The following is a 57,671-nucleotide window of genomic DNA, read 5'->3' as shown; positions in this document are numbered from 1 at the left end:
GACGTCGAGGGTACCGACGAGCCGCACGGCGATCGGGATGTTGTCGACCGCGGAGGACGCCGTGTCGAACTGGTTGAGGAACCAGTAGCGCTGCTGCGCGAGCGACAGCGGAACCCGGTCGGGTCGTTCGGTGGCGACGAGGGGCCGGCGCGGACCGCCGGAGACCCCGCGTTCGAGGCGCGCCGCAAGCTCTTCCACGGTGGAGGCCTCGAACAGCAGGCGCAGCGGCACGGTGGCGTTCAGCGCGGCACCGATGCGGGAGACCACCTGGGTGGCGATGAGCGAGTTGCCGCCAAGGGCGAAGAAGTCGTCGTCGAGGCCGACGCGGTCGACACCGAGGACCTCGGAGTAGATCGACGCCACGACCTGCTCGGTGGACGTGGTGGGAGCGCGGAACTCCTTGACCTCGAAGACCGGGTCGGGCAGTGCCTTGCGGTCGAGCTTGCCGGACGCACCGAGCGGCATGGCGTCGAGGAGCACGTAGGTGGCGGGCACCATGTAGGCCGGCAACTGTGCGGACAGTGCCGCACCGGCCGCCACCTGATCGAAGGTCGCACCGGCCTGCGGGACGACGTAGGCGACGAGCTGGTCCTGACGGACGAGCACGACGGCCTGATCGACCTCGTCGAGGGCGAGCAGCGCGGTCTCGATCTCACCGAGTTCGATGCGCAGACCGCGGAGCTTGACCTGGAAGTCCGTGCGGCCGATGTAGTCGAGTTCGCCGGCCCCCTCCGTCCAGCGCACGAGGTCGCCGGTGCGGTACAACCGCTCACCGTCGCCGAACGGCGAGGCGACGAAGCGCTCGGCAGTGAGGTCGGGGCGCTGCATGTACCCGCGCGCGAGCTGGGTGCCCGCGAGATAGAGCTCTCCCGCGACCCCCACGGGCACGGGTGCGAGACGCTCGTCGAGGACGTAGACGCGGGTGTTCCACACGGGGGCACCGATCGGCACGGAGACCGTGTCGGCGTCGGTGGCCTCGTGGTAGGTCACGTCGACGGCCGCCTCGGTGGGGCCGTAGAGGTTGTGCAGGCCGGCGTCGGACAGCAGTGCCCGCGTGCGTGCGGCCAGTGCGGGCGGGAGCGCCTCACCGGAGGCGAAGACGTGCCGGAGCGACGTGAGTTCGTCGGCCGACGCCTCGGCGACGAACACCGCGAGCATCGACGGCACGAAGTGCACGACGGTCACGCCGCGCCGCTCGATCACCGAGGTCAGGTACCGCGGATCGCGGTGACCGTCCGGCACGGCGACCACCAGTCGGGCACCGATCTGCAAGGGCCAGAAGAACTCCCACACCGACACATCGAAGGTGAAGGGGGTCTTCTGCAGCACCACGTCGGCGCCGGTGAGCGGGTACTCGTGCTGCATCCAGCGCAGGCGGTTGACGATCGCGCCGTGCGGCACCGCCACACCCTTCGGCCGTCCGGTGGACCCGGACGTGAAGATGACGTAGGCGGTGTTCGACGCCCGCAGCGGGGACGTCCGCTCGGCGTCGGTGACGGGATCGGACGCCGTCGCGGACAGGTCGAGGGTGTCGACGAGCAGGCTCGGGACGGACCTCTCCCCCGGCACGGAGAATCCGTCGCGAGCGGTGGTCAGCACCACCACGGGAGCGGCGGTGTCGAGGATGTAACCGTTGCGATCCTCCGGCTGGTCCGGGTCGATCGGCACGTAGGCACCACCGGCGGTGACGACCGCGTACATACCCACCAGCAGATCGAGCGAGCGACGCATCGCCAGACCCACCCGCGCGTCGGGGCCGACGCCGAGTGAGATCAGGTGCCGCGCAAGACGGTTCACGCGCTCGGAGAACTCACCGTAGGTCAGCGACTCGCCCTCGAACTCCACCGCGACCGCATCCGGCGACCGCCGGACCTGGTCGGCGAACAGATCGACGAGGGTCGAGGTGCCGTCGAGCGCGTGGTCGGTGTCGTTCCACTGCTCGAGGACCTGCACGCGTTCGGCGTCGTCGAGCAGGTCGACATCACCGATCGCGGCGGAGAGATCACCGGTGACCGCATCGAGGAGACGGACGAAGCGCTCGGCGATGCGCTCGACGGTGCGGGTGTCGAACAGATCGGTGGCGTAGGTCAGGCCCACCGAGTACTCGGCGGCACCGGTCGCGGTCGGCGTCTCGGTGACGACGAACTGGAGGTCGAACTTGGCGGTCGCGATGTCGAGGTCGACGGCCTCGACGGTCAGCCGCGGAAGTTCGAGCGTGCCGGTCTCGAGGTTCTGGAACGACAGCATCACCTGGAACAGCGGGTGACGTGCAGTGGAGCGCTCGGGGTTGAGCACCTCCACGAGTCGTTCGAACGGCAGGTCGGCGTGACCGAACGCTTCGAGGTCGGCGCCGCGTACCCGGCCGAGCACCTGCTCGAACGACTCGCCACCCTCCACCCGGGTGCGCAGCACCAGAGTGTTGACGAACATGCCCACCAGATCGTCGAGCGCCGCGTCGCCACGACCGGCCACCGGCGTGCCGATCGCGATGTCGTCGGTGCCCGACAGCCGCGCCAGCAGCACGGCCAGCGCGGCGTGCACCACCATGAACGGGGTCGCGTTGCGTTCGCGGGCGAGTGTGACGATGCGGTCGTGCAGCGTCTCGTCGATGGTGAACTCGTGCAGGGCACCCCGGTTGGTGGCGACGGCAGGGCGCGGGTGGTCGGCCGGCAGGTCGAGCTGCTCGGGCAGACCCGCGAGCGTCTCCCGCCAGAAACCGACCTGCGAGGAGATGACCGACTCCGGATCGTCCTCCGAGCCGAGCACCTCCCGCTGCCAGATCGCGAAGTCGGCGTACTGCACCGGCAGCGGCTCCCAGCCGGGTTCGCCGCCGGCGGCGCGGGCCGCGTAGGCGGAGACGATGTCGCGGGTGAGCGGGCCCATCGAGAAACCGTCGGCGGCGATGTGGTGCACGACGAGCGCGAGCACGTGTTCGGTCGCCGACACCGCGAACAGCTGCGCCCGGAAGGGTGCCTGCGTGGAGACGTCGAAGCCGGACGAGACGAGATCGGTGATGCTCTGCACCAACTGCGTCTCGGCGACGTCGACCGGCGTGAGGTCGGGTTCGACCTCGGACACCGGCAGCACCTGCTGGTAGCCCACACCGTCGACGTCCGGGTAGATCGTCCGCAACGACTCGTGCCGGCCGAGCACGTCGACCACCGCGGAGCGCAACGCCTCGACGTCCAGGGCACCGGTCAACCGGATCGCGCCGGGGATGTTGTTGACGGCCGATTCCGGTTCGAATCGGTTGAGGAACCACATCCGCTGCTGCGCGAGCGACAGCGGGACCCGCTCGGGACGTTCCTGCGCGACGAGCGGCGTGCGGCCCTGGGCCTCACTCTGCTCGACGCGGGCGGCGAGGGCGGCCACACCCGGCGCCTCGAACAGGACACGAACGGGCACAACGGTTCCCAGTTCGGAACCGAGGCGCGCGACGACCTGCGTCGCGATCAGCGAGTTGCCGCCGAGGGCGAAGAAGTCGTCGTCGAGTCCGACACGGTCGACACCGAGGACGTCGGCGAACACGCCGGCGACGACCTCCTCGACCGGGGTCGTGGGTGCACGGAAGCCGCGAGCCTCGAAGACCGGGTCGGGCAGCGCCTTCCGGTCGACCTTGCCCGAGCTGCCGAGCGGCATCTCATCGAGGACCACGAACTGCGACGGCACCATGTAGGCCGGCAGCACCGCGCTCAGCGCGGCCTGCGCGGCGTCGCGGTCGAAGGTCGTGTCGGGGGCCGGAACCACGTACGCGACGAGCTGATCGCGGCGCACCTGCGCGGCGGCCTGCGACACCCCGGTGTGGTCGAGCAGCGCGGTCTCGATCTCCCCGAGCTCGATGCGCAGACCGCGGAGCTTGACCTGGAAGTCGGTGCGGCCGAGGTACTCGAGATCGCCGCTGCGGTCGTTGCTCCAGCGCACGAGGTCGCCCGTGCGGTACAGGCGCTCACCGTCGCCGAAGGGCGAGGCGACGAAACGCTCGGCGGTCAGATCGGGGCGGCCGACGTAGCCACGCGCCACCTGCACGCCCGCGAGATACAACTCGCCCACGACACCGGCGGGAACCGGCGACAGCCGCGAGTCGAGCACGTAGGCGCGGGTGTTCCACACCGGAGCACCCATCGCGACGGAACCGCCCGTCGTTCCTGCGACCGGGCGGGCGGTGGCGTGCACCGTAGCCTCGGTGGGGCCGTAGAGGTTGTGGAGCTCGGCGTCGCTGATCCGCAAGAACTGCTCGGCCACCGACAGCGGGAACGCCTCACCGGCGACGAGCACGGTGCGCAACGACACGCAGTCGTCGGCGGACACCGACGCCGCGAACACCGCGAGCATCGACGGGACGAAGGAGGTCGCCGTCACCGCACGCTCACGGATGACGGTGCCGAGATAAGCGGTGTCGCGGTGACCGTCCGGAACCGCGATCACCATGCGCGCACCGACGGCCAGGGTGCCGAACAACTCCCACACCGACACGTCGAAGGTGAACGGGGTCTTCTGCAGCACCACGTCGTCGGGGCCGATCCCGTATTCGGTGGTGATCCACCGGATCTGGTTGACGACCGAGGCATGGGCCACGGCCACACCCTTCGGGCGTCCCGTCGACCCGGAGGTGAAGATCGAGTACGCGGTGTTCGACGGCCGCAACGGCGCGACGCGATCGGCGTCGGTGACGGGCTCGGCCGGGGTCGCGGACAGGTCGAGGCCGTCGATCGCGAGCGACGGCACCGATACCGTGGCCGGCACGGAGAATCCGTCGCGCTCGGTGGTCAGCACCACCACGGGAGCGGCCGTGTCGAGGATGTGACCGTTGCGATCGTCGGGCTGATCCGGATCGATCGGCACGTAGGCACCACCGGCCGTGACGACCGCGTACATACCCACCAGCAGATCCAGCGAGCGACGCATCGCCAGACCCACCGACGTCTCCGGCCCGACACCGAGCGAGATCAGATGCCGCGCAAGACGATTCACACGCCCGGAGAACTCACCGTAGGTCAGCGACTCGCCCTCGAACTCCACCGCCACCGCATCCGGCGACCGCCGGACCTGCTCGACGAACAACTCCGCCAGGGTCCGGGCATCGCCCAGTTCGTGCTCGGTGACGTTCCACGTGACGAGCACATCGGTGCGCTCGGCGTCGTCGAGCAGCGCGACATCACCGACCGGGAGTGCGGGTTCGGTCACGACCGCGGTGAGGATCCGGGTCAGGCGCTCGGCGAAGGACTCCATCGTCCGGGCGTCGAACAGATCGGTGGCATAGGTGAGGTCGACGAGATAACCCTCGGCGGTGGCGTCGTCCGAGACGGTGACCTGCAGGTCGAACTTCGCCAGTGCCGCGTCGACGTCGAGCGCCGAGACGGTCAGGCCGGGCAGTTCGAGGGAGTCGGCGTCGAGGTTCTGGAACGCGAGGAGCACCTGGAACAACGGGTGACGTGCCGTCGACCGCTCGGGGTCGATGATCTCGACCAGCCGCTCGAACGGCAGGTCGGCCTGCCCGAACGCTTCGAGGTCGGCGCCGCGCACCCGGCCGAGCACCTGCTCGAACGACTCGCCGCCCTCCACCCGGGTACGCAGCACCAGGGTGTTGACGAACATGCCCACCAGATCGTCGAGCGCCGCGTCGCCACGACCGGCCACCGGCGTGCCGATCGCGATGTCGTCGGTGCCCGACAGACGCGCCAGCAGCACGGCCAGCGCCGCGTGCACGACCATGAACTCGGTGGTGGAGGTGCGGCGGGCCAGATCGCGGACGGCGGAACGGAGTTCGGAGCCCAGGACGAACCGGTGCGAGGCACCGCGGTAGCTCGCGACGGCCGGTCGCGGACGGTCTGCCGGCAGATCGAGCTGCTCGGGCAGACCCGCGAGGGTCTCCCGCCAGAACGCGACCTGCGAGGAGATGATCGACTCCGGATCGTCCTCCGAGCCGAGCACTTCCCGCTGCCAGATCGCGAAGTCGGCATACTGCACGGCGAGCGGCTCCCACTGCGGGGCGTCGCCCGAGACGCGTGCGGCGTAGGCCGTCACGACGTCGCGGGTCAGCGGACCCATCGAGAAACCGTCGGACGCGATGTGGTGCACGACCAGCACCAGCACGTGCTCGGCCGCGGTCCCGGTCTCGGTGACGGCGAACAACCGGGCCCGGAAGGGGACCTGCGTCGTCACGTCGAAGCCGGTGCCGACGATCTCGGTCGCCCGGGCGATCAGATCGGACTCCGCCACAGCGACCGGCGTCAGGTCGGGCACCACCTCGTCCACCGGCAGCACCTGCTGGTAGCCCACGCCGTCGACGTCCGGGTAGACCGTCCGCAGCGACTCGTGCCGGCCGAGCACGTCGGTCACCGCGGCCTGCAGGGCCGCCGCGTCGAGTGCCCCCGACAGGCGGATCGCCACGGGGATGTTGTTGACCGCCGATTCGGGCTCGAAGCGGTTGAGGAACCACATCCGCTGCTGCGCGAGCGACAACGGCACCAGTTCCGGACGCACCTGCGGGACCAGCGGTGCGCGTCCGTCGCCGCCCGAGGCCATGGCGGCGTCGACGAGCGAGGCCAGTTCGGCCGCGGTCGGGGCATCGAAGAACTCACGGACGTCGATGCGGACCTTGTGGTCGGCGCTCAGCCGCGCGACGACCCGCGTCGCACTGAGCGAGTTGCCGCCGAGTTCGAAGAAGTCGTCGTCGACACCGAGCCGCTCGACGCCGAGGACCTGCTCGAACGCCGCAACGACGGCGTGCTCGGTGGCCGTCGACGGTGCGCGGTACTCGCGCTGCAGAGAGCTGAAGTCCGGGGTGGGCAGCGCCTTCCGGTCGAGCTTGCCGCTGCCGCCGAGCGGGAACTCGTCGAGTTCGACGAACAGCGACGGCACCATGTAGTCGGGCAGGCGCCGGCGCACGGCGTCGGCGAGCTCGGACCGCTCGATGTCGCGGCCGTCGGTGACGAGATAGGCCACGAGGTGGTCGCCGAGCGTGGGGTCGGAGTGCACGACGACGACCGACTGCCGCACGCCCGGGTGGTCGAGCAGCGCCGATTCGATCTCGCCGAGTTCGATGCGCAGACCGCGCAGCTTCACCTGGAAGTCGGTGCGGCCGATGTACTCGATCTGTCCGTCGTCGTTCGTCTTCACGAGGTCGCCGGTGCGGTACATGCGGTCGCCGGGCTCGCCGAACGGGTCGGCGACGAAGCGATCGGAGGTCAGATCGGGGCGACGGAGGTAGCCGCGCGCGAGCTGGACGCCCGCGAGGTAGAGCTCACCCTCGACACCGTCCGGGACGGGGCGCAGACCCTCGTCGAGGACGTAGAGACCGGTATCGGCCACGGCGGCACCGATCGGCACGACGGTGTCGTCGGCGGAGGTCGCGAAATAGGTGACGTCGACCGCCGCCTCGGTGGGCCCGTAGAGGTTGTGCAGACGCGCCGAGGAGATCTCGTAGAAGCGGGCGACGGTCTGCGGGGGCAGCGCCTCTCCGGACGCGAAGACGTAGCGGAGGGTGCTCACCGACGCGGCGGTGGGCTCGGTGAGGTAGACGGCGAGCATCGACGGCACGAAGTGCGCGATCGTCACGCCGCGTTCGATCATCGTCTGCGCGAGATAGGCCGGGTCGCGGTGCCCGTTGGGCACGGCGATCGTGAGACGGGCACCCACCTGCAGGGGCCAGAAGAACTCCCAGACCGACACGTCGAAGGTGAACGGCGTCTTCTGCAGCACCACGTCGTCGGCGCGCATGCCGTACTCGGACTGACGCCAGTCGATGTTCGCGACGATCGCCCGGTGCTCGACGGCGACGCCCTTGGGTCGTCCCGTCGAACCCGACGTGAAGATGACGTAGGCGAGGTGATCGGCCGTGAGCGCGCCGCGACGCTCCTCCGGACTGATCGGATCGCCGGAGATCTCGGACAGGTCGAGGGTGTCGATCGTCAGCGCCGGGACGGAACCGGGAAGATCGACGGCGTCGCGCTCGGTGGTGACGACGGCGACCGGCTCGGCGATCTCGAGGACGTAGGCCAGGCGGTCGGCCGGATGGTCGGGGTCGAGCGGCACGTAGGCGCCGCCGGCCTTCACGATCGCGTACATGCCGACCAGCAGATCGAACGACCGGCGGACGGCGAGACCGACGCGTGCGTCGGGGCCCACACCGAGACCGATGAGGTGACGTGCGAGACGGTTGGCGCGGGCATCGAATTCGCGGTAGGTCAGGGCCTGCCCGTCGAACTCGAGAGCGACCGCATCGGGGGTCCGCGCCACCTGGGCGTCGAAACGCGCCACGAGGGTGTCGGGATCGACCGTGGCCGGTGCTGCTGCATCGTCGCCGAGGACCTCGACGGCGTCGGCCAGCAGGGCGTCGACCACCCCCGCGAGACCCGGAGCACCCAGCAGAGCGGGCGCGATGTTCGACAGGACGACCGGGAACAGCGCGTCGAAACCGAGCGCGCCACCCATGGCGGTGTCGAGCGTGGCGATCTCGTCGCGCAGGCGCGCGTAGCCGATACGGGTGTCACCGTCGGTGAGGGCGACGCGGTCGGGGTCGATCTCCGCGACGGCGGCGAGCAACCGGGGAAGGTCCTCGATCGCCAGCGCCGGCTTGCCCGCCATGTCACCCGTCATCTACGTCAGCCTCCTGAAATAACCTGCGCTCGGCATCGCGCTGTGCACGCGACACCGCCCCCCGCTGCCACCCGGCACCGTACTGGCCGGGCAGTCGAACGACAGCCGATCTTCCATTATCCCGAAGTGACCGACACAGGACTAATCCGCGTCTCCCACCGCATCGGCATCGACGCCTTCCGCGACGGCGATCACATCGCGCACCAACTGTGCGAGACCGTCGGCGCCGAGTTGGGGCAGCATCCCCGGTACGAGGCCGTTCAAAACCACCGACACGAGCGCTTCGGCGGTGAGCGCACCGCCGGTGGTGGTGGCCATGGTGTCCAGACGCTGGGCGAACTCGCCGAGTGTGACCTCGCGCTCACCGTGCCGGAAGGCGACGGTGTCCGGGGCCACGGCAGCCGCTGCCGCCACGAGTGCCGGCAGATCGGCGACGGTGCGCGCCTTCTTCGGCCGGGCCGCCCGCGCGCGCTCGGCATCCGTGCGGATGTCGATCGAACGGAGGACGACCTGCGGATCGGCGCCGACGGCCTCGAGGATCCGGACGAAGCGATCGCCGAAGGTCTCGACCGTCGCGGCGTCGAACAGTGCCGTGGCGTAGGTGAAGGTCACATCGAGCGCGGTCAGCGCTCCCGACTCGGAGAACCGTTCGACCACCGTGCACTGCAGGTCGAACTTCGCCTGGTCGGCTCCCGTCTCGAGCGCGGTCACCTCGAGCCCCGGCAGGGCGAAGGTGCCGGTGTCGATGTTCTGGAAGGTGAGCATCGCCTGGAACAGCGGGGTGTACGCGCTGTTGCGTCGCACACCGAGACGTTCGACGACCCGCTCGAACGGCACGTCGGCGTTACCGAACGCCGCGAGGTCCTTCTCCTTGGCCTGCGCGAGCAGGTCCGCGAAGGTCGCCGAGCCGGCCACCCGGGTGCGGAGCACGAGGGTGTTGACGAACATACCGACGAGGTCGTCGAGCGCTTCCTCACCACGACCGGCGGTCGGTGTACCCACCGCGATATCCTCGCTGCCCGACAGACGGGCGAGCAGCACCGCGAAGGCGGCGTGCATCGTCATGAAGACCGTCGCGTTGTGCTCGCGGGCGGTCTTCTCGATCCGCTGCGCGAGTTCCTCACCGATCGTGAAGGTGAACGACTCACCGACCGTCGACTGGCGGGCGGGGCGCGGACGATCCGTGGGCAGGGCGAGAACCTCCGGGGCACCGGAGAGTTCGTCGGCCCAGTAGTCGAGCTGACGCGACAGCTCGCTCCCGGGATCGTCCTCGGAGCCGAGGATGCTCTGCTGCCACAGCGTGTAGTCCGCGTACTGGACCTCGAGCGGTTCCCAGCCCGGGGTCTCCCCCGCGGCGTGCGCGAGATAGGCGGTCATCACGTCGCGCACGAGCGGACGCATCGAGTACCCGTCGGCGCTGATGTGGTGTGCGACGACCGCGAGGACGTGTTCGTCCGCGGCGAGACGCAACAGCGCGACCCGCACCGGCGGGACCGGTGCCGTCACGTCGAATCCGCTGCCGAGGATCTCGGTGAGACGCTCGACGAGTTCGTCGGCGGTCACGTCCACCGGGGCGAGTTCGGGCACGGCCTGCGCGACAGGCAGCACGACCTGCACCGGACCGTCACCGCTGTCCGGGTAGACGGTGCGCAGCACCTCGTGCCGTGCGAACAGGTCGGCGACCGCGGCGCGCAGGGCATCCACGTCGAGCGCACCGGTCAGGCGCACGGCGACGGGGATGTTGTAGACACCCGATTCGGGATCGACCCGGTTCAGGGTCCACATGCGCTGCTGGGCGAGCGACAGCGGCACCTGCTCGGGGCGCGGGACGGTCGTGAGCGCCGGACGGGCACCCTCGCCCACCGACGGCCGGATGCGGGCGGCGAGCGCCACCACCGTGGACGACTCGAACACCGTCCGGACGGGCACGCGGGTGTCGAGTGCGGCACCGAGCCGGGCGGCGAGCTGCGTCGCGAGCAGCGAGTTGCCGCCGAGTTCGAAGAAGTCGTCGTCGAGACCGGCCCGTTCGACACCGAGCAGTTCGGCGACGGTCGCAGCCACGATCTCCTCGACGGGATCGGTCGGGGCACGGAACTGCCCCGCGTCGAGTTCGGGGTCGGGCAGGGCCCGCCGGTCGAGCTTGCCGTTGGTGTTCAGCGGCAGCGCCTCGAGTTCGACGAAGGCCGACGGCACCATGTACGACGGCAGTCGCTCCGCGAGCGCCGTCCGTGTCGCAGCGGCGTCGAACGCCCGTGTCGCACCCGTGTCGAACGCCCGTGTCACACCGGAATCGAACGCGTCGGTGGCCGACACGACGTAGGCGACCAGACGGTCGCCGAGGTGGGCAGTTTTGCGCACCAGGACGGCGACGTCCTTCACGTCGGGCAGCTCGCGCAGGACGGTCTCGACCTCGCCGAGTTCGATGCGGTAACCGCGCACCTTGACCTGGAAGTCGGCCCGGTCGAGGTATTCGAGGCGACCGGCACGGTTCCACCGGACGATGTCGCCCGTGCGGTACATGCGTCCGCGCCCGTACGGGTCGGCGACGAACCGGTCCGCGGTGAGGTCGGGACGGTCGTGGTAGCCCCGCGCGAGCTGGGCACCCGCGAGGTACAGCTCGCCGGAGACGCCCGGCGCCACCGGTCGCAGCCGGTCGTCGAGGACGTAGACGGCGGTGTTCCACTCGGGCACACCGATCGGGACGACGGTGCGGTCGGCGTCGTCGACCTCGTGGACGGTCACCGAGACCGCGGCCTCGGTGGGTCCGTAGAGGTTGTACAGCGTCGCGGTGTTGTCCGCGCGGAACTGCTGGGCCACCGCCGCGGGCAGCGCCTCACCGATCGCGAGGATCCGCCGCAGCGACGGCGCCACCGGACCGGCCGCGACCGTCATCAGCATCGACAGCATGGACGGAACGGTGTGCAGCGTGGTCACCTGCTCGTCGCGCAACAACGCGAGCAGGTGGTCGGGATCGCGGTGTCCGTCGGCGGTGGCGATCACCAGTCGGGCGCCGGAGGTGAGCGCCGACCAGAACTCCCACACCGACAGGTCGAACGTCGCGACGGTCTTGAGCAGCACCGCGTCGTCGGACCCGATGCCGAAATACTCACGCTTCCACAGCAACTGATTGACGATCGCGGCGTGGGAGACCGCGACGCCCTTGGGGCGTCCGGTCGAACCCGACGTGAAGATCACGTACGCCGTGTTGTCCGGCCGCAGCGGAGCCGGCCGGTCGTCGTCGGTGATCGGATCGTCGGAGAGCCCGGCGAGGTCGAGGCCGTCGAGTTCGACGACCGGCGCCGTGCCGTGCTCGACCCGGTCACCGCTCGTCGTCACGATCGCGACGGGAGCGGCCGTGTCGAGGATGTAGGTGTTGCGCTCGGCGGGCTGGTCCGGGTCGACCGGCACGTAGGCCGCGCCGGTCTTCGCGATCGCGTACATGCCCACGAGCAACTCGGGTGAACGACGGATCGCGAGCGCGACCCGATCCTCCGGGCCCACACCGAGACCGAGCAGGTGCCGGGCGAGACGGTTGACCGACGAGTCGAACTCGCCGTAGGTCCACCGCCGGCCCTCGTACACGAGCGCGACGTCGTCGCGGTGTGCGGCGACCTGCTCGTCGAACAGACCGACGAGGGTCGCTCCGGTGTCGGTTCCGTGGGCGGTGTCGTTCCACGCGCCGAGCACCGCGTCGCGCTCCTGCGGGAGGAGCAACGCGTGATCACCGACGGGCAGGGCCGGCGACTCGACGAGCGCTTCGAGCAGCTGCTCGAAACGGGCCGCGACGGCTTCCGCGGTCTCGCGGTCGAACAGATCCGTCGCGTAGGTGAGGATCGCGTCGATGCCCTGCGGCGCGCCGTCGTCGCCGTAGCTGTCGGCGACGATCAGGTGCATGTCGAACTGGGCGGTGCCGCCCTCGAGGTCGACCGGTTCGATGTCGAGCCCGGGCAGGGCGAGTTCGGAGCGGCTCTGGTTCTGGAACGAGAAGCCGACCTGGAACAGCGGATGCCGGGCCGTCGAGCGGGCCGGGTTCAGGACCTCGACGAGACGCTCGAACGGCACGTCCGCATGCGCGAAGGCCTGCAGATCGGTTTCCCGTGCCGCGGACAGCAGTTCGTCGAAGGACGCACCACCGTTCACCTCGAGCCGGAGCACCAGCGTGTTGACGAACATGCCGATGATGTCCTCGGTGGCCTGCTCGGTACGACCCGCGATGGGGGTGCCCACCGCGATGTCCGTCGAGCCGGACAGGCGCGCGAGCAACGCCGCGAAGGCCGCGTGCACGGCCATGAACACCGTCGCGTTCCGGTTGCGTGCCAGGTCGCGCAGCTCCCGGTGCAGATCGGCACCGATGGTGAACTCCACGCGGTCGCCGCGGAAGCTCTGCTGCGCCGGCCGCGGACGGTCGAGCGGCAGGTCGAGCTGATCGGGCAGGTCGGCGAGCGCGATGCGCCAGTAGCCGAGCTGCTCGGCGGCGGTGGACTCCGGGTCGTCCTCGGAGCCGAGGACCTCCCGCTGCCACAGCGCGAAGTCGGCGTACTGCACCTCGAGCGGCGCCCACGCCGGATCGCTGTCCGCGGACCGGGCGGCGTAGGCCGTCATGACGTCGCGGACCAGCGGCACCATCGACGAGCCGTCGGCGCTGATGTGGTGGACGACGGTGACGAGGACGTGATCGTCGTCGGCGACGCGGAGCAGATGCATCCGCACCGGCACGTCGACGGTGACGTCGAAGCCGACCGCGGCGATCTCCCGCATCCGCGGTTCGAGATCGGCGGCGGTGACGTCCACCGGTTCGAGCTCGGGCCGGACCTGCGAGGCCGGCAGGATGCGCTGCACCGGACCGGATTCGGTCTCGGGGTAGACGGTGCGCAGGGACTCGTGCCGCGCGACGAGGTCGGCGACCGCGGCACGCAAGGCGTCGACGTCCAGTGCGCCCGTCATCCGCAACGCGAACGGGATGTTGTAGGCCGTCGAGTCGGGATCGAAGCGGTTGAGGAACCACATCCGCTGCTGTGCGGGAGACAGCGGGATCGACTCCGGCCGGGTCCGGGCCGTGAGCGCCACTCGTCCACCGCGACCGGACTCCTGCTCGACCCGCGTCGCGAGTTCCGCGACGGTGGACGCCTCGAACAACGCCCGCACCGGCACCTGCGCGTCGAGCGCGGCACCGAGCCGGGAAACCACCTGCGTCGCGATCAGCGAGTTGCCACCGAGCGCGAAGAAGTCGTCGTCGGCGCCGATGCGGTCGACACCGAGCACCTCGGCGAACACGCCCGCCACGATCTCCTCGATCGGGGTGCTCGGCGCGCGGAAACCACGCGTCTCGAACACCGGCTCGGGCAGCGCCCGACGGTCGAGCTTGCCGTTGACCGTCAGCGGAATCGCATCGATCACCACGAACGCCGAGGGCACCATGTACTCCGGCAGGACCACGGCGACACCGCTGCGCAGCGCTTCGGTGTCGATCGACATGCCGTCGTGCGGAACCACGTAGGCGACGATCCGGGCCGCTCCCGGGGTGTCCTCACGCACGATGACCGCGGCGTGGGCGACCTCGTCCTGCGCGAGCACCGCGGCCTCGACCTCACCGAGCTCGATGCGGAAACCGCGGATCTTCACCTGGTCATCGGCGCGTCCGAGATATTCGAGATCGCCCGAGACGACCCAGCGTGCGACGTCACCCGTCCGGTACAGCAGCGCACCGTCGGACGAGAACGGATCGGCGACGAAACGTGCCGCCGACAGCTCGGGACGACGCAGGTAACCACGCGCCAACTGGCCGCCGCCGACGTACATCTCACCGGCCACACCCACCGGTACCGGCTTGAGCCGCCGGTCGAGCACGTACACCCGCAGACCCGCGATCGGGACACCGACCACGCTCGCGGACGCACCCTGCGCCAGGTCGGCACCGATCTCCCGGTACGACACGTGCACGGTCGTCTCGGTGATGCCGTACATGTTCACCAACCGCGGTGCTGCGCCGATCCCCCGTCGCTGCGCTCGCCCCGCATCCCCGTGACGCTCGAACCACCCGGCCAGACGACGCGGCTCGAGCGCCTCACCACCGAAGATCACGTACCGGAGCGACAACTGTGCCTCGTCGGCCGCGACCCGATCGGCCTCGACCAATTGGTAGAACGCCGACGGAGTCTGATTGAGCACGGTGACCCGCTCACGGATCAGCAACTCGCGGAAGGCTTCCGGCGAACGCGACGTGAAGTAGTCGACCACCACCAGGGTCCCGCCGTAGAGCAGCGGACCCCACAGCTCCCACACCGAGAAGTCGAAGGCGTAGCTGTGGAACATCGTCCACACGTCCGACGAGTCGAAGCCGTACACCGATTCGGTGTTGACCATCAGCCGCACCACATTGCGGTGCGGGATCAGCACACCCTTCGGGCGTCCGGTCGATCCCGATGTGTAGATCACGTACGCGAGGTTCGTCGACGTCAGCGGGGCACGACGCTCCGCGTCGAGGATCGGCGCGTCGTCGACCTCCGACAGATCCAGACGGTCGATCTCGACAACCGGCACCGAAGCCGGGAACGCCACCTCGACGTCCGAGGTGGTCACGACCGCGACCGGCGTCGCGTCCGAGACCAGGAACTCGATCCGGTCGGTCGGCGAGTTCGGGTCGATCGGCAGGTAACCGGCACCGGCCTCGAGCACCGCGAGCAGCACCACGATCAGATCGAGCGAGCGCGGCATCGCGACCGCGACCAGATCCTCCGGTCCGGCACCGACATCGACGAGATGACGTGCCAGGCGGTGCACCCGCGCACCGAGTTCGCGGTAGGACAACTGCTCGTCGCCGAACCGCACTGCGACCGCGTCGCCGCGTTCGGCGACGCGCGCCTCGAACATGTCGACGAGTGTCGTGCCGGCCGGTGCGACGTCGTCACCCAGCGAGTTCCAGCGCGAGACGACCAGTTCGCGTTCGAAGTCGTCGACGATCTCGATGTCGCCGACCACCGCTGCCGGATCCTCGGCCACCCCGCGCAGGATGCGCAGCAGCTGCTCCGCGAACGCCGCGACCCGCAGGTCGTCGAACAGATCGGTCGCGTAGGTGACGGCGAAGTCCATACCGGCCGCCGAGCCGTCCTCGCCGACGGTCTCGGCGAAGGTGAACTGCAGGTCGAACTTGGCGGTGGGCGCCTCGTAGTCGACCGCCGCGGCGGTGACGCCGTCGAGGTCGAATTCGACCCGGCCGGTGTTCTGGAAGGTCAGGGCCACCTGGAACAGCGGGTGGCGCGCCTGCGAACGCTGCGGGTCGAGGATCTCCACGAGCCGCTCGAACGGGACGTCGGCGTTCGCGAAGGCGTCGAGGTCGGTGTCGCGCACCTCGGCGAGGAGGTCCTGGAACCGGATGTCGTTGCGCACACCGACACGCAGTACGAGCGTGTTGACGAACATGCCGATGAGGTCGTCGAGGGCGGCCGCGCCGCGGCCCGCGATCGGCGTGCCGATCGCGATGTCCTCGCTGTCGGACAGTCGCGACAGCAGCACCGCCAGCGCCGCGTGCACAACCATGAACAGGGACGTGTTCCGCTCCCGGGCAAGGCTTTCCAAAGCCGAGTGCAGCTCGGGTTCGATGCGGAACCGGCTGGTGCGTCCGGTGTTCGACGCGACCTCGGGGCGAGCACGATCCGACGGCAGGTCGAGCTGGTCGGGAAGGTCCGCCAGCTGCGCGGTCCAGTACTCCACCTGACGCGACAGCACCGAACGCGGATCGTCCTCGGAGCCGAGGACGTCGCGCTGCCACAACGCGTAGTCCGCGTACTGCACCTCGAGCGGCGCCCAGCTCGGGGTCTCACCGCGCGAACGGTTCGCGTAGGCGACCATGATGTCGCGCGCGAGCGGCCGCAGCGAGAAGCCGTCGGACGCGATGTGGTGGACCACGAGGAACAACACGTGCTCGCGCGCGCCGAGCGAGAACAATACGACTCGCAGCGGCACCTCGCTCGTGACGTCGAAGCCGGCCGAGGTGAGCTGCTCCGCGCGCTCGAACAGGGTGCTCTCGTCGACCCGTTCGACGGACAGCTCCACCTCGTAGGGCGGCTGCACCGACTGGTGGCCCACGCCGTCGATGTCCGGGTAGACCGTCCGCAGCGACTCGTGCCGCTCGACGACGTCGCCGAGCGCGGTGCGCAGCGCCCCGACGTCGAGGTCGCCGGTGAGGCGGACACCGACGGGGATGTTGTTCGCCGCGGAGGCCGGGTCGAAGCGGTTGAGGAACCACATGCGCTGCTGTGCGGGCGACAGCGGGATCCGTTCCGGACGCTCGCGCCGTTCGAGGGCGGGCCGCGAACCGGCTCCCCCGAACTGTTCGACGCGGACCGCGAGGGTCTCGACGGTGGGGGCGTCGAACAGGGCACGGACGGGGACGGTCGTGTCGAGGGCGTCGCCGAGACGGGCGACCACCTGCGTCGCGACGAGCGAGTTGCCGCCGAGCGCGAAGAAGTCGTCGGTGCGGCCGACGCGCGGGACACCGAGCACCTGCGCGAAGACACCCGCGACGATCTCCTCGACCGGCGTGCGCGGCGGCATGAACTCCTGCACCTCGAAGGTCGGTGCGGGCAGCGCGCGACGGTCGACCTTGCCGCTCGTGTTGAGCGGCAGCGAGTCGAGCGCGACGATCGCGGCGGGCACCATGTACGACGGCAGTCGCGAGAGCAGCGCGGTCTTGACGTCCGCCGGGTCGATGTCGGCGCCGGCGATCGGCACGACGTACGAGACGAGCTGCGGTCCTGATCGGGGATCCTCACGCACCACCGTCACGGCACGACCGATCGCGGGCTGCGCGGTGAGCGCGGTGTCGATCTCGCCGAGTTCGATCCGCAGACCGCGCAGCTTGACCTGCTGGTCGGTGCGGCCGATGTAGTCGAGTTCGAGACGGTCGCCGCCGGCGGTGCGCACCCATCGCACGAGGTCGCCGGTGCGATACAGGCGGCCACCGGAGGTAGAGAACGGATCGGCGACGAAGCGTTCCGCGGTCAGGTCCGGCCGACCGTGGTAGGCGCGGGCGAGCTGCGCACCGGACAGGTACAGCTCTCCGGCGACTCCCACCGGGACGGGCCGCAGGCGCGCGTCGAGGACGCGAGCGGCGGTGTTCCACACCGGCGAGCCGATCGGCACCGCGGGGTGGTCGTCGGGTTCGGCGGTGCGGTGCAGCGTCTGGATGGTGGTCTCGGTGGGACCGTAGAGGTTGTGCACCGGTGCTGCGCCGAGCTTGCGGAAGCGGGCGGCGCTCTCCCCGGAGAGGCTCTCGCCGCCGCAGAAGACGTGGGTGAGCGAGGCCGCGGCCTCCTCCCCCAGGTGCTCGAGCACCGCGTCGAAGACGGTCGGGACGAACTGGACGACGGTGATGCCGGCCCGGGCGATCTCGGCGGCCATTCCGGCGGGTTCGCGGTGCAGGCCCGGCGATGCGACGACCGTGCGTGCGCCGGCGTGCAGCGGCAGGAAGAGTTCCCAGACCGATGCGTCGAAGGTGACCGGGGTCTTGAGGAGCACCCGGTCGTCGGCTGAGAGGGCGAATTCGTCCTGCATCCACGACAACTGGTTGACCACCGCGCCGTGCGGCACGGCGACGCCCTTGGGGCGGCCGGTGGAACCGGAGGTGTAGAGGACGTAGGCGAGGTGTTCGGCTCGCAGCGGACGGGTCCGCTCGTCGTCGCGGACGGGCGAGCCGTCGCGGCCGGAGAGGTCGACGGCGTCGATCTCGACGGTCGGGATGTCCCCGAAACCGGTCCGGTCCCGGAGCTCGTCCCAGGATGCGACCAGAACCAGTGAGGGAGCGGAGGATTCGAGGACGTACGCGATGCGGTCGGCGGGCTGTTCGAGGTCGAGCGGCACGTAGGCGCCGCCGGCGGCGATCACGGCGTGGACGGCGACGAGCATGTCGACGGACCGGCCGATCGCCACGCCCACCCGGGTCTCCGGGCCGACGCCCAGCTCGACGAGGTGGCGTGCGAACGCGTTGACCCGTTCCCCGAACTCGCGGTAGGTCAGCGGCGTTCCGACCGCGTCGGTGCCGGGCACGACGGCGAGGGCGTCGGGCGTGCGGGCGACCTGCGCGTCGAGCAGGGCGGGCAGGGTCGCGGTCGTGCCGAGCTCGGTGCGGGCACCGTGCGCGGCGGCGTCGACGGCGTCGCGTTCGCCGGCGGTGAGCAGCGGCAGCTCGTCGATCCCGGTGGCGGGAGTCGCCGTCGCGGCGGCGAGCAGACGGACGAACCGCTCACCGAGGACGTCGATCGTCTCGGCGTCGAACAGATCGGTCGCGTAGGAGAGTTCGACGACCCAGCCGTCGGACGATGCGCCCTCGGTGTCGGCATCGAGAACCGTCACCACGAGGTCGAACTTGGACAGTCCGTTGTCGAGGGGCACGTTCGTGACCGACAGTTCCGGCAGCTGCAGCGACACCTGTCCGAGATTCTGGAAGGCCAGCATCACTTGGAACAGAGGGTTGTGCGCCTGGGTGCGGACCGGGGCGAGGACGTCGACGAGACGCTCGAACGGGATCTCGGCGTGGGCGAACGCGCCGAGGTCGACCTCGCGGACGTGGGCCAGCAACTCGTCGAAGGTGGCGGTGACGTCCACCCGGGTCCGCAGGACGAGGGTGTTGACGAACATGCCGATCAGGTCGTCGAGGGAGCGTTCGCCGCGACCGGCGATCGGCGTGCCGATCGCGATGTCGTCGGAGGCGCTAAGGCGCGCGAGCAGCGTCGCGAGCACCGCGTGCACGACCATGAACTCGGTCGTGCGCCGCTGCTGCGCGAGACGTTCCACCGCGGCGCGCAGTTCGGGGTCGATCGTCAGCCGGGTGACGGCACCGCGGTACGACGCGACCGCCGGACGCGGCCGGTCCGTGGGCAGGCCGAGGCTCTCCGGCAGGTCGGCGAGGGTGTCGGTCCAGTAGTCGATCTGGCGGGCCAGCACCGACTCCGGATCGTCCTCCGCGCCGAGCACCTCGCGCTGCCAGAGGGTGAAGTCGGCGTACTGGATTTCCAGCGGGGTCCAGGCCGGAACCTCGCCCTGCGACCGGGCCGCGTAGGCGATCATGATGTCGCGGGTCAGCGGCACCATCGAGAAACCGTCGGCGGCGATGTGGTGCAGGACCGCGACCAGCACGTGCGAGTCGGGTCCGGTCTCGAACAACCGCACCACCATCGGCACGTCGCGCACGACGTCGAAGGTGGTCGCCGCGAGTGCCCGCAGTTCGGCGGGCAGACGGTCGGCGTCGATGCGGGTGACGGTCAGCTCGACCGGCACCTCCGAGACCGGGAGCACCTTCTGGTAGCCGTAGCCGTCGACGTCGGGGTAGACGGTGCGGAGCGATTCGTGCCGTGCGACGACGTCGCGCAGCGCGGTCCCGAGCGCGGAGACGTCGAGCGCACCGGACAGGTGCACGGCCACAGGGATGTTGTTGACCGCGGACTCCGGGTCGAAGCGGTTGAGGAACCACATGCGCTGCTGCGCGAGCGACAGCGGAACCCGTTCGGGGCGGCGCCCGGCGACGAGCGGTGTGCGGGCCGCACCCGACGAGTCGGCCTCGACGGCCGCGGCGAGCGCCTCGACGGTGGACGCCTCGAAGATCGCGCGCAATGCCACTCGGCCACCGAGGGATTCGCCGATACGGGAGACGGCCTGTGTTGCGATCAGCGAGTTGCCGCCGAGCGCGAAGAAATCGTCGTCGAGACCGACGCGGTCGAGTCCGAGGACGTCGGCGAAGACCGACGCGACGATCTGTTCGACCGGGGTCGTCGGGGCGCGGAACTCCTTGACCTCGAAGACCGGGGCCGGCAGGGCCTTGCGGTCGAGCTTGCCCGACGATCCGAGCGGGAACTCGTCGAGCACGACGTAGACCGACGGCACCATGTAGGCCGGCAGCGAGCCGGCGAGACGACGCGAGACGGCGGTGGTGTCGAGCAAGCGGCCGTCGGTGGCGACGAGATAGGCGACGAGGTGTTCACCGGAGTGGGCGTCCGAGCGCACGAGCACGACGGCCTGGTCGACGTCGTCGAGCGCGAGCAGGGCAGTCTCGATCTCGCCGAGTTCGATGCGCAGGCCGCGCAGCTTGACCTGGAAGTCGGTGCGGCCGATGTATTCGAGTTCGGCATGTGCCGTGCGTGCGTCGGAGGCCTCCCGGGCGACCCACCGCACGAGATCGCCCGTGCGGTAGAGCCTCTCCCCCGCCCCGTACGGCGAGGCGACGAAGCGTTCCGCCGTCAGGTCCGGCCGCGCGACGTAACCGCGCGCCAGCTGGACACCCGACAGGTAGAGCTCGCCCGCGACACCGACCGGCACCGGATGCAGTCGGCCGTCGAGGACGTGGACGCCGGTGTTCCAGACCGGGACGCCGATGGGCACCGACACCGCATCGGCGGCGGTGACCTCGTGGTAGGTCACGTCGACGGCCGCCTCGGTGGGGCCGTACAGGTTGTGCAGGCGAGCGCCCGGCAGGATCGACCGCAGGCGTGCGGCGACCGAGGCGGGCAGTGCCTCGCCCGAGGCGAAGACCATCCGCAACGACGAGGCCGAGGCCGCGGCGTTCTCGGCGACGAAGACCGCGAGCATGGACGGCACGAAGTGCGCGACCGTGACACCGCGGTCGGCCATGACCCGGGCGAGATAGGCCGGGTCCCGATGACCGTCGGGCAGCGCGATCTCGAGGCGCGCACCGATCTGCAGGGGCCAGAAGAACTCCCACACCGACACGTCGAAGGTGAACGGCGTCTTCTGCAGCACCACGTCGTCGCGGCCGAGGCCGTACTCGTCCTGCATCCACAGCAGGCGGTTGACGATCGCGCCGTGCGGCACCGCGACACCCTTGGGGCGTCCCGTGGAGCCGGACGTGAAGATGACATACGCGGTGTTCGTCGGCGTGAGCGTGGCGATGCGGTCGGCGTCGGTGATCGGGCCGGACGGCAGGTCCGACACATCGAGCGTGTCGATCTCGATCGTGCGCACGGCCGCGGTCGACTCGAAGGCGTCGCGGGTGGTGGTCAGCACCGCGACCGGCGCCGCCGTGTCGAGGATGTACGCGTTGCGGTCGGCGGGCTGGTCGGGGTCGAGCGGCACGTAGGCACCGCCGGCCTTGACGATCGCGTACATGCCGACGAGGAGGTCGAGGGATCGCCGTACCGCGAGTCCGACGGTCGACTCCGGTCCGACACCCTGCGAGATCAGATGGCGGGCAAGGCGGTTCACCCGCGCGTCGAAGTCCGCGTAGGTCAGCTGCTCGCCCTCGAAGGCCACGGCCACGGCGTCGGGATCCGTCGCGACCCGGGCGTCGAACAGGTCGACGAGAGTGGCCGGTTCCAGCTCGTGCGCGGTGTCGTTCCACGATTCGAGGACCGCGAGACGCTCGCCGGCGTCGAGTAGGTCGATGTCGCCGACGACGACCTCCGGCTCGCGCACCACGGCCTCGAGGATGCGGACGAAGCGATCGGCGAATCCGCGCACCGTCGAGTGATCGAACAGGTCGGTCGCATAGGTGAACGCCGCTCCGAGACCGTTCGGCGTGCCGTCCTCGGCGAAGTCCTCGGTGAGGGTGAGCTGCAGATCGAACCTGGCGACCGCCGTGTCGATGTCGAGCACGTCGAGGGTCAGGCCACGCAGTTCGACGTGCGCGGCGCGCAGGTTCTCGAACGAGAGCATCACCTGGAACAGCGGGTGCCGGGCGGTGGAGCGCGCCGGGTTGAGCACCTCGACGAGCCGCTCGAACGGCACGTCGGCGTGACCGAAGGCGCCGAGCGCCGCGTCGCGCGCCCGGGCGAGATGCGTGGTGAAGGGCGTACCCGAATCGACATCGGTGCGCAGCACGAGGGTGTTGACGAACATGCCGATCAGGTCGTCGAGCGCCTGCTCGCCGCGACCCGCGACCGGGGTACCGATCGCGATGTCGTCCTGACCGGACATCCGCGCGAGCAACACGCTCAGGGCTGCGTGCACCACCATGAACAGCGACGCGTTGCGGGTGCGCGCCAGGGCCACGAGCTCGCGGTGCAGTTCCGGATCGATCGAGAAGTCCACGGTCGCACCGGAGTACGACTGCACGGCCGGGCGCGGACGATCGGCGGGCAGATCGAGCTGGTCGGGCACACCGGCGAGGGTGCGACGCCAGTAGTCGAGTTGCCGGGAGATCAGCGACTGCGGGTCGTCCTCGGCTCCGAGTACCTGCCGCTGCCACAGCGTGTAGTCGGCGTACTGCACCGGCAGGGGCGCCCACGAGGGCTCCTCCCATTCGGTGCGGGCGGTGTAGGCGACCATGATGTCGCGCGCCATCGGACCGGTGGACCAGCCGTCGGCCGAGATGTGGTGCACGACGAGCGCGAGTACGTGCTCCTGGTCGCCGAGTTCGAACAGCTCGGCGCGGATCGGCACGTCCGACGTCACGTCCAGGCCGGTGAAGACCAGGCGCCGGACGGAGGCGGGCAGCTCGTCGGGGGTGATCCGGGTCGGGGTCAGATCCGGCACGACCTCCGCCGCGGCACGGACGACCTGGTGCGGTCCGTTCGGCGAGTCGGGGAAGACGGTGCGCAGCGACTCGTGCCGATCGATGACGTCCATGATCGACACCTGCAGTGCGGCGACGTCCAGTTCGCCGGTCAGGCGCAGTGCCATCGGGAGGTTGTAGGTGGACGACCGCGGATCGAAGCGGTTGAGGAACCACATGCGCTGCTGTGCGAGCGACAGCGGAACACGTTCGGGCCGCGGCATCTTCGTCAGAGCGATGCGCGCTCCGCGACCTGCCTCCTGCTCGACGCGCACCGCCAGGGCCGCCACCGAGCTGGATTCGAACAGCGCCCGCACCGGCACCTGCGCGTCGAGGGCGACACCGAGCCGGGAGACGACCTGCGTGGCGAGCAGCGAGTTGCCGCCGAGCTCGAAGAAGTCGTCGTCGAGACCCACGCCCTGGACGCCGAGCACCTCGGCGAAGACGTTCGCGACCGTTTCCTCGATGGGTGTGGTCGGGGCACGGAACTCGCGGTAGCTGATGCCGAGATCGGGTTCGGGCAGGGCACGGCGGTCGAGCTTGCCGACCGGATTGAGCGGCACCTCGTCGAGCACGATGATCTGCGAGGGCACCATGTACGACGGCAGGGAGCGGCCGACGTGATCGGCGAGTTCGGCAGGATCGATCTGCTCGTCCCCGTGCACGTACGCGACGAGCGCGGTCTGGCCCGACGGCATCTCGTGGCCGACGGTGGTCGAGAAGGCGACCAGGGGGTGGGTCAGCAGCGCGGCGTCGATCTCGCCGAGTTCGATGCGGTAGCCGCGGACCTTGACCTGGAAGTCGGCGCGGCCGGCGAACTCGATGCGGCCCTGCCCGTCCCAGCGCACGATGTCGCCGGTGCGGTACATGCGGGTTCCGTTCGCGCCGAATGGGTTCGCCACGAATCGGTCGCCGGTGAGCGCCGGACGGCGGTGGTAGCCCCGGGCGAGCACGTCGCCCGCGAGATAGAGCTCACCCGCGACACCGGCGGGGACGGGACGGAGCCGGCTGTCGAGGACCAGGGCGTGCACGCCGGCCACGGGCCGTCCGATGGTGATCGGACCGGACGGTTCGAGGAGGGCGCGCGTCGAGACGATCGTGGTCTCGGTCGGTCCGTAGGCGTTGTAGAAGCGACGGCCGGGCGCCCAGCGGGAGACGAGATCGGCTGTGGACACGTCGCCACCGACGTTCACGACGCGCAGGGCGTCGAGCCCGCTCGGGTCGACGGAACCGAGCACCGCCGGGGTGATGACGGTGTGGGTGACGCCGGTGCGTTCGATGAGCGCGCGCAGTTCGGCGCCGCCGTAGATCGACGGCGGTGTCACGACGAGTTCGGCGCCGGTGGACCCGGCGAGCGTCCAGTCGAGGACCGTCGGGTCGAAGCTCGGCGAGCAGATGTGCAGGAGCTTCGATTCCTCTGTCACGCCGTACAGTTCGACGGTCTCGCGGACGAGACCGGCGAGGCCGCGGTGGGTGACGGCGACGCCCTTGGGCTTGCCCGTCGAACCGGAGGTGTAGATGACGTAGGCGGTGTGGTCGAGGCGCAGCGGCGCAGCGCGGTCGGCGTCGGTGAGCGGGCCGTCCGGGCACGACGCGCACGCGTCGACGAACTCGGGGTCGTCGAGCCGGATCCACTCGGTGGCCGACGGCAGACCGGTGGCGTGCTCCCCCGTCGTCAGGCCGAAGACGGCCGACGAGTCGTCGAGCATGTGGGTGACGCGTTCGGCCGGGTATTCCGGGTCGACGGGCGTGTAGGCGGCGCCGGTCTTGGCGACCGACCACACAGCGAGCACCATCTCCCACGACCGCGGGAAGGCCAGCGCGACGATGCCGTCGGGCCGGGCACCGCGCTCGACGAGCCGCCGGGCGATGCGGTTCGACCAGGTGTCGAGTTCGCGGTAGGTCAGGACGGTGTCGCGGTCGCGGACCGCGACACGGTCGGGATGCTCGACGGCGCCGGCGGTGAGCAGCTCCACCAGGGTGCGGGCCTCGGCGGGCTCGGGTCCCGTCGCCGTGAGCAGGCGTTCGGCCTCTCCGGGAGAGAGGATCGCCAGGTCGCCCACGCAGGTCGACGCATCGGCGACGATCCCCGCGAGGATCCGCGCGAAGCGTTCGGCGAAGACGGCGACCGTCGCCGCGTCGAACAGGTCGGTGGCGTACTCGAACAGGGCGTCGAGGCCGGCGGGTTCGCCGTCGTCGCCGGTCTTCTCGGTCACCCACAGCTGGATGTCGAACTTCGAGATCGGCACGTCCAGTTCGGCGCCGACGGCGTGGACTCCCGCGAACGAGACGTCGCGCGCGGTTCCCGGTTCGAGGGACAGCGCGGCCTGGAACAGCGGGTGACGCGCGGTCGAGCGGGGCGGGTTGAGCACCTCGACGAGACGCTCGAAGGGAACGTCGGCGTTCGAGAACGCCGTCAGGTCGGTCTCCCGGACACCGGCGAGGTAGTCCTCGAACGACATGCCGGGATCGATCCGGGTACGCAGGACGAGGGTGTTGACGAACATGCCGATCAGGTCGTCGAGGTCCTTCTCCCCGCGACCTGCCACGGCGGTACCGATGGCGATGTCGTCGGATCCGCTGAGGCGGGACAGCAGGGCGGCGTAGGCCGCGTGGACGACCATGAACAGCGACGCGTGCTGCTTGCGGGCGAGGTCGACGAGACCGCGGTGGGTCTCGGCGTCGATCTCGAAGCGGTGCTTGTCGCCGTTGTAGGAGGAGACGGCGGGACGGGTCCGGTCGGTGGGCAGGTCGAGCTGGTCGGGCAGACCGTCGAGCTCGTTCACCCAGTAGTCGAGCTGCTGCGCTGCAACGGAATTCGGGTCGGCTTCGTCACCGAGAGCCTCGCGCTGCCAGACGGCGTAGTCGGCGTACTGGACGGGAAGCGGCGTCCAGCTCGGCTTGTTCCCCTCGGCGCGGGCGCTGTAGGCCGTGACCACGTCGCGGGCGAACGGGCCGAACGAGGAGCCGTCGGCGGCGATGTGGTGCAGCACCATCGCCAGGACGTAGTCGTCGGGGGCGAGCCGGTACAGCGCGACCCGGAAGGGGACGTCGCGGACGACGTCGAAACCGCGGCTCGCGAGGTCGACGACGGCCGCGTGGAGGTCCTGCTCGCCGACGTCGATCGGCTCCAGCGGGACGACGACCTGCTCGACCGGCAGGATCATCTGCTGCGGTTCGCCGTCCACCTCGGGGTAGACGGTCCGCAGGCTCTCGTGCCGCGCCACCACGTCGGCGAAGGCGTCGGACACCGCTGCGGGATCGACGGCGCCGGTGAGCCGCACCGTGAACGGAAGGTTGTAGGCGGCGGTGCTGACGTCGAAGCGGTTGAGGAACCAGATCCGTTGCTGCGCAGTCGACAACGGCAGCACGTCCGGTCGCGGCCGGGCGACGAGCGGGGACCGCGCGCCGGTACCGATCTGCTTGGCGAGCCGCGTCGCGAGACCCACGACGGTGGACGCCTCGAACAGCACACGCACGGGCACCTGGGTGTCGAGCGCGGCTCCGATGCGGGAGACCACCTGGGTGGCGACGAGGGAGTTGCCGCCGAGTTCGAAGAAGTCGTCGTCGAGACCCACACGTTCGACACCGAGGACCTCACCGAACGCTTCGGCGACGGCACGCTCGGCGGGGGTGCGCGGCTCACGGAAGATGCGGGTGCTGCTGAAGACCGGCTCCGGCAACGCCTTCCGGTCGAGCTTGCCGCTCGTGTTGAGCGGCAGCGCGTCGAGCACCATGAGCGACGCCGGAACCATGTACGACGGCAGCGACCGGCCGGCGTGGTCGGCGAGATCGGAGGTGTCGATCGTGCGGCCGGGAGCCGCGACGACGTACCCCACGAGCTGGTCGCCGGTGGGGGTCGCCACCACGAGCACCACGGCCTGCGAGACGGCGGGGTGCGCGAGCAGCACCGCTTCGATCTCGCCGAGCTCGATGCGCTGGCCGCGGAACTTGACCTGGAAGTCGGTGCGGCCGATGTACTCGAGCAGACCCGTGCCGTCGGCGGCGGTCTCCCAGCGCACCAGGTCGCCGGTGCGGTACATCCGTTCGCCGGGCGCCCCGAAGGGGTCGGCGAGGAAACGGTCGGAGGTCAGGTCGGGACGGTCGAGATATCCGCGCGCGAGCTGGACACCGGCGAGGTAGAGCTCGCCGGGGCGGCCCACCGGCACCGGACGCAGCCGCCGGTCGAGGACGTATGCGCGGCTGTTCCACTGCGGAACGCCGATCGGGACGCTGTGCACGTCGCCGGGAGCGGCCCGGTGGTAGGTGATGGAGACCGCGGCTTCGGTGGGTCCGTACAGGTTGTGGAGTCCGGCCGAGCACATGCGCGCGAAGTCCGCGGCGGTCTCCGACGGCAGGGCCTCACCGATGACGAAGACGTGCCGCAGCGAATCACACGTTCCGGCAGGCGCATTCGCGACGAAGACCGTGAGCATCGACGGCACGAAGTCGGTGATCGTGACACCGTGCTCGGCGATCCTGTTCGCGACGTAGACCGGGTCGCGGTGCCCGTCGGGCGTCGCGATCACGAGGGTCGCGCCGACACGCAGGGGCATGAAGAAGCCCCACAGCGACACGTCGAAGGTCGTCGCGGTCTTCTGCAGGTACACGTCGGAGGACGTCAGACCGTACTGGTCGTTCATCCACTGGATCTGGTTGTCGATCGCCACGTGGCTCACGGCCACGCCCTTCGGCCGGCCCGTCGAACCGGAGGTGAAGATGACGTAGGCGGTCGTGTCCGGAAGGATCGGTCCGCGTCGTTCGGCGTCGGTGAGCGGCGCCGTGTCGAACCGCGAGTGGTCGAAGGTGTCGACCTCGATCGTGGGGATGCCCTCGGGCAGCGTCACGTCGTCGCGCGCCGTGGTGAGCACCGCCGCGGGGTGGGCGGTCTCGAGGATGTACGCGGTGCGATCGGCCGGGTGGTCGGGGTCGATCGGCACCCAAGCGCCACCCGCCTCGACGATCGCGTACATGCCGACGACGAGCTCGAGCGAGCGTCGGATGGACAGTCCGACGAGGGACTCGGGGCCGACCCCGAGATCGACCAGTGCCCGGGCGAGGCTGTTCACGCGCGCGGCGAATTCGGCGTAGGTCAGCGATTCGCCCTCGAAGACCAGCGCGGTCGCGTCGGGAGAGGTCGCGACCCGGTCGTGGAACTCCGCGAGCAGGTCGCGGCGCTGCACGGGATGGTCGGTGCGGTTCCAGTCGCGGACGACCCGGTCGAGTTCGGTGCCGCCGGCGAGCGGGATGTCCCAGACGGGCCGGTCGGAGGCCGAACCGACGAAACGGTCGAAGAACTCGACGAACCGCGCGTGGTCGGAGGCGGCCCGGTCGGGTCCGTAGAGATTCGGGTTCGACTCGAAGTCGATGTGGGTGTTGTCGCCGCTGGTGTAGACGTTGACGCCGAGGTCCTCGATCAGACCGGTCGACAGGATGTTGATCCGTCCCACCATGTCGCCGAGGCGGACCTCGTTGTCGAACAGCATGATGTTGACCCACGGCCCGAAGAAGGTGGACTGTGCTCCACCCGCGGAGCTCGCATCGCGGTCGCGGACGATGTCCTCGTGCCGGTAGCGCTGGTGACGCAGCGCGCCCGAGACGGCGGCACCGGACGCCGCGATGAGGTCGTGGACGGTGGTCTCGTCGGTCACGCTCAACCGGAGCGGGACGACGTTCGAGACCATGCTGCCGGAGCGGCGCAACAGGGCGGTGGTGCGGGCGGCGACGGGCAGGCTCAGGACGACATCGGTCTGCCCGGTCATCTGGGCGACGTAGGCCGCGAACGCCGCGATGACGGCGGTCGCGAGGCTCGTGTTCTCCTGCTCGGACAGCTGCTCGACGCGGCGTTCGGTCTCGTCCGACAGCGCCGCGCTGTCGATGCGGCTGACCGGCGCGGGCGCCGCGGTTCGGCCGGCGAGGCTCGTGGGCTCCTCGATGCCCTCGATCTGCTGCGCCCAGTACTCGCGGTCGTCGGCGAACCGCTTCGATCCGCGGTACTCCATCTCGACGTCGTAAACCTTGCGCAGATCGGACGCGAGGCTCGGGGACGGTTCGACGCCGTCGACCGACGCCGTGTAGAGCTCGGCGATGCGGGTCATGAAGGTCGCGGCGGCGAAACCGTCGAGCGCGAGATGGTGGACGCGGTTGTACCAGAAGTAACGACGGTCACCGATGCGCAGGACCGTCGCGGAGATCAGCCGGTCGCGGAGGACGTCGACGGGACGGCTGCGGTCGTCGCGCATCCAGTCGAGCGCGGCCCGACGGGGGTCGGGCTCGCCCCGAAGATCCTCGTAGCCGACGGAGTCGTCGAGCGTGAGGTCGACGAGCTGGTAGGGCTGGGCGTCGACCTCGATGAACCGGAGGAAACCCGATCCCATCTCGCGGGCGGCGCGGACGCTCGCGGCGTGCAGCAGGTCGAGGTCGAGGTCGCCCTCGAGTTCGACGTACTGAGCGATGTTGGCGGGCACCGTCGGGTCGACGTGCTGGGCGAACCACATGCCCAGCTGTGCCGGCGAGAGCGGAAAGGCCCCGGGCGGCACGACGCCCTGCGAGTTCCCCGCGTCCGATCCGCCGTTACCCAGCGAGTCCAATCCCCAACCTTTCTCTCACCGTCGCGCAATCCCCCATCGGCGGTGGCTTGCGCAGCGCACAACCCTCTCGGTTTATCTGCTGAGCAGGTGAGGATCGTTACGGCGTGGTCGGGCGGTAGGACTCTCCGCAGGACCGGACGCAGCAACGGATCCCCAGCCTGTCGGCCGAGGCGCCCGAAGCAGGTTACCCGCCGGTCATCACCGGAGCCCATGACATACGCACCGGCCCCAATCTACAGGGTGCCCACTCGGGCGCCGACCGACTGTCACCGAGTGCACCGAGTACGGACGATCACGTCCACGCCACGGCGATGATCACATTGAGAATGCCCAGACCGCCGGCGACATGGGCGAGTGTCGCGGTCGAACCGGGATTCTGCTTCTCCTTCTTCAGACCGACGAAGGCGACGACCAGCACGGCGAGGGCGACCAGCAGCTTGATGCCGATCTTCATGTGGTTCACCTCGACGACGTCCTGCGCCTCCCGGAGGCCCACCAGGGCCAGACCCGTCACGACCTGCAGGATCGCGCCGTGCAGCATGCCGGCCACGACGCGGGGTTCCTTGATGACCGCGAGCCACGATCCGATGATGCCCGCGAGGCCGATGAAGTGCAGGATGAGGAAGATCTTGATGGCGATGTCCATGGGCGCAATCCGACCATTCCGGGCGTGGGCTGTCCAGTAAGGCGACACTCAGGGAGTGCCCCGAATCCCGAGTGCTCGGGATCTCGAGTGCTCCGGATCACGCCTGGCCGCGGTACCAGTCGAGCAGGTCCGGATCGTCGATCGCGGTGCGGTCCACCGCCCTGGCGGGATCGGCTCCCTGCAGGATCCGTTTGAGAGGAACTTCGAGCTTCTTACCGGTGCGGGTGTGCGGCACCCCGGGCGCGGCGACGATCTCGTCGGGCACGTGCCGTGGCGAGGCGTGCTCGCGCACGGCCGCACGGATCCGTTCCTTCAGGTCGTCGGTGAGCGTGGTGCCCTCGGCGAGGACGACGAACAGCGGCATGCGATACGTGCCGTCGGGTCGTTCGATGCCGAGCACGAGCGACTCGACGATCTCGGGCAGGGTCTCCACGGCCTGGTAGATGTCGGCACTGCCCATCCGCACACCGTGACGGTTGAGCGTGGAGTCGGACCGGCCGTGCATCTCGAAGGTGTCGCGCTCGGTGATCGTGATCCAGTCGCCGTGCCGCCACACGCCCGGATAGACGGAGAAGTAGGAGTCGCGGTAACGAGTGCCGTCCGGGTCGTTCCAGAACCGCACCGGCATGGACGGCATGGGAGCGGTCACGACGAGTTCGCCGACCTCTCCGCGCACCGGCCGCCCCGTCTCGTCGAAGGCGTCGACCGCCACGCCGAGGCAGGGCACCGAGATCTCCCCCGGCCACACCGGCACCGTGGGGACGGCCCCGACGAAGGCCGTGACGACATCGGTCCCGCCGGAGATGGACATCACCTGCACGTGCTCCCCCGCGTTGTCCGCCAGCCACAACGACGACGAGGCGGGCAGCGTCGAGCCGGTGACGCCGACGCCGCGGAGGGCCGACAGATCGTGGTCGTCCTGCGGGACGACACCGGCCTTGATGCAGGCCAGCACGTAACCGGGGCTCGTCCCGAGCACCGTGACGTTCTCGTCGGCTGCGATCCGCCACAGGCGATCGACCTCGGGATGGGACGGGGCGCCGTCGTAGGTGACGACGGTGCATCCCACGAGCAGGCCCGAGAGCAGGAAGTTCCACATCATCCAGCTGGGGCTGGTGTACCAGAGGAAGCGGTCGCCGGGACGGAGGTCGAGGTGCAGCGACAATGCCTTGAGGTGTTCGAGCAGAACACCGCCGTGGCCGTGAACGAGGCCCTTCGGCGGACCCGTGGTGCCCGAGGAGAAGACCACCCACAGCGGGTGATCGAAGGCGACGGGCAGGGGTTCGAGTTCGGCGTCACCGGAGACGGCGTCCTGCCAGTCCAGAACGGCCCCCGCGTATGCGGCGGCATCGAACGGTGTCTCACCGGTCGACACGACGACCGTCAGGGCGAGGTCGGGCATCGCGGCGCGGAGCCGGTTCACCTCGTCGACGCGGTCGTGTCGCCGTCCCGCGTAGCGGTATCCGGTCGCCGTGACGAGTGCCCGCGGTTCGAGCCTGCCCAGACGGTCGATCGCCGCGGGCACGGCGTAGTCCTGTCCGCAGCCCGCCCAGACGGCCCCGATGCTCGCAGTGGCGAGCAGGGCGACGATCGCTTCGGGGATGTTCGGCAGGTAACCGACGACACGGTCGCCTTCCCCCACCCCGCGCGCTCGGAGGGTCGCGGCGAGGGCGGCCGTGCGGCGTTCGAGTTCGGCCCAGCCGATCTCGCGCCGGCGTCCCTCCTCGTCGAGATGGACGATGGCGGCCTCGTCCGGGGGACGTTCCCGGAAGACGTACTCGGCGAAGTTCAGTCGCGCGCCCGGGAACCACACGGCACCGGGCATGGAGGCGTCGGCCAGAGCCGGGCCGGGATCGGTGTGGGAGACGACGTCGAAGGCGTCCCACACGGCCTGCCAGAAATCACCGGGTTCGTCGACGGACCACTGCCACAACGCCCGGTAATCGGGCAGGTCGAGTCCGTGTCTCTCCTCGACGAATCGGGTGAATCCGGTGACGTTCGCCTGCTCGATGTCGACGTCCGTCGGAGTCCATTGCGGTTTCACCACAGTTCACCTCCCGGTCCGGGACCGTACCTGAAGACGGGTGAAGGCCCCGCCCGGACCGGCCGGGGACCGTCGTGCACGGACGGACTGCCCGTGCACGACGTCCGAGACGTCCGAAACGGAGCCTCGCGCGAGGACTCCCGGCTACCGCCTCTCGCGTGTCGCAGAGGTGTAGATGAGAGTGAGAACCACCGCGACGGCGATGGAGATGATCCACCGGATCCAGTCGATGCCGGAGGTGTCCTCGTTGCCTTCGGACGAGATCATGCCCCAGATCCAGTAGCCGATCAGCGCGCCGATGATGCCGATGACGATGGTGATGATCATGCCCATCGCCTGCTTACCCGGGATCACCAACCGGGCGAGGATGCCGATGACTGCGCCGAAGATGATGGTGCCGATGATTTGTCCCATGGTGAGCCTCTCTGTTCGGCGCCGCACCTGCGGGCGGCGCACCCTCGACGACCATGTACCTCATCAGTGTCGATCATGAACGGCTCACACGAGGCCGATTCGACGTCCCTTCCGGGTGAATTTCCTTCTCCGGCAGGGCCCGGATCTCACCGGGCCCCCTCTGTTCCTGCCGCCTCGAGGAGCGCGATCGCTTGTTGACGCATCTCGACCTTGCGGACCTTTCCGGTCACCGTCATCGGGAACTCGTCGACCACGTGCACGTAGCGCGGGATCTTGTAGTGGGCGAGTTTCCCGGTGCAGAACGCCCGGAGCGACTCGGCGTCGAGCGGTTCGGCGCCCTCGCGCATCCGGACCCACGCCATCAGCTCCTCGCCGTACTTCACGTCGGGCACGCCGACGACCTGGGCGTCGAGGATGTCCGGGTGGGTATAGAGGAATTCCTCGATCTCGCGGGGATAGATGTTCTCCCCACCCCGGATGACCATGTCCTTGATCCGGCCCGTCACCGAGACGTATCCGTCCTCGTCCATGACGCCGATGTCGCCGGTGTGCATCCATCGGGCCGAGTCGATCGCCTCGGCGGTCTTGTCGGGCTGATCCCAGTAGCCGAGCATCACCGAGTAACCGCGGGTGCACAGTTCGCCGGGTTCGCCGCGCGGCACCGTCAGTCCGGTGACGGGGTCGACGACCTTGACCTCGAGATGTGGGCCGACACGACCGACGGTGCTCACACGCCGCTCGATGCTGTCGTCGCTGCGGGTCTGCGTCGAGACCGGCGAAGTCTCGGTCATGCCGTAGCAGATCGAGACCTCGCTCATGCCCATCCGGTCGATGACCTGCTTCATCACCTCCACCGGGCACGGTGATCCCGCCATGATGCCGGTGCGCAGACTCGACAGGTCGTAGTTGTCGAATCCCGGGTCGGCCAGTTCGGCGATGAACATCGTCGGCACGCCGTAGAGCGACGTGCACTTCTCCTCGGCGACAGCGCTCAACGTTGCGGCGGGATCGAAGCCCGGCGCCGGCAGCACGATGGTCGCGCCGTGGCTCGTGCACGCGAGATTACCCATCGTCATGCCGAAGCAGTGGTACAGCGGGACGGGGATGCAGACCCGGTCGCGTTCGGTGTAGTGGCACAGTTCGCCGACGAAGAAACCGTTGTTGAGCACGTTGTGGTGACTGAGGGTGGCGCCCTTGGGGAAACCGGTGGTGCCCGAGGTGTACTGGATGTTGATCGGGTCGTCGGGCGACAGCGCCGCCTGGGCCGAGTCGAGCGGCGCCCGGTCCTCGGCGAGCGCGGCGCGGCCGGACTCGACGAGTTCGTCCCACCGCGGCGAGTCGAGCAGGACGACGTCCTCGAGGTCGGGGCAGTTGGGCCGGACGGTCTCGATCATCGTCGCGTAGTCGGAGGTCTTGAACGTCGGGGCGGACACCAGCATCCGCACACCGGCCTGCTCGAGGACGTACTGCAGTTCGTGCGAGCGGTAGGCGGGGTTGATGTTGACGAGGATCGCTCCGATCTTCGCAGTCGCGTACTGCACGAGCACCCACTGCCAGCAGTTGGGTGCCCAGATGCCGACACGGTCGCCCTTGGTGATGCCCGCCCGCAGCATGCCGAGCGCGAGCTCATCGACATCCGCGACGAATTCGGTGTAGCTCCAGCGCTTTCCGGCGGCGGAGTCGACGAGTGCCTCACGGTCGCCGAAGCGGGCGGCGGTGCGGTCGAGGTTGTCGCCGATGGTGTCGCCGAGCAACGGGACGTCCCAGGCACCCTGGGTGTAGCTGGGCAGACGGTCGACGTCGAGGCCGGACATCGCATTCTCCTTCACGAGACGGGGATACGGCTGTGGTGGCGGTCGTCGGGCTGCTGCCGGACGACCGCCACCGGGGGGTGGATCGGTTCGGAACGGATCCACCGGGAATGGATCAGAGGGCCCGGTCGCGGGTCTCCACAAGTGCCGCGGTGCAGACCAGGCTCACGAGGCCGATTCCGGCCAGCATGATCCCGATCGCGATACCGCCGTAGGAGGCGGCGAGCGGTGCGGCGATCATCGGCGGGATGGCGCCGCCGAGGACCCCGGCGAAGTTGTAGCCCAGACCGGCGCCTGTGTAGCGGTAACGGGTCGCGAACATCTCGGGCAGCAGTGCTCCGCACGGTCCGTAGGCGATACCGAAGATCGCGAGGGTGATCATCATCCCGAGCACGAACGCGATCGGTGAGCCGGTGTCGAGAAGCGGGAACAACACCAGTGCCCAGACCACGGAGAAGGCGCACGAGACCATGATGACCTTCTTGCGCCCGAAGCGGTCGGAATACAGCGCGGACAGCACGATCGCGAGACCGAAGACGAGCGACGAGGCGATGCCCACCATCAGGACGAACGGCCGGTCGAATCCCAGCTCGGAGGTCGCGTAGCTGGTCAGGTAGGCCGTGCCCATGTAGAAGAAGGCGAACATGATGGCCAGCGCGCCGCCGGCGAGGAAGATCTCCTTGGCCTGGTAACGCAACGCGTCGAGGAAGGGCAGCCGGCGCGGGGCCTCGACCTCGGCGACCGGGGCGTTACGGCGGGCTTCCTGCTCTGCACGAAAGACGGGGGTCTCCTCGATGGCGAGGCGCATGTAGAGGCCGATGCCGACGAGAACGATGCTGAGCAGGAACGGGATCCGCCAGCCGTAGTTCAGGAAGGCGTCGTTGGTGTCGCCGAGTGCGAGACCGGTGAACAGGAAGGTGCCGCTCGACAGGGCGAAGGCGATGGCGGGACCGAGCTGCGGGAACATCGCGTACAGACCGCGTCGGCCCGGTGGCGCATATTCGGCGGTGAGCAGGGTCGCGCCGGCCCACTCACCGCCCACTGCGAAGCCCTGGGCGAATCGCAACAGTACGAGGATGATCGGGGCGGCGACACCGATAGTCTCGGCGCCGGGCAGAAGGCCGATGAGCAGGGTGGAGATACCCATCAGCAGCAGCGTGGAGATCAGCGTCTTCTTGCGTCCGATGCGATCACCGAAGTGGCCGAACAGCATTGCGCCCACGGGGCGGGCGATGAAGGCGACGGCGAAGGTCGCGAAGGAGGCGACGGTACCCGCGGTCGATCCGAGCGCGGGAAAGAAGACCGTCGGGAAGACGAGCGCTGCGGCGGTGCCGTAGATGAAGAAGTCGTAGAACTCGATCGTCGTGCCCATGCAGCTGGCGACGGCGACGCGCCGGATACCGGGCCCTTCCTTCGAGGGGCCCGCGTGGCGGGGTGTGGATGGGTCGGGACGCGAACGTCCCACCGGTCCGGCGACGGGGGGTTCGGCAGCCCCCGGGGTCGACACACTGGTCACGTGAGTCCTCCGTTGTCCGTTCGAACCGCGGGCGTGATCGCCTCGGCGGATGAACGAAAACGTAGTGATGCCGGTCACCCCCTCACCACCCCCGAAAGGGGGGTGGGGGTGACCGGCATCACATAGTGTGCCGAACGAACGAAATTCTCAGCGGCCGGCGGCGCCCGCGATCTCCTGGCGCATCTCGCCCCACACCGAGGAGTAGGAGTCGATGTTGGCGGCCGTGGCCCACGCGAGCGAGCCGCCCTTGATCTTCTCCAGGGCCTCGGCGAACAGGTCCTGGTACCGCGACAGGCGCGGCACGAACGCCGACACGTCGTCGAACAGGCTCTGCGCCCGGCGGTCGAGATCGATGAGGCCGTCGACGAATCCGTCGGCGTCGGCATTCTCGAGGAGCGCGTTGAGTTCCTCGTCGAGCGGGAGGAACTGGTCGTAGAGCTCCGAGATCGAATCCTCGTCGATGGAGACCCGCTCGGCGTCGAGCTGATCGTTCAGCTCGGAGGTGCCCTTGTCGGTGAGGCTGATGCCGCCGTCGTTCTCCGACGCCTTGCCCTGCTCGAGGAGTGCGGCCACCGCAGCCTGGCCGGCCGCCACCGACACACCGAGGTGCGCGGCGAGCACCTCGGCCGTGACCTGCTTCTTCAGACGCACCGTCTGCAGCAGTGCCAGTTCGTCCACGTTGCCTGCGAAGGCCATGCCCACTCCTCGTCGCACCCGCCGGGCGCCCACGTCGTCGTCCGGAATCCGGCCGGATTCCGCTCCGATTCTGACGCACACCGGCAACGGGCAGGTGAGTCACCCTCCTCCCGGTGGGATCACGCAGATCGGATCACGAGGACAGGCCGGGCACCGGGCACGCGTCGGCGGCCTCGGCGACCACCGTGGGTACATCGGACACGGCGGGCTCCACGCCGGCCTCCCGGTCCCGCCCGGTGAGCGGCCGGTCGGCTTCCAGGAGGGCCAGTTCGTCGGGAGTGAATGCGCGCCCCCGACTGAGGAAACGCACCCCCTCCGGACTTTCGAGACTGAACCCGGAGCCGCGTCCGGGCACCACGTCGAGGACGAGACAGGTGTGCTTCCACGCCTCGAACTGCGAACCGGAGATCCACACCGGCACGGCGTCGGCGCCGACCGGCGGATCCGAGCGGGTCTCCCCTGCCCCGAGGCGCAGATCGAGGACTCCGAGGAGCACGTCGCGGTCGCCGACGACGAAATCGCCGTCGGGATAACACATCGGCGCGGAGCCGTCGCAGCATCCGCCGGACTGGTGCATCATGAGCGGTCCGTTGCGCTGCGCGAGGCGGCGCAGCAGGGCGACGGCGTCGACGGTCGCCACGAGTCGCGGGACGGTCACAGACCTGCCTTTCCGTTGGGGTGCACGATGTTCCGAGCGTATGGCAACGGCGCCTGCCACGTCGTGCGGACGTGACAGGCGCCGAAGTTCGGATCAGAAGAAGCCCTGTGCCTTGGGAGCGTAGGACACCAGGAGGTTCTTCGTCTGCTGGTAGTGGTCGAGCATCATGTGGTGGTTCTCGCGGCCGATGCCGGACTGCTTGTAACCACCGAAGGCCGCGTGCGCGGGGTACTGGTGGTAGGTGTTCGTCCACACGCGGCCCGCCTGGATGGCGCGACCGGCACGGTAGGCGACACCACCGTCGCGGGACCACACACCGGCACCGAGACCGTAGAGGGTGTCGTTGGCGATCGAGATCGCGTCGTCGAAATCGCTGAAGGACGTCACGGACACGACCGGGCCGAAGATCTCCTCCTGGAAGATGCGCATCTTGTTGTCGCCCTGGAAGATCGTCGGCTGCACGTAGTAGCCGCCCGAGAGGTCGCCGCCGAGATCGGCGCGCTCACCACCGGTGATGACCTTGGCACCCTCGCTCTTGCCGATCTCGATGTACGACAGGATCTTCTCGAGCTGGTCGTTAGAGGCCTGGGCGCCGATCATCGTGTCGGTGTCGAGCGGATCGCCCTGACGGACGGCCTTGGTGCGGACCGCGGCGAGCGAGAGGAAGTCGTCGAAGATGTCCTGCTGGATCAGTGCACGCGACGGGCACGTGCACACCTCACCCTGGTTGAGGGCGAACATCGTGAAGCCTTCGAGCGCCTTGTCCTGGTAGTCGTCGTTCGCCGACAGCACGTCGGAGAAGAAGATGTTCGGGCTCTTGCCACCGAGTTCGAGGGTGACCGGGATCAGGTTCTGCGAGGCGTACTGCATGATCAGCCGACCGGTGGTCGTCTCACCGGTGAACGCGATCTTGCGGATGCGCGGGCTCGACGCGAGCGGCTTGCCCGCCTCCACACCGAAGCCGTTGACGATGTTGACCACACCCGGCGGCAGCAGGTCGCCGATGATCGAGATCAGGTGCAGGATCGACGCCGGGGTCTGCTCGGCAGGCTTGAGGACCACCGCATTGCCGGCGGCCAGGGCCGGCGCGAGCTTCCACACGGCCATGAGGATCGGGAAGTTCCACGGGATGATCTGGCCGACGACGCCGAGCGGCTCGTGGAAGTGGTAGGCGACCGTGTCGGAGTCGATCTCGGAGATCGAACCCTCCTGCGCGCGAATGGCCCCCGCGAAGTAGCGGAAGTGGTCGATCGCGAGCGGGATGTCGGCGTTGAGGGTCTCGCGGATGGGCTTGCCGTTGTCCCACGACTCGGCGAGGGCGATCGATTCGAGGTTCTCCTCGATGCGGTCGGCGATCTTGTTGAGGATCACCGCGCGTTCGGCGGGCGACGTCTTCCCCCAGGCCGGTGCGGCGGCGTGGGCTGCGTCGAGCGCGCGCTCGATGTCCTCCTCGGTGCCGCGAGCGACCTCGGTGAACACCTGGCCGGTGACGGGGGTGACGTTCTCGAAGTACTCCCCCTTCACCGGCGGCACCCACTGGCCGCCGATCCAATTGTCGTACCGGGACTGGAACGACATGAGGGCGTCGGGCGAACCGGGACGGGCGTACACGGTCATGTGCATCTCCTGCAGCGTCGAGCGGTCGGTATGTGATCCGGAACACTACGAACGCGAGGGTTGCAACTACGTTGCGAGCTGCCTGTCCAATCGGGTCAATGTGGCATCGACCTGCGCGAAACGGGGCGACCGCGGGTCGATCGACGCCCGGTAGGCCGCCCAGGCGGTGATGTCCTCACGGCCGTGGACGGACGAGGTCCACTGCGCGAGCAGGTGCTCGTCGCCGCAGCGCAACAGCGCCGCCCGCACACCCGAGCGGAGCTCGTCGCGGATCTCCTCGATGCCCGGCGCCACCGATCCGGGCAGGATCTCCCCGGTACAGAGGCGGACCGCCGAGGCCACATCGCCGCGGTCGAGTGCGCGGCGCACGTCCGCGACATCGGTGTCGAGCGTGGTGAGCAGTCGATAGGGCCGCGATCCGAGGTGTTCGGCCCCGAGCACCTTGCGCAGGCGCGACATCTCGGCGCGGATCGTCACCGAGTCGAGTTCGTTCTCGTCGAGCAGCACCGCGAGCCGGTCGGAGCTCAGGCCCTCGGGGTGATCGGCGAGGATCAGCAGGATCTCGGCGTGCCGGCGGGACAGGCCGACGCGTTCGCCTCCGCGGTGCAGTGCGGGCCGGCCGGCGCCGATCGTCTCGATGCGCGGCGTCGTCGAGGGGAACAGCGGGCGGCCGCTCAGGGCATGCACGCGCAGTTCGGCCTCCGCCGCCGCGACCGTCGCGCGGACGAGTTGCAGGACCTCGGGCGCGGCGACGCGGTGCCCCCCTGTGATGTCGATGGCACCGAGGACCCGGCCGCTGGTGGGGTCGTGCACGGGAGCGGCCGAACAACTCCATTCGTGCACCGTGCGGTTGAAATGCTCGGCGCCGAAGATCTGCACCGAATGATCCACGGCGAGAGCGGTTCCCGGCGCATTCGTGCCGACGCGGTCCTCGCTCCAGTCGGCCCCTTCGACGAAGCTCATCGACAGGGCGCGGTCGCGCGCGGCGTGATCGCCCTCGACCCACAGCAGCCGTCCCTGCCCGTCGGTGATGGCGACGAGCAGTCCGCTGTCGGCGGCGTCCTCGACGAGGAGCTTGCGCACCACCGGGCGGATCAGCGACATCGGGTGGCCGGCGCGGTACTCCTCGAGGTCGTGTCCGGAGAGCAGCGCGGGTTGTTCGACGACGTCGGGATCGATGCCGCGTTGCAGGCTCCGGCTCCACGAGTCGCGGACCACCGAGCGCACCCCGTCGAGCCGATCCTTGCCGCGTGCGGAGACGAAGGTTCCGTGCGCACGCAGCACCGCACGTGCATGCGCGGCCACGTCCGCTCCCGGGCCGAGTGCCACCCAGGGATTGGTCGTCGCGATTCCACGATCCGTCATGTACCGGCGCCTCCTCCCCCGACACTGTAGTCGGGATCACACCGTGTGCGGCAGGGCATCCCTCGCGGTCGCGGCGACGCGGTGGGCGAGCATCACCGCGGTGGCGTGCGGTCCACGGCTCGGGACCTGCGGAAACACCGAGGTGTCGACGACGCTCAGCCCCTCGATTCCCCGCACGCGGCACCACTCGTCGACCACGGCGTGCTTGTCGTCGCCCATCCGGCACGTGCCGGACAGGTGCAGCGACGTCCCGAGCCTGCCGCCGCGCACGTCCACGCTGCCGGCCTCGGCGACGCCGGTGGTCGCGGCGAGGAGGTCGGCGGCGAGCCGGACCCCTTCTTCGAGGGCCTCCCGGTCGGCCGGATCGGTCAGGTATCGGTAGTCGAGCAGGGGTGGACGTCGCGGGTCGCGTTCGTCGAGCACGATGCGTCCGCGGCTGCGTGGGCGCGTCAGGACGACTCCGAGCACCGGATCGACGACGCCGCTGCCGGGGATCACCGCTCCGAATGCCGCGGTGTACGGGCGCAGTTCGAGGTTGCCGGTGTGCACGACCGTCTCGAGCAGCAGCGTGTGCGACGGGAGACCCGGGCGGAACCGGTACGGGACGGTGAACTCCGGATGGTCCGAAAAGTTTCCGCCCACCCCGGGAAGGTCGTGCAGCGGATCGATGCCGAGCCGTCGCAGTTCGTCGGCCGGTCCGATCCCGGAGAGCATCAGCAACTGCGGGGACCTCACTGCGCCTGCGGCGACGATCACGTATCCGGCCGAGATAGTTCGTGGTCCGTCGGGTCCGGCGATCTCGACACCCACCGCGCGACCGCCCGCCATCACGACTCGGGTCGCGCTCACCCCGCCGGCGACCGTCAGATTCGGCCGGTCCAGGACGGGTGCCAGGTACGCGAGGAACGGACCCACTCTCGTGCCGTCGCGCATGTTCGACGGAACCGCACCCACCCCGTCGGGTCCGGGAGCGTTGAGGTCGGCGACCGGTGCGAATCCCGCACTTTCGGAGGCGTCGACGAAGGCACGCGAGAGCGGATGCATCCGTTCGCGCGGCACCCTGGCGACCGGTATCGGGCCGGAACTTCCGTGCAGGTCGCCGGGGATATCCGTGTCGGTCTCGACGGCCCGGAAGGACGGCAGCACCTCCTCGTACGACCACGAGGCGGGCCACGACGCGAAGTCGTCCGGCCGCGCACGCACGAAGTACGCGCCGTTGACCGCGCCGGAGCCGCCGAGCACCCGGCCCCGCGTCACGGTCGCCTGGACGTCCGAGGTCAACCGTCCGGGAAAGTCCGCCGTCCACGGGCTCTCCGGACCAACCGGAAGGACGGCAGCGTCACGGATCTCGCGCGGAACAGCGGACGCCGACCCGAACGCCGTGCCCTCCTCGAGCAGCAGCACGGTGCGGTCCGGATCGTCGCTGAGCCCGGCGGCCAGAACGCAGCCGCAGCTTCCACCGCCGACGATCACCACATCGGCGTGCGCCGGAATCATGTCATTTCCGGATGTCGGGTACGAGCGCGGCCGCCGTGCGGGCGTCGAGCGCACCCTTCCACAACCCCGCGCCGTACGCGAGGTCGTCGAGGCGCTTGTAGAGCAGATACCGGACGGGATCGAGACCGCCGCTCTCGCGGTGCGTCTTCCAGTCCCAGATACCTTCGGCCACAGCACAAGCCAGCACCGCCCAGCGGACCTTGCGGGAGAACACCGCTGCGACGATCGTCACGGGCCAGTAGTGCCGGCACACCGCCGACGCCACCTGCCACAGGCCGCCGGCGAATCCCTGGGCCGTGAGCAGCGCGGCGATACGGTCGGGCCGGTCGAGCTCGGAGAACATGCGCCGCAACCGCACGAAGGTGGCCACCTGGGTCAGCACCGCTGCGATGATCCCGACGCGGGTGAAACTCGCGATCGCAACGCACGCGAGAAGCGTCCAGATCGACATCACCATCGGTGGGACGGAACCCGGATGCCGCTCGGCGAGCGGGGCCGCACCGGTTCCGTAGAAGGCCTTGCGTGTCAACCACGTCCGGAAGCGGGTGCGATGGTCGTGCGCGACCCGCGAGATGGGTTCGTACCGCAACCGCCACCCCGAGGTCTGCAGTCGCCGGCACAGATCGACATCCTCGGCCACATGCATCGTCTCGTCGAAACCGCCGCAGGCGACGAGCGCATCGCGGCGCACGAGCAGCGCCGCGCTCGGCACGTACGAGACCGGGCCACCCGCGACCACGGCGGATTCCCGGCTGCCGAGGTCGAGCGACGAGCGTGCATGCTCGTACTTCGCGAGCGCGCTGCTGTCGGGTTCGAGGGCCACGATGCGCGGCGCGACGAGAGCGACCGCGGGATCGGTGAAGTGCCCCAGCGATCGTTCGAGCCAGCCGAGTTGCGGCACCACGTCGGAATCGAGGAAGGCGACGAATTCCGTTGTCACCTGCTGCAATCCGGTGTTCCGGGCCGCTGCGGGCCCGCGTGGGGTCTCGTGCCGGATCACGCGGACGCGACCGCGTTCCGGAGCCTCGACCGGCTTCTCGGAACCGTCGTCGACGACCACGACCTCGTGCCCTTCGACGGCGGCGAGCAGACGGGCGAGGCCGGACGGATTGTCCTTGACGGGGACGACGACGGTGACGGCGGAACTCGGCGGCAGCTTCGTCGGGCGGGGGTTCCCGATTCCCGAGTCGAGCAGGCGGCGTGCGACCGCAGCGCTCTGCGCGTCGACGACCTCGACGAAGTCCTCGTCGATCATCGCCGCGGCGGCCGGTGCGAGTTTGAGCATGCGCGTGGGCGATCCTCCGACGAGGACACGTCCCCCGGCGAAGCTGCGCACCCGCGCGTCGATGCGCACACCGAAACCGTCGGGGAGCCGGGTCGCCCGGGGCTGCGCCGCCTCCGGGGAGGTCGCCTGTGGAGTGATCGCCCGACTCACCGAAGCCTTCCTTCCGTTCCCGGCTGCCACCGGGCGACCTGTGCACGCGCCCGCTCGACCAGACTCGCGAACAGGCGCGCGCCGAGTTCTGCGGTGGCCTCGGTGGGGTCTCCCAGCACTCCGTTCGCGGACACCGAGACGATACCGGCTTCGCGCAGTCGTGGCATCAGTGCTCCGATCGGTTCCGTCGCTCCGACCGCGGCCCGTGTCATGTCGACCGTCCCGGGTGCCAGGTGCAACAGCAGACTCGTCTCGGTGACACCGGCGTGGGCGTCGGATCCCGGCACCGCGCACGGGAGCCAGGCAGCGTCGCGGCCTTCGTATCGCAGGAGGCTCACCGCCTCGATCAGCGGATAGGCGTTGCCACCGTGCCCGTTGACGAAGACGACCCGCTTCGCCCATCGGCACACCGACCTGCCGTATTCGACGATCAGCGCCTTCGTCACCTCGGCTCCGATCGAGACGGTGCCGGCGAAACCTTCGTGTTCGCCGCTCGCTCCGTAGGGCAGCGGCGGGGCGACGACCACCTCGGGCAGCGCGGCGGCGACAGCAGCTGCGATCCGGGTGTCGGTGTCGAGGGGAAGGTGCGGACCGTGCTGTTCGAGCGCACCGATCGGGACGGCCACCGTCACCCGGTCGGGTTCGATGTCCGTCCAACAGGCGTCGGCGAGCTCCCGCATCACCGCTCCGATGCTAAGGGTTTCGCGGGCGTGCACGAAACCCGGAGGTCCCGGTAGGTCCGCCCGGACGCCGAGATCCGATCGGTACGCTTTCCCGGTGCTGATCGAACCTCGTCCGCTGGACGATCCGGACGTGCAGGACCTCATCGGCGAGGTCCAGCTCGAATACGTGCGGAGGTACGGCGGACCCGACGACACGGAACTGGCGCCGCACGAATTCGAACCGCCACGCGGGGTGTTCCTCCTGGCGGTGGCCGACGGGGTTCCGGCCGGGATCGGCGGCTGGCGTGCACCGGAGCATTCGCATCGAGGGGTGCGCGACGATGATGCCGAGATCAAGCGGATGTACGTGCGGGCGAGCATGCGGCGCCGCGGTGTGGCAGCACGGGTGCTGGGTGCGCTGGAGCGCACGGCGACCGATGCCGGTCGCCGTCGCATGATCCTCGAGACGGGCAGCGAGCAACCCGAGGCGATCGCGCTGTACGCGAAGGCCGGGTACGTGCCGATGACCGAGCGCTTCGGGCTCTACGCAGAATCACCGACGGCGATGTACTACTGCAAGGAACTGCCCCCGATCCGTCCGGCGACCGACGACGACCTGCCGGTGCTGCAGGAGATCGAACGCGCGGCGGGCAAGCCCTTCGCCGAGATCGGGATGGCGTTCGTCGCCGACGACGATCCTCCGTCCGTCGAGGAGTTGCGCGCTCACCGGGACGCGGGCCGCTGCTGGGCGTGGTTCGACGAGCAGGGACGAGCGGTCGCGTATCTCGTGGCCGACCTCGTCGACAACGGTGTCCACATCGAGCAGGTGTCGGTGCATCCCGATCACGCGCGTCGCGGGATCGGACGCGAGCTGATCGAGCACGTCGCGGGGTGGGCTCGGGACACCGGGTTCGGGTCGCTGACGCTGACCACCTACCGCGACGTGCCCTGGAACGGCCCGTATTACGCGCGTCTCGGCTTCCGCACCGTCCCGGACGATGCCCTCTCCCCTGGTCTCACCCGGATCCGCGTGGAGGAACGGAAGAACGGTCTCGACCGGTGGCCGCGGATCGTCATGCGCCGCGCGACGACTCCGGAACGGTAGGCGGCCTTTTCAGGAGTCGCGGGGCGGGGTGGTGAGAGCAGGCAGGACGGCGGCGACGACCGAGCCGGCGAAATCGGCCATCGGTTCCTGCGGGTGCTCGGGCCCGTAGAACTGTTCGAGGAAGGACCGTAGGTAGCAGGCTCCTGCGATGGACGACGCGGCCCCGCCGATCGGCGCGTCGGCGACGACTGCGCCGGCGCGCTGCTCGTTCTGCAGAAATCGGGCCACGGCCTCCGGTAGGAGTGCTGGGCCGGCGCCTTGCGCCATGACGGCCTCGCGGTGTCGTTCGAGGAGTGCGGCGTCGGAGAACAGTGAGGCGCCGATCGCGAACGTCTGCCGGTAGAAGGCCGTGATCTGCTCGACGGTCGCCACGAGCCTGCCCTCCAGGGTGCCGGCGTCGCCCGGGGTGCGATCGGTGCGCGTGAGGATGTCGACGGTGGGGACCCGTTCGCGCAGGACGCTGAGAAACAGGTCGACCTTGTCGTCGAAGAGCTTGTAGATCATCGCTTCCGAGTAACCGGCGGCCGCCGCGATCTCCTTGGTGGTCGCCCGCGCGATCCCTCGTTCGCGCATGGTGCTCGCCGCTGCGTCCAGGATTCGATCACGAGCGGTGAGCGCGGTTTTCTCGGGCATTCCCGAACGGTAACCTACGATGGTCAGTGAGTGCCCACTCACCGCTGGAATCGACATGCCGGCGACCGGACGAAGTTCTCTGTCCCACGGAAGAAGGAGAACGCGTATGAGTACTCGGACGACCGATGTGAGGCGTTGGCTCCGCATCGGTTTCCTCGGCGACGGACTCTTCAAGATGGTCCTCGCCGTCGTGTACGCCGCGGCGGCGGGACCGATCGGCGACGCACTGGAGGTCGGTGCGGCGACGATCCTGATCACGGCCGGCCTGCTGTTCCTGAGCGGTCTGGCGGAGTGCGCGTTCGCGCTCCGCAGTGCCGCTCCGTCGCACACCAAGTACCTGATCGCCTACGACACCGGATGGATTCTCGCCACCTTGGTTGCAGTCGTGCCGATGTCGTCAGGGGGCGGGTTCTGGTTCGGATACCAGGCGATCGCGTCGGCCCTCCTCACCGTCGCGTTCGCGACCGGGGCCCTGCGCACCGAGAACCGCGGACACTGACCGATCTCCCTCGGTGATCGCGGCGTGCAGACGGCGTGGCGTCACCGCGTCGCCCACGCGGATCACTCTCGTGCCCGGTCCTGTGAGTTCCCGCCACAGTTCGTCGACGGGCTCCTGATGGGTGGCGACGACGACCGCGTCCACCGTGAGCGTCGTCTGCTCACCGGTCGCGTGGTGGACCAGGGCGACCTCGGCGCCGTCCTGCAGGTCCACGACACCGCCGACGGCGACGCCGGCGAGTCGCTCGATCCGCTTGTCGTGGGCGCGGCGCAACCAACCGTCGAGCTCGAGCGTCAGGCCGAGGTCCTGGCCGACGAGCATCCCCGGCGTGCCCACCGTCACCGCACATCCCCGGTCCGCCAGCAGTTCGGCGACCGACGTCGCCTGGTGGAAACCGAGATCGTCGACGACGAGGACCCGGCCGGAGGGTGCGGTGCGACCGGTGAGCACATCGCGCACATCGCTCACCCGTGCGGACGATCCCGCCCAGGCGGGCCGGTGTGGGCGCGCACCCGTCGCGACGACCACGACGTCGGGTGCGAACGCACGCAGGGTCGCGGCATCCGCGGTCACACCGGTGCGGATGTCCACTCCCCTGCGGCGGCACTCGGCGTCGAGGTGGGTCACCGCACCGAGCAGTTCGGCACGGTGCGGGGCTGCGGCCGCCTCACGGATCTGACCGCCGGTACACCGGTTCCGTTCGAGTAGCGTGACCGAATGCCCCTGTCCGGCAGCCGTCACCGCAGCCTGCAGACCCGCGGGTCCGCCGCCGACGACGACGACCCGATGCGGTACGGCGGTCGCGGCGGGAGCGTCGGATTCGTACCCGGCATGGGGATTGACCGCGCACGCGATGGGACGGTTGAGCCCGACCCGTCCGATGCATTCCTGATTGCAGCCGATGCACGGCCGAATCTCGTCGTCGCGTCCGGAGAGGGCCTTGTTCGCGAACTCCGGGTCGGCGATCTGCGCACGCACGGCGCCGACCAGATCGCACACTCCGTCGGCGAGCGCGGCACCGACCTGTTCGGGTCGGGTGAAGCGCCCGACCCCGACGACCGGCAGCGACACCGCTGCCCGGATCGCGTCGGGGACGAACAGTGAATAACCGTGCGGGGTGGACATCGGCGCTTCGACCAGATGCAACGTCTCGGTCGCGACGCCCACGGACGTGTTGAGGTAGTCGGCGTCGCCGCTCGCCTCGAGCATCCGCGCGACCTGCACGGCGTCGTCGATACCGACACCGCCCTCGGTGCCGTCGTGACCCGTCAGTCGCACGCCCACGACACGGTCGCGCCCGACGGCCCCCCGCACCGCGGACACGACCTCGAGCAGCAGGTGGGCCCGCCCCGTGAGATCCCCGCCGTAACGGTCGGTGCGACGGTTCGTCGCGGGTGCGAGGAAGGCACGCAGGACCGATGCCTGGGAGCACTGGATCTCGACACCGTCGAAGCCGCCCTCGGCGCAGCGGCGGGCGACGTCGGCGTAGCCCGCGACGAGTTCGGCGAGGTCGGATTCCGTCACCGCGCGCGGGACCTCACGGAAGAGCGGGTCGGGTTCGGGGCTCGGCGCCCACAACGGTTGCCCCGTGTACATCGAGGTGCCCTGCGCGCCGTTGTGGTTGAGCTGCGCGAGGATCCGCGTGCCGTGCCGGTGGACGGCGTCGGTGAGGCGGCGGTAACCGGTGACGACGTCCGGGTCCCAGCCGCGGATCAGTTTCTCGTAGGGCCGGTCCGAGGGGTGCACGGTGTGCTCCTCGGTGACGATCATCGACGCGCCGCCGCGTGCCCTGGCTTCGTAGTACGCGATGTGCCGGTCGGTGACGGTGCCGTCGACCGAGAAGTTGGTCAGGTGCGCCGGGAAGACGATGCGATTGCGCAGGGTGACCGGACCGATCCGCAACGACGCGTGCGGAACGGTTCCGGTCCCCGTGCGCGTCACCGTCAGACCTTCGAGTTGCCCTGGTCGATGGCCATCTGACTGCCGGTGATCGTGGAGGCCCGATCGCTCGCGAGGAACAACACGGTCTCGGAGATGTCGTCGGGGTCGGCCGCGGGCTTCTCGGTGAGGATGGGGACGAAGTTCGGCCCCCACGACGGATTCTTCTCGAACAGCTTCAGGACGCTGACGTCGGTGCCCATCGGGGTGTTCACACCGTAGGGGTGGATGGAGTTGACCCGGATCCGGTACGGGCCGAGTTCCTTCGCCGCCGCCTGCGTGATGCCGACGAGGCCGAATTTCGCTGCCGCGTAGTTGATCTGCCCCGGCATCGCCTTGAGGCCCGCCACCGAACTGACGACGATGATCGATCCACCGTTGCCGGCCTCGATCATCGCGGGGGCGGCGGCCTTGAGGGTCTTGAAGACACCGGTGAGGTTGATGTCGATCAGCTCTTCGAACTGGTCGTCGGGCATCTCCCAGAAGCGGTTCCAGCTGCAGATACCGGCATTGGCGACGACCACGTCGAGTCGCCCGAACTGGGCGACGCCCTCGTCGACGACGGCCTTCAGTGCGGCACTGTCGCGCACGTCCGCGACGCGGGCGAGGATCTTTCCGCCGGCCTCTTCCACGAGGCGGACCGTCTCGTGGAAGTCGTCCTCGGTGGCCTGCTCGTAGGTCACGTACTCCGAGACCGGGGCCGCGATGTCGACGCCGATGACGGACGCGCCCTCGCGCGCGAACCGGATGGCGTGGTTGCGGCCCTGCCCGCGTGCGATCCCGGTGATGAAGACGACCTTGCCGTCGAAATCTCCCATGTCGGCCCTTCCGTAGACCCGGATTAGAACGCGTTTCAGTGTGCCCCACGTTACAGCGCCGTGGCCACCCGGTATCCCTCTCGGACGGCTTCGCGCACGCTTCTCGGGGCCGCCCGGTCGCCGATCGACCACGATCCCGGCCACTCGGACACTTCTGCCGGTAGCAGGGGTGCGCAATCGACCAGGACAGCGTCCGCGACCCGCGTGGATTCCCCGGACACCCTGTCGACGAGCACGACGCCGTCGGCATCGACCGAACCGACCCGGCACCCGAGATGTCTCGCCACGCCCGCCCGCTGCATGCGGACGTCGAAGGCGACGAGGTCCCCCGTCGGCGCGAGTCGTGATCCGGCCACCGGATCACCCGTCGCGTAGTGGACCTCCATACCGCGCTCCACGAGACGGTCGACGACGGCCCTCGCCACCGGACCACCCATCGGATCCCACACGACCACCGGGGACGTAGGAGGCCGTTTCCCCGACAGCACCTCCGCGGCGGTCGCGTACCGCTCGGGCGCAGTCACCGGAAAGGAGGGCGGACGTGGCAGCCCGCCGGTGGCCAGCACGACCGCGGTGCCAGCGGCGAGTGCGCTCTCGATGTCGGCGGCACCGACTTCCGTGCCGGTACGGATGTCGACGCCGGACTCGAGGCACTGCTGGTCGAGCCAGTCGACGAGCGCAGCGAAGTCGGGCCGGCCACCACGTGAGACGGTGGCGATCGTCCCACCGACCCGCTCGTCCGCCTCGACCAGGACGACACGGTGACCGCGCGTCGAGGCCACGCGGGCTGCTTCCAGGCCGGCGGGTCCGGCACCCACCACGAGTACGTCGCGTGCGGAAGTCACCGGTCCGGGTGGGTCCCGTGTCTCGTCGCCGACCTCCGGGTTCGCGATGCACCCCACAACCGGATTGTGGAAGTCGTCGACGAGGCACGCCTGGTTGCAGCGCACGCAGGGACGCGGCCGACGACCACGACGGGCGACGACGACGAGGTCGGGGTCGGCGATCTGCGCGCGGGTCATCTCGACCAGGTCGCACGCGCCGTCGGAAAGCGCCCGTTGCGCGTGTCCGACGTCGACGATGCCGCCCTGCAGAGCGATCGGGACCGATCCGGCGATCTCGTCACGGACGCGGTGGCACAGGTCGTCGTTGAATCCGGCAGGGACATGCGCGTCGGGCCGATACGACTCGGGTGAGAACAACCCACCGCGTACCACGGTCAGCAGGTCGATCGACGGCGCGATCGCGCGGACGTATCCGGCGGCGATCTCGGGTGTGATGCCCGCCCACGGCGCGTTCTCGTCGCACGAGAGTCTCAGTGCGAGGATGCGATCCGCGCCGATCCGCGTGCGCACGGCGGCGATCACCTCGCGCAGCAGCCGCAGGCGGTCGGTGCCGTAGGCGTCGTCGCGATGGTTGGTCAGCCCGGAGAGGAACTGCCGCAGCAGCGAGGTCGGTCCCGCGTCGAGTTCCACCCCGTCGAGATCCGCCTCCACGGCGACGGTGGCGGCGCAGGCGAAGGACTCGACCAGCTCGGCGATCTCGCGCTCGGTCGCCTCGGCGGGTAGTTCGCGTGTCCCCGGGTCCGGCACGCGCGAGGGCGCCCACAGCGGTGCGCGGGTCCACGCGCTCGAACCCTGCAGGCCGCGATGACCGAGGCCCGCGAGCACGAGGGTGCCGTGCGGACGACAGGCCTCGGCGATCCGCCGGTAGCCGTCGCCGCAGTACTCGGCCAGCGGCGCACGTTCGTAGGGATGGTCGGACGGGTGCACCGACGCCGTCTCCGTCACGACGATCCCGCACCCACCCCGCGCACGTCGCGCGTAGTACGCGACGTGGCGGTCCGAGAACGACCGACCGTCACCGAGATTCGTGACATGCGGACCGAAGATCACCCTCGCCGGAACGGTGCGTCCGGCGAGGGTGATCGGTTCGGTGAGCGCGGGGCTCATGTCGTCCGTTCGGTCAGATGCCGAGATCGCGGCGAAAACCGTCCGGCACGAAGACGTCGTCGGGGGTGAGCTCGTGGATCGAGTTCTTGCCCAGACCCATGAGGGCGGAACCGATTCCGCCGGACAGGATGTCGAGGACGTTCTCCACACCGGCCTGACCGTTCGCGGCCAGACCCCACAGGTACGCGCGGCCGATGAGCACGGCCCTGGCACCGAGCGCGATCGCCTTGACGACGTCGCTACCGCGGCGGATACCACCGTCGAGCAGCACCTCGACGTCCTTGCCCACCGCTTCGGCGATCGCCGGCAACGCCCGGATCGGTGCCGGGGTGCCGTCGAGGTTGTTGCCGCCGTGGTTGGACACCGAGATGGCGGTGACCCCGGCATCGACGGCGCGCTTGGCGTCGTCGACGCGCATGACGCCCTTGAGCATGAACGGCGCGTCGCCCCACTGCTCGCGCAGCCACGCGACGTCCTCCCAGGTGGGCAGGGGCGTGGTCATCCACTCGCCGTACGCACCGAAGAAGGTCGGGGCCTGACCCTCCGGCGGAGTGAGATTGGGGGTGGTCAGATCCGGCACCCCGCCGGTCTTCGCCCATTCGAGCAGCCACTTCGGGCGGGTGATGCCCTCGGGGGCGAACTTGATCATCGCCTCGAGATTCATCCGCTCCGGGATGGCGGGGCTGCCCCAGTCGCGACCGTTGGAGAACGACCAGTCCAGGGTCATGATCAGACCCTTCGCACCGGCGGCACGGGCACGTTCCATGCGCTGGATCAGCGTGTCGCGGCTGCCCACCCAGTACATCTGGAAGAAGGTCTTGTCGTTGACCGCCGCGACCTCCTCGATGGACTTGCTCGCGAACGACGACAGACCCATCGCCGTACCGCGGGCGGCGGCCGCGCGGGCCACGGCGACCTCACCGTCGGGGTGCACGGCCTGCACGCCGGTCGGCGAGATCATCACGGGCAGAGACACATCCTGGCCCATGATGGTCGTGGCCATCTCCCGCTTGTCGGACAGTCCCGCGACGTGCGGGGCGAATCCGAGTTCGCGGAAGGCGGTGGTGTTGTCGTCGACCGTGATGCCGGCCTCGGACCCGGCGACGAGCGCGCCGTAGACGGACTTGGGCAGGCGCTTACGGGCGCGCTGCTGTGCGATTGCGACGGTCTCGAACCACGGGTCCTGGGCCCACGGATTCTTCAACCAGGAAGGCTTGGCCATCGTCGGTCGTCTCCTCGGAAGATCTAGAGCCCTGCGAGCGGATTCTCGTCGCAGAACTTGGCGGGGGGTTTGGTGAGCAGGGTCAGCGGTACCGGGGCGGCCGGGGTGCGCCGTTCGGCGCGCTTTCCGGTACGCGAGTGGTCGACGCTCGACTGCGGCACGGTGCGCTCGGCCTCGAGCGCGGACTGTCCGTAGCCCTGCACGCATTCGGGATCGGGGCCGTCCATCGGCAGGCCGGTGAAGAACTTTGCGGCCATGCAACCGCCGCGGCACGCATCGAAGAAGTTGCACGACGCGCACGCACCGGCGGACTGCGGTTCGCGCAGCTCGCGGAACAGCTCGGAGTTCTTCCACACCGACGCGAAACCACCATCGGTGAGGATGTTCCCGGCGTGGAAGTTCTCGTGGATCGCGAACGGGCACGCGTAGACGTCGCCGACCGGATCGATCAGGCACACCACCCGTCCCGCGCCGCACAGGTTCAGTCCGGGCAGCGAGCCGCCGCCCTCGCCGCCGAAGGCGGACAGGTGGAAGAACGAGTCGCCGGTGAGCACGCCCTCGCCGTGGGCGACGAGCCAGTCGTAGAGCTGCCGCTGCTGCTCGTGGGTGGGATGCAGATCGTCCCACACGTCCACGGCGCGGCCGGACGGGCGCAGTCGCGTGATGCGCAGCGTCGCGCCGTAGCGGTCGGCGAGAGCCTTGAACTCGTCGAGCTGGTCGACGTTCTGGCGGGTGACGACGACGGAGATCTTCGCGTCGCGGAAACCCGCCTCGGACAGGTTCTCCAGCGCGCGCACGGCCATCGCGAACGAACCCGGCCCGCGCACGGCGTCGTTGACCTCGGCGGTGGCACCGTCGAGGGAGATCTGCACGTCGACGTAGTCGGAGGCGGCCAGCCGGGCGGCGACCTTCTTGTCGATGCGCACACCGTTGGTCGAGAACTTCACGCCCACCTGGTGTTCGGTGGCGTAGTCGACGAGTTCCCAGAAGTCGGATCGCACGGTGGGTTCGCCGCCACCGATGTTGACGTAGAAGACCTGCATGCGCTGCAGCTCGTCGATGATCGCCTTGCACTGTTCGGTCGACAGTTCGCGCGGGTCGCGCTTGCCCGACGAGGACAGGCAGTGCACGCACGAGAGGTTGCAGGCGTAGGTGAGCTCCCAGGTCAGGCAGATCGGGGCGTCGAGGCCCTTCTCGAACTGGTCGACGAGGCGGCCGACCTTGGGTGGGGCGGAGGTGGTGGGCGGTTCGAGCAGCGAGGTCATGGGCTGGTCCTTACAGACGTCAGGCAGGAACGATCATGTGCGAATCGGCCAGGGTGCCCAGGGCACGCACGTAGGGCCGCTCGGCGTTCTCGTCGATCCCGTGCGCTCGCAACGCTTCTCGCACCGAACCGTGGTCGCCGAGGGATCGGACGACGTCGACGATGACGGTGTTCTTCAGGAACGACAACTTGCGGGTGCCGAAGTGGTAGAGCAACGCCCCGAACGGCTCGGGGCGAAGCGCTACCTGCGGGTGGAGCCGCCAGCCGGCACCCGGATCGAACAACTCGGTGTCCATTGCTACGGGGGACACGTCGGTGGCTCCGGGCGCGGTCATGTCAGTACACGCCGCACATGCCGTCGATGGAAACCTCCTCGACGAGGGATTCCTCGATCAGATCGGATTCGATCACGGCGTTGTCACGATCGGACATGTTTCCTCCTCGGTTTCTTCTCCTGGATCGGAGTCGGTGGTCACAGTGGACTTGCGCTGTGAGCCGGTTCACTACTGTAATGACATCGAGTGCAGAATGTCACCCCTCCGGGAGGAAGAATGACGCGCAGCCGCGGGAAACCGTCCGCTCGGATAGGTCGCCGCCCGTCCACCTCGAAGGAGGAACTCGCCGCGATCGGCATCGAACTGTTCATGGAGGCGGGCTTCGACGAGACGAGCATCGACGACATCGCCGAGGCAGCCGGCATCGCGCGACGCACCTTCTTCCGCTACTTCCCGTCGAAGAACGAGGTGGCATGGGGGAACTTCGACGAACACCTCGCCGGCATGCGCGCGAGCCTCGAATCGATCCCCGAGGACGTTCCGCTCTCCGAAGCGCTGACCACCGCCCTGCACGACTTCAACACCTTCCCCGACAGCGAGGCCGAACGACACCGCGCGCGGATGGGGCTCATCCTGCACACGCCCGCGCTGCAGGGCTATTCGTCGGTGATGCACCAGGGCTGGAGACGTGTCGTCGCCGAGTTCGTCGCCCGTCGCACCGGGGCCGATCCCGACGACCACATCCCCCGCACCGTCGGCTATCTGCTGCTCGGTGTCGCGATTTCCGCCTACGAGGCGTGGCTCGACGAACCCGGATCGGATCTGCACGAATACCTGGCCATCGGGATGGGGACACTGACCGCCGGTCTCGACTACAGTGACCCGCACTCCCCTTCCACGTTGCCCCCTTCCACACCTCCGAAAAAGGTTGCGAAACAATGACCCTGCTCGATTCGCTCGCTCCCTGCAGCCCGGGCCGGTGGACACACGACCACGTGACGGTCGAACGCGTACCCGCCGGGCCGCTGAACGTCCGGCGGGAGGACGATAGGCTCCACGTCACGCATTCCCTCACGGCCGAGCAGCTCAGCGAGCGCCTCGTCGCCGAGGTGACCGCCTCGATCCAGGATGCCGAGTTCGGCCAGGACGAGTTCGAGCTGACGATGGTGGGACTCGTCCGCTCCACGGTGCCGGGCGCCCTCGACTCGTGGGTCACCTACTACCGCAACTCGCTCGGCGAACTGCTCGACGGTACAGCCGATTTCGCGCCCATCCACGATCGCGCGGCCGAACTCGTGCGTGGGAGCGTCCTCGATCTGGGGTCGTGTTTCGGTTTCCTGCCGCTGCGGCTAGCCGCCGCCGGCACCGCCGTCACCGCCACCGACATCCTGTCCGGCACGATGCGCCTGCTCGATGCGGTCGCACCGCGACTCGGACTGCACGTCGACACGCTCGTGTGCGACGCGGCGAACGTTCCGGTGCCCGACGACAGCGCCGACACCGTCACCGCGATCCACCTGCTCGAGCACGTCGACGACGCTCTCGGTGCCACGATCCTCGCCGAGGCCCTCCGAATCGCCCGGGAGCGGGTGGTGGTTGCGGTGCCGTTCGAGGACGAGGCGACGGCCTGCCACGGACACGTGCGCACCTTCGACCTGCCCGCGCTCGAGGAACTGGGCCGCAGCACGGGGCGTCCCTTCGAGGTGTTCGAACATCACGGCGGGTGGCTCGTCGTCGACTGATCCACCCGGGCGATCCGCCTGCGCGCCCATCCGTTTCCCGTCCGGCGACGAATACCCGGTGTGGACGGAAGGAGGTGGCGCGATGGACCAGATCGTCGAGAGCCACTTCGGCTGGACGACCCGCCGCGTCGTCCTCCCCCGCCGCGCTGCGGACCGGGAGATGTCATCGTCGTCGGGAGTGGTGACGGACTGTCGGCCGCTCCCCGAGCGACCGGACGTGCGGCTGCTCGTCTACCACGACGACGCGGACGACTCCGACTACGACGCCGTGGCGATCGGAAAGACCGAGGGCGTGAACGACATTCCGGTACTCACCACCGTCGAGGAGTGCCTGCTCGTCACCGCGGCACGGCCCGGGACGGGTCCCGCGATCGTGCTCGCCGCGCCGCCGGGTGAGGACGAGGGCCGGCGGGTCCGGGAGATCACCCGGCAGCTTCTCCGAGGCGGACCGTTACTGCGCCTGATCCTGTACACCGGCGCACTGTCGGTACTCGTGCCACTGCACTCGCCTGCTCCGACCGGACGCTGACGCGGTGTGGACGTCGGGTCCGTACTCGCCCGGGCGGACGTGGTCGACGAGCACGTGCTCGCGGTCGTACTCGCCTCCGCGCAACGGCCTGTACGGGATTCCGGGTTCCGACGACAAACCGGCGAGACGATCGTGGAGACGGCGCTCCTCGCGCAGGAAGGTCTCCTCGTCGAGCCGGTCGGCACTCGCGACGAGATGCGGTCGCAGTACCCGCATCCCGGTGTAGAAGCCCGTACCGTGCAGGAGCGGCCACAGCACGTGATCGATCGACCCGCTGATTCCGCGCGGTCCGAGCGCTGCGGCCCGATCGCCCGCCGTGACGACGGCGAGCATCGTTCTGCCGGCCAGTCCCCCGTCGCCGTACTTGCGGACGCGGCCACGCTCGTCGCGGACACCGAACGCGAAGCCGTTGGTGAACACGCGGTCGAACCATCCCTTCAGGATCGCCGGCATGCCGTACCACCACAGTGGGAAAGACACCACGAAGTGGTCGGCGGCGCGCAGCGCGTCCTGTTCGCGACGGATGTCGTCGGCGAGGAGCCCGGTGGCTGTGGCGTTCTTCTGCCGCTCCGACAACGTGCTCCCCGGCGCCGTACCGAAGTCGGCGTCGGCGAGCACCGGATTCCAGTTCATCGCGTAGAGATCCGAGATCGCGACGCGCGTGCCCGACTCGCGTAGTCGTGCCGCCCCCGAGCGGACGAGGGCGTGCCCCAGTGAGGCGTCGTCCGGATTCGCGTGCACCCACAGAACGCTGCCCTTCTCGACACTGCCCTTCTCGACACTGTCCTTTGCTGCACTGTTCTTCTCGGCCATGTATCCATAGTCTGGGGACGGGAACGGCATGGGAAGTACGCACTTTGCGATCACATACGGACCGAAAGGTAACCATCGGTGATGACCAGGGGATTCCGATGACACGGAAGGCCGTGGAGACGGCGATGCAGGTGTGCCCGGTGGAGATCGCCGTGGCGGTTCTCGGGGGCGCGTGGAAGCTCACGGTCGTCAAGAACCTGATCGACGGGCCCTGCCGGTTCGGCGAACTGGGCCGGCGGGTCGGTCCCGTCAGCGCGCGGGTGCTCACCCGGCAGCTCCGCGAACTGGAGGCCGACGGGATCGTGTCGCGCACGGTCTTCGCCGAGGTGCCGCCGCGGGTGGAGTACGAACTGACCGAGCTCGGCCGGACCCTCGAGCCGGCCGTCGCGTGGCTCGACGACTGGGGTGCGGCCTACAGCAGCAGGCTCACCGCCCGCAGCTGAGTGCCGGAAGGGGCCGGGCGGTCAGATGAGCCCCTGCTTGCTGGCGGCGTAGACCGCCTCGGCCCGGCGGCTCACCCCGAGCTTGCGCATGATGTTGCTGACGTGGAACTTCACGGTGGTGGCCGAGATGAACAGCTGCTCACCGATCTTCACGTTGGACATGCCGGCGGCGAGAAGCTTCAGCACCTCGAGTTCGCGGCCGGTCAACTGTTCGGCGGATGTGCCCTGCCCGTTGAGTGAACGCACGACCGCCGCCGCGCTGCGCGAGTCGAAGGCGCTCTCACCGCGGGAAACCGCCCGGATGGCGCGCACCAACTCGGTGGTGTCGACGTCCTTGACGACGTAACCACGCGCGCCCGCGTGCACCGCCCGCACGACGAGTTGTTCGT

The 57,671-nt window shown here is 69.4% G+C and carries 30 protein-coding genes (2 of these 30 only partly in view); 6 read left to right on the top strand and 24 right to left on the bottom strand.

Going from position 1 to position 57,671, the window contains the following annotated elements; translation table 11 throughout:
- The 14 genes from ACPCXD_RS06020 to mftE form a co-directional block, all read right to left on the bottom strand.
- Nucleotides 1–8,598, bottom strand: the start of a protein-coding gene (locus ACPCXD_RS06020; protein WP_514132885.1) for a non-ribosomal peptide synthase/polyketide synthase. 20,985 nt of this gene lie to the left of the window's left edge; the window shows 8,598 of its 29,583 coding nt (coding positions 1–8,598); it begins with the start codon at nt 8,596–8,598; the stop codon falls past the left edge of the window.
- 141 nt (nt 8,599–8,739) lie between these two features.
- Nucleotides 8,740–29,688 carry a non-ribosomal peptide synthase/polyketide synthase gene (locus ACPCXD_RS06015; RefSeq protein WP_423658791.1) on the bottom strand — a complete coding sequence of 6,983 codons (20,949 nt, stop codon included), beginning with the start codon at nt 29,686–29,688 and terminating at the stop codon, nt 8,740–8,742.
- A 292-nt stretch (nt 29,689–29,980) separates the two neighbouring features.
- Nucleotides 29,981–30,334, bottom strand: coding sequence for a hypothetical protein (locus tag ACPCXD_RS06010; protein WP_088897116.1), 354 nt, complete (start codon nt 30,332–30,334; stop codon nt 29,981–29,983).
- 97 nt (nt 30,335–30,431) lie between these two features.
- Nucleotides 30,432–32,378, bottom strand: a complete 1,947-nt coding sequence (locus ACPCXD_RS06005) for an acetoacetate--CoA ligase (RefSeq protein ID WP_423658788.1) — start codon at nt 32,376–32,378, stop codon at nt 30,432–30,434.
- A gap of 144 nt (nt 32,379–32,522) precedes the next feature.
- A complete protein-coding gene (locus tag ACPCXD_RS06000; protein ID WP_016696140.1) occupies nt 32,523–32,792 on the bottom strand; it encodes a GlsB/YeaQ/YmgE family stress response membrane protein in 270 nt (89 codons plus the stop codon).
- A gap of 146 nt (nt 32,793–32,938) precedes the next feature.
- Nucleotides 32,939–34,606: an AMP-binding protein gene (locus tag ACPCXD_RS05995; RefSeq protein ID WP_088897132.1), complete on the bottom strand. Its 1,668-nt coding sequence runs from the start codon at nt 34,604–34,606 to the stop codon at nt 32,939–32,941.
- Nucleotides 34,607–34,718: 112 nt separating this feature from the next.
- Entirely contained in the window at nt 34,719–36,119 is a 1,401-nt protein-coding gene (locus tag ACPCXD_RS05990; protein WP_088897114.1) for an MFS transporter, read from the bottom strand.
- 147 nt (nt 36,120–36,266) lie between these two features.
- Nucleotides 36,267–36,815, bottom strand: a complete 549-nt coding sequence (locus ACPCXD_RS05985; protein ID WP_088897113.1) for a hypothetical protein — start codon at nt 36,813–36,815, stop codon at nt 36,267–36,269.
- A 133-nt stretch (nt 36,816–36,948) separates the two neighbouring features.
- Nucleotides 36,949–37,473: a DUF779 domain-containing protein gene (locus ACPCXD_RS05980; protein WP_088897112.1), complete on the bottom strand. Its 525-nt coding sequence runs from the start codon at nt 37,471–37,473 to the stop codon at nt 36,949–36,951.
- A 93-nt stretch (nt 37,474–37,566) separates the two neighbouring features.
- Entirely contained in the window at nt 37,567–39,090 is a 1,524-nt protein-coding gene (adh, locus tag ACPCXD_RS05975; RefSeq protein WP_088897131.1) for an aldehyde dehydrogenase, read from the bottom strand.
- Between the two features lie 66 nt (nt 39,091–39,156).
- Nucleotides 39,157–40,455: a GAF domain-containing protein gene (locus tag ACPCXD_RS05970; RefSeq protein WP_016696146.1), complete on the bottom strand. Its 1,299-nt coding sequence runs from the start codon at nt 40,453–40,455 to the stop codon at nt 39,157–39,159.
- Between the two features lie 36 nt (nt 40,456–40,491).
- Nucleotides 40,492–41,952 carry a mycofactocin dehydrogenase MftG gene (mftG, locus tag ACPCXD_RS05965; protein WP_423658784.1) on the bottom strand — a complete coding sequence of 487 codons (1,461 nt, stop codon included), beginning with the start codon at nt 41,950–41,952 and terminating at the stop codon, nt 40,492–40,494.
- A 1-nt stretch (nt 41,953) separates the two neighbouring features.
- Nucleotides 41,954–43,387 carry a mycofactocin biosynthesis glycosyltransferase MftF gene (gene mftF / locus ACPCXD_RS05960; RefSeq protein ID WP_423658782.1) on the bottom strand — a complete coding sequence of 478 codons (1,434 nt, stop codon included), beginning with the start codon at nt 43,385–43,387 and terminating at the stop codon, nt 41,954–41,956.
- Nucleotides 43,384–44,067, bottom strand: a complete 684-nt coding sequence (gene mftE / locus ACPCXD_RS05955) for a mycofactocin biosynthesis peptidyl-dipeptidase MftE (protein ID WP_088897108.1) — start codon at nt 44,065–44,067, stop codon at nt 43,384–43,386. The genes mftF and mftE overlap by 4 nt, the downstream gene beginning before the upstream one ends.
- Before the next feature lie 97 nt (nt 44,068–44,164).
- On the opposite strand from mftE, the gene ACPCXD_RS05950 reads away from it, so the two are divergent.
- The gene (locus ACPCXD_RS05950; protein ID WP_160875213.1) at nt 44,165–45,154 is read left to right on the top strand and encodes a GNAT family N-acetyltransferase; all 990 of its coding nucleotides are present in this window, start codon (nt 44,165–44,167) and stop codon (nt 45,152–45,154) included.
- A 9-nt stretch (nt 45,155–45,163) separates the two neighbouring features.
- Here the strand turns inward: ACPCXD_RS05950 and ACPCXD_RS05945 are convergent, their stop codons facing one another.
- Nucleotides 45,164–45,787: a TetR family transcriptional regulator gene (locus ACPCXD_RS05945; protein ID WP_160875215.1), complete on the bottom strand. Its 624-nt coding sequence runs from the start codon at nt 45,785–45,787 to the stop codon at nt 45,164–45,166.
- Between the two features lie 106 nt (nt 45,788–45,893).
- Between ACPCXD_RS05945 and ACPCXD_RS05940 the strand changes: the two genes are divergently transcribed.
- Nucleotides 45,894–46,286 (top strand): hypothetical protein, encoded by a 393-nt coding sequence (locus ACPCXD_RS05940; RefSeq protein ID WP_160875217.1) that lies wholly within the window; start codon nt 45,894–45,896, stop codon nt 46,284–46,286.
- Here ACPCXD_RS05940 and ACPCXD_RS05935 read toward each other — a convergent pair.
- The 7 genes from ACPCXD_RS05935 to mftA are packed head-to-tail and all read right to left on the bottom strand — an operon-like array spanning nt 46,185 to nt 53,912.
- On the bottom strand, nt 46,185–48,227 hold the full coding sequence (locus tag ACPCXD_RS05935; RefSeq protein ID WP_423658779.1) for a mycofactocin system FadH/OYE family oxidoreductase 2: 2,043 nt from the start codon (nt 48,225–48,227) through the stop codon (nt 46,185–46,187). The genes ACPCXD_RS05940 and ACPCXD_RS05935 overlap by 102 nt on opposite strands.
- A 2-nt stretch (nt 48,228–48,229) precedes the next feature.
- Nucleotides 48,230–49,042 (bottom strand): mycofactocin-coupled SDR family oxidoreductase, encoded by an 813-nt coding sequence (locus ACPCXD_RS05930; RefSeq protein WP_024101647.1) that lies wholly within the window; start codon nt 49,040–49,042, stop codon nt 48,230–48,232.
- A gap of 50 nt (nt 49,043–49,092) precedes the next feature.
- Complete coding sequence (locus tag ACPCXD_RS05925; protein WP_423658777.1) at nt 49,093–50,994, bottom strand: mycofactocin system FadH/OYE family oxidoreductase 1; 1,902 nt, start codon at nt 50,992–50,994, stop codon at nt 49,093–49,095.
- Between the two features lie 13 nt (nt 50,995–51,007).
- Nucleotides 51,008–52,216 (bottom strand): pre-mycofactocin synthase MftD, encoded by a 1,209-nt coding sequence (mftD, locus tag ACPCXD_RS05920; RefSeq protein WP_016696154.1) that lies wholly within the window; start codon nt 52,214–52,216, stop codon nt 51,008–51,010.
- A 23-nt stretch (nt 52,217–52,239) separates the two neighbouring features.
- Nucleotides 52,240–53,481 carry a mycofactocin radical SAM maturase gene (gene mftC, locus ACPCXD_RS05915; RefSeq protein ID WP_059383270.1) on the bottom strand — a complete coding sequence of 414 codons (1,242 nt, stop codon included), beginning with the start codon at nt 53,479–53,481 and terminating at the stop codon, nt 52,240–52,242.
- 19 nt (nt 53,482–53,500) lie between these two features.
- The gene (gene mftB / locus ACPCXD_RS05910) at nt 53,501–53,815 is read right to left on the bottom strand and encodes a mycofactocin biosynthesis chaperone MftB (protein ID WP_037192610.1); all 315 of its coding nucleotides are present in this window, start codon (nt 53,813–53,815) and stop codon (nt 53,501–53,503) included.
- Between the two features lies 1 nt (nt 53,816).
- Complete coding sequence (gene mftA / locus ACPCXD_RS05905; protein WP_006553546.1) at nt 53,817–53,912, bottom strand: mycofactocin precursor MftA; 96 nt, start codon at nt 53,910–53,912, stop codon at nt 53,817–53,819.
- A 119-nt stretch (nt 53,913–54,031) separates the two neighbouring features.
- Between mftA and mftR the strand changes: the two genes are divergently transcribed.
- The 3 genes from mftR to ACPCXD_RS05890 all read left to right on the top strand — a co-directional run bounded on the left by mftR (nt 54,032) and on the right by ACPCXD_RS05890 (nt 56,026).
- Nucleotides 54,032–54,697: a mycofactocin system transcriptional regulator MftR gene (gene mftR, locus ACPCXD_RS05900; protein ID WP_423658773.1), complete on the top strand. Its 666-nt coding sequence runs from the start codon at nt 54,032–54,034 to the stop codon at nt 54,695–54,697.
- Nucleotides 54,694–55,497: a mycofactocin oligosaccharide methyltransferase MftM gene (gene mftM / locus ACPCXD_RS05895; protein ID WP_160875221.1), complete on the top strand. Its 804-nt coding sequence runs from the start codon at nt 54,694–54,696 to the stop codon at nt 55,495–55,497. The genes mftR and mftM overlap by 4 nt, the downstream gene beginning before the upstream one ends.
- 82 nt (nt 55,498–55,579) lie before the next feature.
- Nucleotides 55,580–56,026, top strand: coding sequence for a hypothetical protein (locus ACPCXD_RS05890; RefSeq protein WP_160875223.1), 447 nt, complete (start codon nt 55,580–55,582; stop codon nt 56,024–56,026).
- Here the strand turns inward: ACPCXD_RS05890 and ACPCXD_RS05885 are convergent.
- On the bottom strand, nt 55,949–56,839 hold the full coding sequence (locus ACPCXD_RS05885) for an NAD(P)H-dependent oxidoreductase (RefSeq protein ID WP_423658770.1): 891 nt from the start codon (nt 56,837–56,839) through the stop codon (nt 55,949–55,951). The genes ACPCXD_RS05890 and ACPCXD_RS05885 overlap by 78 nt on opposite strands.
- 98 nt (nt 56,840–56,937) lie before the next feature.
- On the opposite strand from ACPCXD_RS05885, the gene ACPCXD_RS05880 reads away from it, so the two are divergent.
- Nucleotides 56,938–57,282, top strand: coding sequence for a winged helix-turn-helix transcriptional regulator (locus ACPCXD_RS05880; protein ID WP_060650750.1), 345 nt, complete (start codon nt 56,938–56,940; stop codon nt 57,280–57,282).
- Between the two features lie 21 nt (nt 57,283–57,303).
- Here the strand turns inward: ACPCXD_RS05880 and ACPCXD_RS05875 are convergent, their stop codons facing one another.
- A protein-coding gene (locus ACPCXD_RS05875; RefSeq protein ID WP_258258738.1) for a MadR family response regulator transcription factor crosses the window boundary here: on the bottom strand, nt 57,304–57,671 show its 3' portion. 310 nt of this gene lie beyond the right edge of the window; the window shows 368 of its 678 coding nt (coding positions 311–678); its start codon lies off the right edge, out of view; its stop codon occupies nt 57,304–57,306.

Origin of the sequence: Rhodococcus sp. AB351, from assembly GCF_049538275.1 — a bacterium.
Classification (GTDB): domain Bacteria; phylum Actinomycetota; class Actinomycetes; order Mycobacteriales; family Mycobacteriaceae; genus Rhodococcus.
This window is presented reverse-complemented; position numbering and strand designations above follow the sequence as displayed.

What these genes read in the sequence shown, in the direction of transcription:
- ACPCXD_RS06010 (WP_088897116.1), bottom strand. Translation starts at nt 30,334, where the DNA reads ATGGACATCGCCATCAAGATCTTCCTCATCCTGCACTTCATCGGCCTC.
- ACPCXD_RS06000 (WP_016696140.1), bottom strand. Translation starts at nt 32,792, where the DNA reads ATGGGACAAATCATCGGCACCATCATCTTCGGCGCAGTCATCGGCATC.
- ACPCXD_RS05995 (WP_088897132.1), bottom strand. Translation starts at nt 34,606, where the DNA reads ATGTCCGGCCTCGACGTCGACCGTCTGCCCAGCTACACCCAGGGTGCC.
- ACPCXD_RS05985 (WP_088897113.1), bottom strand. Translation starts at nt 36,815, where the DNA reads ATGGCCTTCGCAGGCAACGTGGACGAACTGGCACTGCTGCAGACGGTG.
- adh (WP_088897131.1), bottom strand. Translation starts at nt 39,090, where the DNA reads ATGACCGTGTACGCCCGTCCCGGTTCGCCCGACGCCCTCATGTCGTTC.
- ACPCXD_RS05970 (WP_016696146.1), bottom strand. Translation starts at nt 40,455, where the DNA reads ATGACGGATCGTGGAATCGCGACGACCAATCCCTGGGTGGCACTCGGC.
- mftG (WP_423658784.1), bottom strand. Translation starts at nt 41,952, where the DNA reads ATGATTCCGGCGCACGCCGATGTGGTGATCGTCGGCGGTGGAAGCTGC.
- mftE (WP_088897108.1), bottom strand. Translation starts at nt 44,067, where the DNA reads ATGCGGGAGCTCGCCGACGCCTGTTGGACGGACATCGAACCCGACCGG.
- ACPCXD_RS05945 (WP_160875215.1), bottom strand. Translation starts at nt 45,787, where the DNA reads ATGCCCGAGAAAACCGCGCTCACCGCTCGTGATCGAATCCTGGACGCA.
- ACPCXD_RS05940 (WP_160875217.1), top strand. Translation starts at nt 45,894, where the DNA reads ATGAGTACTCGGACGACCGATGTGAGGCGTTGGCTCCGCATCGGTTTC.
- ACPCXD_RS05930 (WP_024101647.1), bottom strand. Translation starts at nt 49,042, where the DNA reads ATGGGAGATTTCGACGGCAAGGTCGTCTTCATCACCGGGATCGCACGC.
- ACPCXD_RS05925 (WP_423658777.1), bottom strand. Translation starts at nt 50,994, where the DNA reads ATGAGCCCCGCGCTCACCGAACCGATCACCCTCGCCGGACGCACCGTT.
- mftD (WP_016696154.1), bottom strand. Translation starts at nt 52,216, where the DNA reads ATGGCCAAGCCTTCCTGGTTGAAGAATCCGTGGGCCCAGGACCCGTGG.
- mftC (WP_059383270.1), bottom strand. Translation starts at nt 53,481, where the DNA reads ATGACCTCGCTGCTCGAACCGCCCACCACCTCCGCCCCACCCAAGGTC.
- mftB (WP_037192610.1), bottom strand. Translation starts at nt 53,815, where the DNA reads ATGACCGCGCCCGGAGCCACCGACGTGTCCCCCGTAGCAATGGACACC.
- mftA (WP_006553546.1), bottom strand. Translation starts at nt 53,912, where the DNA reads ATGTCCGATCGTGACAACGCCGTGATCGAATCCGATCTGATCGAGGAA.
- mftR (WP_423658773.1), top strand. Translation starts at nt 54,032, where the DNA reads ATGACGCGCAGCCGCGGGAAACCGTCCGCTCGGATAGGTCGCCGCCCG.
- mftM (WP_160875221.1), top strand. Translation starts at nt 54,694, where the DNA reads ATGACCCTGCTCGATTCGCTCGCTCCCTGCAGCCCGGGCCGGTGGACA.
- ACPCXD_RS05890 (WP_160875223.1), top strand. Translation starts at nt 55,580, where the DNA reads ATGGACCAGATCGTCGAGAGCCACTTCGGCTGGACGACCCGCCGCGTC.
- ACPCXD_RS05885 (WP_423658770.1), bottom strand. Translation starts at nt 56,839, where the DNA reads ATGGCCGAGAAGAACAGTGCAGCAAAGGACAGTGTCGAGAAGGGCAGT.
- ACPCXD_RS05880 (WP_060650750.1), top strand. Translation starts at nt 56,938, where the DNA reads ATGACACGGAAGGCCGTGGAGACGGCGATGCAGGTGTGCCCGGTGGAG.